Genomic DNA, 55,822 nt, shown 5'->3' on the forward strand with positions numbered 1-55,822 from the left:
CCCTCTCGCTGCGCTTTTCAGCGCTGCTCTTGAGGTGAAGCGCCCTCAAAAAATTGACTGCGGGTTTCCGCAATCCATTACTGCTTGGGCTTGCTATTTGGTTTTCAAAGACCGAGCCGCTTGTCTTGCTTCGCGACTTTTGCTACCGTCTACTTCGCTGCTGGTTTCGCTTCAACCAGCGGGGTTGCAGCTTCTATTTCAGTTCGCAGTCAGCGTCAACTTCGCTTTTTGCGTCCTGCGGGCTGCTTCGAAGTTCGTCGGCGCCGTCCAGTGACTTCCGCCGTTTCTTTTCGAAGGGGAGCGGCTTCTACTTCTTCGCCGTCTTCCCTGTCAACCGCTTGCTGTCAGCTTTCCTCACCGCTTTGCGTCCGTCGTGTTGCCTTCCGGACCGCTGCTTCTTCGGTGGGGCGCGGCTTCTATCTCTTCGCCGCGTTCGCTGTCAACTCGCTCGTTGACTGCCCTATTTCCTTGTCGGTGCTGCTCTCTCCTCGAAGTGCCTTCCGCGCCAGTGCGCGGGCTTCGAGGTGAGGGGCGCGGCTTGTACCACCACCGCATCCGCGATCAACCATTTTGGTGGTGACCGTTTGCTGCTGTCCGCTCTCTGCGTTCCGAGCTGCTGCCTTCGGTCCGGTTCGGGCGGGGCGCGGCTTCTACCTCTTTGCCGCGTTCGGGATCAACAACCTTCGTCGATCCTTTTCTTCCCCCGCGCTGACTTCCCGAGGCCCGAGGGCCAGCGGTTCGTTGCGCGGGGGTTCAGTCTCTAACGCTTCGGTTCGGCGACGTCAAACCCTGATTGATCCGGGCCTGATCATTCGTCCCAGCCGCCGGGGATATGAACACGCCGTTCCAGGGTGTGAACCCCCAGCTCCGGCTTTCTTCTTTCCCCGTCACTTCCCTCGGCGCGCCGCCTGCTCCTCATCCAGTGGGGCGCGCCATCGTGTCCCGAAGAGCCCGTCCGCCAGAGGGAAGGTGATGTTGAAGTTGTGGCGGCCCATCCGGCTGGGATCGTGGTGCACCTGGTGGTGGCGCCGGAGGAAGGAGATGCCGGGCAGCCTGGCGCTCCAGTGGTTGCTCGGCAGGTGCGTGGTGAAGTGCACCCACTCGTACGCCAGGTAGTAGCCGAGCGCCGTGGCGACGAAGATCCAGCCCGCGTTGGGGGAAATCAGCAGGAAGCAAAGCGCTCCGAGCGGGGCGGCGATGGCTCCCAGGAAGAAGAGGAGCAGCACCGGCGGGAAGAGCACCATCTTGAAGTCCCGGCTGGACTCGTACGCCATCGCCTCGTGGGTGAAGAAGCGGTGGTGCTGGACGGTGTGCCGCTCGAACATCAGGCCCAGGCCCCGGGTGCGGTGGTGCATGGGGCCCCGGTGCCCGAGGAACTCGACCACGTTCGCGAGCGCGATGACCGCAGGGACTCCGAGCAGCTCCCAGAGGCGGGGGGCCTCCAGCTGGCTCAGCACCAGGGCGATTCCCCCCAGGCAGACGAGGCTGGTGAAGGCGAAGTGGACCTGCCCCCGGTAGCCGGGCCCGATGGCCTGGGCCCGGTACTCCTCACGGTAGGCCAGGACCTTGCGGGGGACAGGGTGCGGTTCCATGCGTCAGGAGCGCTTCGTTCCCTTGCCGTCGGCGGGCTCTTCCTTCCGGCGCGCGAGCGACTTCTGCAGCTTCTTCATGCGGTCCAGGATGAGGGTGCGCTTCAGGCTGGAGAGGTGGTCCACGAAGACGTGGCCGTCCAGGTGGTCGATTTCGTGCTGGAGCACGTGCGCGAGCCGGCCGTCCGCCTCCAGTTCGTGCCACTGGGCCGTCTTGTCCTGGTAGCGGACCTTCACGCGCTCGACGCGGGAGCACTTCTCCCAGACGTCCGGCACGGAGAGGCAGCCCTCCTCCAGCTTCACGCTCCCCTCCTTCGAGAGTATCTGGGGGTTCACGATTTCGAACTGGGTGCCGTCCTCGCGGCCGACGATGGCCACTCGCAGGGGGACTCCCACCTGGTTGGCCGCGATGCCGATGCCCTTGGCTTCCGCCATGGCCTCCGCCATCTCCTGGAGGAGCGTTTCGAGCGCCGGGCCGAAGTCGGTGACGGGCTGGGTAGACGTGGTGAGAACCTTGTGGGGCCAGATGACGATGTCGCGAGCCATGCGGCGGACTCTGCCATGCGGCCCCTTCCATTGCTCGGCAGTTCCGCTAGACCGGCGGCATGCACCCGAACGCCCAGCTCATCACCGACTTCTATTCGGCCTTCCAGCGGCGCGACGCGGACGGCATGGCCGCCTGCTACCACCCGGACGTGGAGTTCAACGACGCCGTGTTCCAGGGCCTGCGCTACGCGGGGGCCACCTCCATGTGGCGCATGCTGCTGGAGCGCGGCAAGGACCTGGAGCTCGTTTTCAGTCAGGTCCAGGCCGATGACCGCACCGGCAGCGCCCACTGGGATGCGACCTACACCTTCAGCCAGACGGGCCGGAAGGTGCTCAACCGCATCGACGCGACCTTCGAGTTCGCTGACGGGAAGATCATCCGCCACACCGACCGGTTCCCCTTCTGGACCTGGTCGCGGCAGGCGCTGGGGCCGGTGGGATGGGCGCTCGGGTGGACGCCGCTCTTGCACAACAGGGTGCGCGCCCAGGGCGCCGCGGGCCTGCGCAAGTACATGAAGGAGCGCGGCATTCAGGGGCCCTGAGTTACTCCCTCACGTCGAGCGTCTTCAGCGTCACGGGCTCCTTGGGGACCCGGCGTGAGAGGGTCGCCTCGCAGCGCACCTGGCCCATCCAGTCCGTGTAGCGCAGCGACGCGTTGCCGTCCGCGTGCAGCCACAGCGACGCGTGACCGTGGTTGCCCCGGTCCTGGCGCACGCCCGTCCATTCCGGGAAGCGCGGCCGGGATTCGAAGAAGCGAACCGGTGCCACCGGGTACTCCGGGGCATCCCTGCGCTCGGAGGGAAAGCCTCCGTGGCCCAGGCTCGCGCCGACGAAGGGGAGGCCCGGGGCGCGGTCGTAGAGCGCTCCGGCCTGGGCGCCTCCCCAGCACCAGAGGTCCACCCACTCGCGCTCCACGACCAGGGTGCGCAGGTCCTCCGTCACCAGCGGGGCGAGCTGCTCCGCGCCCGGGCCGTAGGGCGCGGCGTGGGTCAGCAGGATGTTCATCGCTCCCCGCCGGCGTCCCTCCGACAGGCGTTGCTCCAACCATTGCAGCAGCGCGGGCTCGCGGTGACGGCCCGCTTCGAACCACGCGGTGTCCAGACCGATGAGCTGGAAACGCTCCGCGGCGAGGCTGAAGTAGCTGCCCTCCTGCGGGTGACGGGAGCTCGCGCCCCGCCGCTCGTCCAGGTAGCGGAAGTAGGCCCCCGATCCCGAGCGCATCTCCGGCGGCGCGTTCAACGTCAGCAGCGCCGTCGTCCCGAGCAGTGGCTCCAGCGGCTCCGCCAGGTGCGCGTCGAATTCGCCCTGGCGGCCCGAGTAGAAGACACCACCCAGGTGCACCGCGCAGTCCAGGCGCTCGCCGCGCATCACCAGCTGCCGGGCGATGTACCGGGAGGAGTATTCGCCCGTGCCGAAGTCTCCGAAGAGCGCCACCTCCACCGGGCGGCCGGGCTCCGGCTCTCGCAATGGGTAGACGAAGCGACTCTTCGCCCCGAAGTGCCAGCGGAATGGGGCCTGCCGCGCCGCCGCGCCCTGCTCCAGCCACACGGGGCCGCTGAACAACAGCCAGCCTCGCAGGTCCGCTTGCGGCTCGAAGCGCGTGCGCGTGGGGTCGATGGGGATCTCCTCCGTCCTCAGCGGGAAGGTGAAATCCGCGGGCAGACCTCCCGTCCCCTGACGGGCGTGGCGCTCCGTCGCGTCCAACTGCTCCTGGAGCTGGCCGGGGTCCGTGAAGAGCAGCTCAAGCTCTCGCAGCGCTTCCACGAACGCGCCCACCGTGACCCTCGCGCCCAGGCCACTCTCCGTCCAGCGCAGCACGTCCTCCGGCTCCCGCAGGAAGGCGGTCTTGAGCGCCTCCAGCTCCTCCGGGCCGAGGAGGGGCAGGTCCGTGTCCTCCGGCGGCGGTGCTCCCGCCGGCACGGCCCTTCCGCTCGCGGGCGGGCAATAGCCCAGCGATTCGTAGAGCGGATTCCACCTGCTTTCCATGCGTCGTCCCCCTGGTGATGGCGTCGGATGCCCAGGGACGTATTCTCCCAGGCATCCCCGACATTCCTGCTCATCCTGGGGTGACGCTCAGGGCGCGGCGGCGCCCGTGCCTTCCTTCCGGAAGGTGTAGAGCGTGTAGTACGAGCCCGTGGCGAAGCCGGGCAGCTTGAGCGGGTTGAACACGCTCAGGTTCGTCATCACGCCGCCCACGAAGCCCGGCGGGACTTCCACCAGCTTGAGCGCCCCCCCCGCGAGCACCACGCCCGCCTGGGGCTGGTCGTTGCTCACGAGCACGCACTCGCCCTGCGCGGTGAAGGCTCCCACCGGAAGGAGGAAGCGTGCGTAGAACGGGACCTGCGTGCCTGGCGTGAAGGCCCGGTCCGTCAGCCGGAAGCAGGCCGTGGCCGAGCCCACCCTTTCGTAGCCGCCGTCGCCCGCGGGCACATACAGGCCCGCGCCCAGCTTCACGGTGGGCGTGAAGGGCGCCGCCGCGCACACCGCGTCATCCGGTGGCGTCGCGGCGTCCTCCTGCGAGCGAAAGGCATACACCCACTCGTCGCCGGACTGCAGCCGCACCGGGGCCCCCGCCTGTCCTTGAGTCATGTTCAAACCCATCCTTCTTCGAGGACAGCGAGGACCGCTGGGTTCGTGCTCCGGTCACTGCCAGGACAGCGCGTACTCCGTGTCCACCGGACCCGTCTGCCGGCCCTTCACCTGGACGCCTCGGGCACCGAGCGCCTCGATGACGCCCTGGAGCACGCCTTCGTGGTACGCGGGCGGCATGAAGTCCCGCTTCATCATGAGCTTGCCCGCGCGGTCGCTGGACCACTCCACGCTGCGCTCGCCGTAGCTCACCGCCGCGCGGTAGCCCGTGGGCAGGTTCGTCACCAGCCGCCTGGGGCTGTCGCCCGCGAGCAGCAGCAGCGTCTTGCCCGCCGCCGACGACAGGAAGTCCGTGGTCGCCTGCGTGCCCATCTTGCGCAACATCGCGTCGAAGCCGCCCAGCTGCGGGCCCATCAACTGCGCTCCCGTGAAGGACAACTTCAGGAAGCCCGCCACCGGGTAGTTGAAGAAGTCGACGAACTTCTTCTCCTGCACCACCGCCAGGCACTTCTCCACCGCGGCATCGCCGCCCAGGATGCGCACCGCGTTCAACGCGCCGTTGAAGAACATTCCTCGGGCCGTGTCGTCGGGGGTCGCCAGGGCCAAACGCTTCTCGAGATCCTGGGCAATGGCTGGCTCCAGGACCGTGACTTCCTTGCGCTGCTCACTCATAGAGGGGGGAATCTCCGGGGGGGAGGAGATGAACACGCGTGCGCGCTACAGCCGCACGAGCTGGGCCCCATAATGGACGTTGGCTCCGACAGCCGCCACCACCACCAGGTCCCCACTGCCGAGTGCAACACGACCCTGCTCCAGGTCGTCCGCCAGAAGAATCAACATCCCGGCCGCGGACGTATTGCCAATGCGATCCACGTTGCAGGCCACCGACTCCTTGGGCAGACCCGCCCGGGTCACGAACGAGTCCATCACCCGCTTGTTGGGCTGGTGGAAGTAGTAGCGCTTCACCTGTTCACGCAGCGTGGGGGTGAGCACCGCGTCCAGGCACTTCTGCATGTACTCCGGGTAGCTGCGCGCGACCTTGAAGCCGTCCACCACGAAGGCCATGTCGGACGGGCGCGTGCGGCCCGGCTGGTAGGGCAGCTTCAGCATGCCGCCGCCACGGCGCGTCACCAGCTCCGCGTATGCGTTGCCGGAGAACGAGGAGAGGATGCCCGGACCGTCCTCGTCACCCTCCTGCTTGCGCAGCACCACCGCGCCCGCGCCGTCACCGAAGACATACATGGACAGGTAGGCGTTGAGCGCCTTGGGGCGGCCCGGCGTGGGCGGCAACTCGTCCGTGTAGACCTCCCGGTTGAGCAGCGGCGACGTGAACGCCGAGGCCACCACCGCCACCGTGCGGAAGCGGCCGCCGTCCATCATCTTGCGCACCAGGTCCAGCACGTAGGGCGTGCCGCCGCAGCCGTCATCCACCACCAGCGCGAAGGCGTCCTCGCGCAGGCCCAGCCGCTCGTGCAACGCCATGGCGTCGTGGTTGAAGTGCGGCGCGTCCGGGGTGCACGTCACCACGAAGAGCGCGTCCAGCTCCTTCGGATCCACGCCGCCGCGGGACAGGGCCTGGCGCAGCGACACCTCACACATGTCCGTGTTGGTCGCCGGATAGAAGCGCCCCAGCACGTCGTCCGGCGGGGGGATGGCGCGGCCCGTCTCGTCGTCGAAGTCCCAGAGGAAGCGGCGCTCCTTGATGCCAATCTTCTCTTCGATGCGGGCGGCCGACCAACCGGGGATGGCTTTCGCGATCCGCTCGTTGGAGATGGTCCGTGCTGGGACGAACGAACCCGCGCCCACCACACACACCCGTTCGGTCATTACCATGGCCTCGCGATTTCACAGCCTCGCCGGACGGGATGGATTCCCTGGCACGCGTGCATAGAGCACGTTCCAGGCCACTTCCTAAGCCCTTGGAAAGACGGAGTTCCTGTTTCTGGACGCGTCATTCGTGAAGTACAGGCCAGGACAGAACAGCCCAGGAGGCCTGTGAAATCCGCAGGATGCGGAATGTTTCAGAAGTGAAGCCATCGACGTGGAATGAATCACACGCGACGTGTCAATTCACTGTCAGTGGACGCCCGAGAGACTCACGGTGTCTGCCATTGGCTTGACACTGTCAATGGCCCTCCCGTCGGGAAGGGTCCGCCGCCCCCTGCCGGGCGGGCGGTGGACTGACGACAAGCCCGCCGCGCCTCCCCCCCCATTGCCAGCAGGTCGCACCGGGCCCGGCTGCACTACGCAGGGCACGAAAAGTCGGATCTCCCGCGAACCGCACCTTGTCCCTCTTCGAATATTGCGCGGGGCGGGTCCGATTGGATCGTCCCCCTTTAGAAGGGGATGTTGTCGTCGTCGCCGGGGGGCGGGATTTCGCCGTCGTCCGGCGGGTTGCCGTAGCCGTAGCCACCGCCCCGGCCTCCAGCGCCACCGCGCGCGGGAGGCTCGCCACCGCCGCCGCCCTCACCGCGCTGCCGGGCGATCTCCGTCTCGATGGAGGCCAGGAGCTGGCGCTCCTTGTCGTGCCAGCGCGACTTGCTGGGGTCCGACAGGGAGCGGCGCGCGCCGTTGGCGTAGAACTCCAGGTCCTGGAGGCTGGCGCCGTAGACGGGGGCGCCCTTGCTGCGGCCGTAGTTGGGCAGGAGCGTGCCGTCGCCACCACCACCGCCGCCACCGGACGGGGCGCCCGAGGCCGCGGGACGGCGATACGCCGGGGCCGACGCCGCGACGGGCGTGGCGCTCATGGACAGTTCGCCCAGTTGCAGCGTGAAGCCTTCACCGTTCTTGTACGCCGTGCCCACCCGGACCTGCTCCACCGAACCGTCGGGACGGCGGACCGCGACGGTGACTGGATATTGCTCGCTCATGGGGCCGGGATTCACACCGCCACGGCCCGCATGTCAATCGAAGGAAGCAACCCGTGTCGGTCCCGAGGCACGCACGGCGGGCCGCTCGGGGCGACCCGTCACGCGGGGAGGAGCACGGACGACGTCCTCCGTCAGGTCAGCGACACCATGCCGCCGCTGGAGCCCTTCTTGCGCAGCCACGCCTTGGGCTTGGGCGGCACCGCGGGCGCGGCCGGCTTCGCCGCTTCCTTCAGCGCCTGGCTGCCCGCGCGACCCCTCGGCAGCGTGAGGTCCGGGACCGACTGCGGCTTCGCGCCATCCACCCACGCGTCCGGGCGGCGGCCCGTGCGGATGAGCAGGCGCAGCTTCTGGTAGTGCGCCGAGCAGTAGCCCTTGGAGCGGCTCTGGCGCTTGCAACCGATGACGGCGCAGGCCTGGTTGTCTTCCGCGGCGACGACCTTCGGCGGACGGCCCGGGGACTTCGCGGCGGGCGCCTTCACGGGCGCGGCCTTCGCGGCGGGCGCCTTCACGGGCGCGGCCTTCGCGGCCGGCGTCTTCACGGGCGCGGCCTTCGCGGGCGCGGCCTTCGCGGCGGACTTCGGCGGACGGCCCGGACGGCGGCGGGCAACCGGCTCCGGCGCCAGCGAGGGCGTGCGCACGCCCGCCACGGCTCCCAGGCGGCTGGACAGCGGCGCCAGGCGGTCGGTCACCGCGCGCAGCGCATCCAACGCATCCAGCCCCTTGGCCATACGGGCCACGGCCTTCTGAACGGGAGCCAGTTGCAGTTGCAACTCGCGGCGGACCATGTCGCGAAGTTCGGTTTCAAGGGAAAGTGGGGCCATGTGGGGCAGGATATACACCCATCCGCCCGTCTAGGGATGGAAACATTCCCCAGGATGTTAAAGGAACCATCCATGACTCCGGTTCCCACTCCCGTTCGCTTCCGCGGCACCGACTCCTACCTCACGAGCGAGGGCCTGCAGGCGGCCGTCAACTGCGCCCTCACGCTCCAGCGCCCCCTGCTGGTCAAGGGTGAGCCCGGGACGGGCAAGACGTTGCTGGCGGAAGCGATTGCCCAGGGGCTGGGATTGAAGCTGCTCACCTGGCACGTGAAGAGCACCACGCGCGCGCAGGACGGTTTGTATGTCTACGACACCGTGCAGCGGCTGTATGACTCGCGCTTCGGGGACGGAGACGTGCGAGACATCCGGCGATACATCCGCATGGGGCCGCTGGGCGAGGCCTTCGCTTCTCCGGAGCGCGTGGTGCTGCTCATCGATGAAGTGGACAAGGCGGACCTGGAGTTCCCCAACGACCTGCTCCACGAGCTGGACCGGATGCGCTTCCGCATCTCCGAGACCAACGACGAGGTCGTGGCGAAGAACCGCCCCGTGGTGCTCATCACCAGCAACAACGAGAAGGAATTGCCTGACGCGTTCCTGCGCCGGTGCGTGTTCCACTTCATCGACTTCCCGGAGCGCGAGCTCATGCAACGCATCGTGGACGTGCACCACCCGGGGCTGGACTCCTCGCTGGCGGACCAGGCGATGAAGGTCTTCTACGAGCTGCGCGCGATGACGCGCCTGCGCAAGCGGCCGTCCACGAGCGAGCTCATCGACTGGATTTCCGTGCTCAAGGCCAACGGCGTCGTGGAGTTGAAGCTGGAGGAGCAGCTGCCGTTCCTGGGCGCGCTGCTCAAGAAGGAGCAGGACCTGGTGGCGGTGGCGGAAGCCTTTGGACGCGGCCGGCGGACGCGCGCTTAAGACAGCCCGGGAGCCACGCCATGTTCCTGCCGTTCTTCTACGAGCTGCGAAAGCGCGGGGTGAAGGTGGGCGCGCAGGAAGCGCTCGCCCTCGCCGGGGCGCTGAAGGCCGGGCTGCATGACAGCAGCCTGGATGGGTTCTATCACGTGGCTCGCGCGCTCCTGGTGCACTCGGAGACGCAGCTGGATGCCTTTGACCAGGCGTTCCTCTCCCACTTCCAGGGCGTCGCTTCCGACGCGCTGAAGCTCACCGAGGAGCTGTTGTCCTGGCTGGAGGAGGCCAAGGAGCGCACCGACCTGAGCCCGGAGGAGATCGCGCTCCTGGAGCAGTGGGACCCTGAGGAGCTGCGGCGGCAGCTGGAGCAGCGCCTGAAGGAGCAGACCGAGCGCCACGACGGCGGCAACCGCTGGGTGGGCACGGGCGGCGCGTCTGCCTTTGGCAACAACGGCGTCGCCCGGCAGGGCGTGCGCATTGGCGGCACGGGCGGGCGGCAGGGCCAGGCGCTGTGGCAGGCCGGGGCTCGGAAGTACGCGGGCTACCGCGACGACCTGGTGCTGGACACGCGGCAGCTGGCGGTGGCGCTGCGCAAGCTGCGGGCCTTCGCGCGTGAGGGTGTGGCTGAAGAGTTGGACGTGGACGAGAGCATCGCCGCCACCGCGAAGAACGCGGGCGAGCTGGAGGTGGTGACACGTCCGCCGCGCAGGCCCAACACGCGCGTGGTGTTGTGCATGGACGTGGGCGGGTCCATGGACCCATACGCGCACCTGGTGAGCCGGCTGTTCAGCGTCGCCAGCCAGGCCACGCACTTCAAGGAGCTGCGCACCTACTACTTCCACAACTGCGTCTACGGGAAGCTGTACGCCACGCCGCAGCTGACGGGCGGCATCACCGTGCCGGAGCTCACCGCGCAGGTGGGAAGGCATCACAAGCTGGTGATGGTGGGCGATGCGTCCATGGCCCCGTATGAGCTGGGCATCCGCACGGATGCCAATGGCCAGTACCGCCAGGAGGGCCTGGAAGGGCTCACGTGGCTGATGCAACTGGCGCAGCACTTCGAGCGCAACGTGTGGCTCAACCCGGAGCCTCGCGGGTCGTGGCGCTCGGGCAGCATCGCGGTCATCGCCAACGTGTTCCCCATGTTCTCCCTCACCGTGGAGGGACTGGGTGAGGCGGTGAACCACCTCACCCGGGGGAAGACGCCCCGGGGGGCGATGGCGCGGCGTTAATTCCCGGAAAGGTGCGAGCCCGCCCGCCCGTCGGTGTGCCTGCCGACGGACGGGCGTGTTTCGTGCGGCGCGGCGGCTCCAGTTACGGCATGGTGCGCCCGCGACGCAGTCCTGCGCGGGAGGCCGCATGACGACCGAGAAAATCGATACCCAGGCAATCAACACCATCCGCACGCTGTCCATGGACGCGGTGGAGAAGGCCCACTCTGGCCACCCGGGCGCGCCCATGGCGCTGGCTCCCGTGGCCTACCAGCTGTGGCAGCAGGAGCTGCGCTACGACCCGGCCCAGCCCAACTGGCCGGACCGCGACCGCTTCATCCTGTCCAATGGCCACGCGTCCATGCTGCTCTACAGCCTGCTGCACCTGGCTGGCGTGAAGCGCGTGAAGGACGCCAAGGTCACCGACGTGCCGGCCGTGTCCCTGGACGACATCCGCAACTTCCGCCAGCTGGACTCCGCCACCCCGGGCCACCCGGAGTACCACTGGACCACCGGCGTGGAGACCACCACCGGCCCCCTGGGCGCGGGCGTCTCCAACAGCGTGGGCATGGCCATCGCCAGCAAGTGGCTGGGCGCCCATTTCAACAAGCCCGGCTTCGACCTGTTCACCCATGACGTCTACGCCCTCTGCGGCGACGGCGACATGATGGAAGGCGTGGCGTCCGAGGCCGCTTCGCTCGCGGGCCACCTCCAGTTGCCCAACCTGTGCTGGATCTACGACAGCAACCACATCTCCATCGACGGCAGCACCGACCTGGCCTTCACGGAAGACGTGGGCCGCCGCTTCGAGGGCTACGGCTGGCGCGTGCTCAAGGTCACCGACGCCAATGACCTGGACGCGCTGTCCAAGGCCTACAAGTCCTTCAAGGACGAGCGCGGCAAGCCCACGCTCATCATCGTCAACTCGTTCATCGGCTTCGGCTCGCCCAAGAAGCAGGGCTCCGCCAGCGCCCACGGCGAGCCCCTGGGCGCCGACGAAATCAAGGCCACCAAGAAGGCCTACGGCTGGCCCGAGGACGCGCAGTTCCTGGTGCCCGACGGCGTGCGCGAGCGCTTCCAGGAGCGCATGGGCGCTCGTGGCAAGGCGCTGCACGACGCGTGGGAGAAGTCCGTCGCGGACTACCGCAAGCAGCACCCGGAGCTGGCTCGTGAGCTGGAGGCGCTGCTCAAGCGCGAGCTGCCCGAGGGCTGGGACAAGGAGCTGCCCGTGTTCCCCGCGGACGCGAAGGGCATGGCCACCCGTGAGTCCGGCGGCAAGGTGCTCAACGCGCTGGCGAAGAACTACCCGTGGCTCGTCGGCGGCTCCGCGGACCTGAACCCGTCCACGAAGACGTACATCTCCGCGTCCACGTCCATCAAGCCGGGCGAGTACTCGGGCCGCAACATCCACTTCGGTGTGCGCGAGCACGCGATGGGCTCCATCGTCAACGGTCTCAACCTGAGCCACGTGCGCGGCTACGGCGCCACGTTCCTCATCTTCAGTGACTACGAGCGCCCCTCCATGCGCCTGTCGTCCCTGATGGAGATTCCGTCCATCCACATCTTCACGCACGACTCCATCGGCCTGGGCGAGGACGGCCCCACGCACCAGCCGGTGGAGCAGCTGATGTCCCTGCGCGCGGTGCCGGGCAACGTGGTGCTGCGCCCCGGCGACGCCAACGAGGTGGCCGAGGCGTGGCGCTACATCGCGCAGCAGAAGCACCACCCGGTGGTGCTCGTGCTGTCGCGCCAGCCGGTGCCCACGCTGGACCGCACGAAGTTCGCTCCCGCTTCCGGCACGGCCAAGGGCGCGTACACGCTGCTGGAGGCGGAGGGCGGCTCGCCGGACGTCATCCTCATCGGTACGGGCACGGAGGTGGCGCTGGTGGTGGAGGCCGCGGAGAAGCTCAAGGCCGAGGGCGTGAAGGCCCGCGTGGTGAGCATGCCTTCGTGGGAGCTGTTCGAGCAGCAGCCCCAGGAGTACCAGGACAGCGTGCTGCCCCCGGGCGTGAAGGCTCGCGTCGCGGTGGAGAAGGGCGCGGCGTTCGGCTGGGAGCGCTGGACGGGACACACCGGCAGCATCATCGGCATGCGCAGCTTCGGCGCTTCCGCCCCCATCAAGGCGCTGCAGCAGAAGTTCGGATTCACCGTGGAGAACGTGGTGAAGGAAGCGCACGCCACCATCGCCAAGGCGAAGAAGCACTGACGCGCCTGTAGAAAAAAGAAGGGCCCCGGACCCTCCCCCGAAGGTCCGGGACCCCTCTGACTTCCAATCCCCCCTGCTTCGACTTCGCTCCCCCCGGCTTCACATCAGGCCGCGTAGAACACGGGGCGCGTGGGGCGCGGGTTGCTGACGAACTTCATCTCGTTGATCATCTTCTTGAAGTCCTTCTGGTCGATGCCCGTGGAGCCCTGGGCCTGCGAGCGGGTGGCGTACTTCTCGTAGGTGTCCACCACCTTCTTCGCCTCCGGCGTGAGGCGGTCGTAGTTCTGGCGCGCCCACTTCATCGTGTCGGTGAACTCGGTGCCGGCCGCGTTGCCGTCCAGGTCGCCCGCGCCCTTCTCGATGGCGGCGGTCAGGTCGTTGCCGGAGATCTTGCCCTTCTTGGCGTCCAGGCCCTCCAGCGCGTCGCGCATGGAGCTGTCGTGGAAGGTCTTGAAGCCATCCATCTTCTTGAACATGGCGTCCGCCTCCTTCTGCGTCATGCCCTCCGGGCCGGCCTTCTTCGCGGCCTGCTGGTAGGTCTTCAGGACCTCCTTGGCCTCGGGCGTGAGGCGGCTCTCGTTCTTGGCGGCCCACTTCTCGAACTCCTTCAGCTCGGAGGTGGAGGAGTGGCCGTCCGTGTCGGAGATGCCGTCCTTGATGGCCTTGGTGAGGTCCTCGCCGGAGATGGGGCCGCTCTGCTTGTCGAGCGCCTCCGTGGCCTTGCGGGCGCTCACGTCACCGGCGCCCACCTTGCTCAGCTCCTTGTTCATGGCGGCGGTCTCCTTGTCGGTGAGACCGGTGCGGCCCTGGGCCTGCGCCGCCTGGGTGTGCTTGCGGTAGACGTCCAGGACCTCCTTGGCCTCCGGGGACAGGCGGCTCTCGTTCTTGGAGGCCCACTTCTCGAACTCCTTCAGCTCCGCGCCGCCGGCCTGGCCGTCGTGGTCCGCGGTGCCCGTCTTGATGGCGCGGGCCATGTCCTGGCCGGACACCGTGCCGCCGTGGCTCTTGCTGTCCAGGTTGGCGAGCGCCTTCTTCGCGCTGGCGTCACCCACGTCGCGCATCTCCGCGAGCATCTTCTTGAAGTCGCCCTGGGGGATGCCGGACTCGCCGCGCGCCTGGGAGACCGCCGCGTACTTGCTGTAGATGTCCATCACCTGACGGGCTTCCGGGGTGAGGCGCTCGCGGTTGTTGGCGGCCCAGTCCGCGACGGCGCGGTACTCACCGGAGGCGGCCTGGCCGTCCAGGTCACCGACCGCGGCCTCGATGCTGTCCGCGAACTGCTCCGCGCCGATGGAGCCAGAGGTCTTGTTCAGCTTGTTCATCTCCACCATGGCGCCCAGGTCCTTGGGCTGCCAGTTGTCACGCGGGCCCACGCAGCCGTGGCCCTGCGCGGAGAAGCGGTCACCGAGGTGCGCGTGGCGGGACTGGAGGTCGTGGAGCTGCGACTTCAGGCCCGCCATCTGCGACTTCATGTTGTTGAGGGTGGCCTTCATCTCCGCCGCCTGCTTCGCCGGGGACGAGCTGCCACGCAGGACCGCGAGCTCCTTGTTGCCGAGGGCCGGCTTGCTGTTGAGGGCGGTGGCGACGGCGGTGGAAGCGGACTTGGCGATGGTCATTTTTGATCTCCGGTGGGAGCGGCTTCCGTTGCGGAAGCAGTCATGCCGGGACCTATTGCGCGCGTCGTGCCAGCTCCCCGGGCCAGCACACCCTGAAGGATTCCATGGGGTTACGCTGCGATGACGCGAGAGCCGGGGTGGTGACAACAGTCACCAGCGGTGATGACTGTCACCATCCCCCCCGCCCCGGGGTGGTGACGAAAGGCATCACTTCCGGCGCGAGGGCTTGAGCGCCTTGCGCACGCGCTGCTTGCCGGCGGGACGGTCCGCGACGTGGACGTAGCCCCGCTTGAGGAAGAACGAGAGCGTGCCCGTGTAGGCCATTCCGTTGCTGATACGCGCCGAGCCCTTGGGTGGTTTCACCGGATAGCCTTCGAGGGTGGCGGCGCCTTCGCGACGCACCGCGGCCTCCACGGCGGCGAGCAGCGCGGTGGCCACGCCCTGGTTGCGCCAGTTCCGGTGGATGAAGAAGCAGGGCACGGAGGCGACGGTGTCCGCGTCATCGCACGTGAAGCTGGGGGCTCGGTCCAGGCGCGAGAAAGAGCGGCGCGGGCCGAAGGTGGCCCAGCCCACCGGTGCACCGTCCGCATAGGCGAGGACGCCCTTCGCCTCTCCGCTCGCGACCAGGGCCTTGAAGCGGCGCTTTGCTTCAGGGCCTCGGACGTCGTCGTAGCGTTCGCCCTCCGGGATGCGCCAGTACATGCACCAGCAGCCGCCACAGGCGCCGTTGGGGCCGAAGAGCTTCTCGAGGTCGGGCCAGAGCTCCGGGGTGAGCTCCACGGTCTTCAGGTCGGGTGGCGCCATGGGGCGCCCGTTCTAGACGCCGCCGCGCAGCTCTGTCTCGGGCCAGAGGGCTCCGTCCCTCGGGGTGAGCAGGAAGGTCAACTTCCCCTGGTGGAAGCCGCGCACCGGGCCCGTGGGCTCCGGGTAGCCCGGTGGCAGGCGCCAGTCCGGGGGCTGGAGTGGTGTGGTGGCGATGGACTGGCCCTGGCGCAGGGTGCCCACATCCTGGTCGGTGAGCGCTCGCGAGGACGTCCAGGGGAGCAGGTCGCGGCCGTGCCGTTCGATGCGCGCGCCGGGGCCCGGGTCCTTCCAGGGGCCGATGGCCGTGCGCTTCAGCGCGGAGAGGTGCGCGCCGCAGCCGAGCGCGCGCCCCAGGTCTCGGGCCAGGGAGCGGACGTAGTAGCCGCCCCGGCAGGTGAGCTCCAGGATGCTGGCTTTGGGCAGGTCGTGCGAAAGCCAGCGCGCGGTGTGCAGGTACACGCGCGAGGGAGGCAGGTCCACGGCTTCGCCCCGGTGGGCCTTGCGGTAGGCGGGCTCACCGCCGAGCTTCTTCGCGCTGGTGGCGGGCGGGATTTGATCCGTCCAGCCGAGGAACGGGCGCAGCGCTGCTTCGAGTTGCTCGGGGGTGAGCGCGGTCGCGTCCCCCTGGTGCACGGGGCGGCCGTGCAGGTCTCCGGTGTCCATCTCCGTGCCCCACTCCACGCGGGCCTCGTAGACCTTGGGCGCCGCGTGCAGGTGTTCGAAGAGGTGCGTGGCCGGGCCCACCAGCATCAGCAACAGCCCTTCCGCGAACGGATCCAACGTGCCGCCGTGGCACAGCGCCGTGCGGCGGCCGGGCCTCGTCGCCTGCGCTTCCTCCTGGAAGGCTCGGACGGTGGCGAAGCTGGTGGCACCCACGGGCTTGTGCGTGAGGTAGAGGCCGGGGGTCATTCGTCGTTCCCGTTCCGCTTCACCGTCGTCGCGCCCTGCTGCTTCTCCAGGTGCACGGGCGAGGTGCCGGTCTTGTCCGCGATGACGGTCGCCAGGGCTTCCGCGTGCGTCGTCACCCAGACCTGGCTGTACTCGGAGGCCCGCACGATGAGCCGGCCCAGGGGCTCCAGCAGGTCCGGGTGCAGGCTGGTCTCCGGTTCGTTCAACGCGAGGAACGGCGGCGGCCTGGGACTGAGCAGCGCCGCCAGCAGGCACAGGTAGCGCAACGTCCCGTCCGACAGCTCCGGCGCGGACATGGGCCTCGACAGGCCGGGCATGTGCAGGAAGAGGCTGAAGCGTCCGTCCTCCGCTCGCACCTCCAGCCTGGAGCCGGGGAAGGCGTCGTCGATGCCCTGCTCCAGGGCGCGGTCATCGCCAATCTCCCAGATGGTCTGGAGCGCCGCCGCGAGGTCGCGCCCGTCCGACGCGAGCACCGGCGTGCGCACCCCCACCTGCGGGTGCCGGGGCAGCGCGTCCGGGTCCGTGCGGAAGTGGTGGTAGAAGCGCCACGCGCTCAGCGTGCGTTGGACTTCGCCCAGCCGTGGGAAACGGTGCGGTTCGGCGAGCTGATCCATCACCGACTCCGCGCCCCACAGCTCCGCGGGGAACGTGACGCGCTTCCCGTCCGTGTCGCGAATGAAGGCCGTGCGGTCCTTGCGCTCCATCAACACCAGACGCCGGCCTCCGGAGTGCGCCCAGAGGTGCTCCTCCTTCACCTCCGGATCCAGGGTGAACATCGTCGGTGGAGGAGGCCCGGGCACCAGGCCGCATTGCAGCTCGTAGGTGAGGTCGTCCAGGTCCACCGTCACGCGCAACCGCACCGGCTTCTTGATGTCTCGCGGGCCGGCCCACATCACGCTTGGGGTGCCGCCCTCGTCCGCCAGCGTGCGCGCGAGCCGGCCTTCCGCCGCCGCCGCTAGCAGATACAGCGCGCGGTACAGGTTCGTCTTGCCGCTGCCGTTGGGCCCCACCACCACGGTCACCGGCCCCAGCTCCAGGTGGAGCTGACGCACGGAGCGGTAGCCTGCGATGTCCAGACGCGTGAGGGCCATGACGTGCGCGTGAGCCTATCCGGCCCGGCGCGCAAGAGCCTTCTCTTCATGACGGAGATGCTTGCGGGATGGAGGGGATTTCCAGCACTCCGCGTGAGGGGAACGTTCCTGCGTCCGAACCGTTTTCAAAGGACGCTCCGCATGGCTCCGTTCTCCCGTTGGCTCCTGCTGCTCACCACACTGACCGCCTGCACCACGCCTTCAGCCCCGTTCAGCGGTGACGCGGAGGTGATTCCCGAACGGAACACCGCGCCCTGGGACGGCGGCGCGGAGGCGCTCCCCGAGCGCACCGACTCCGTGGACCTGGGGCCCTATTCGGACTGCGCCTTCAAACTCGCCGTGGGTGACGCGGTCGCTGCTTGCGACGACGTGTCCCTCTTCGACCAGTCCACGTGCACTCCAGGCGCGCTCGATGACCTGGACACCGTGGGCTTCTACTCCCTGAAGGCCCGTCCCTCCTCGAGCAACACCGCCTACTCCGGCTACAGCCTCCGGCTGCCGCTCGAGGGTGGCAAGGGCACCCTCTCCGGCCGGGCATTGACCCGGCAGGAGATTGGCGCGGGCTCGTTCTTCACCTCGGCCACCCTCCCCGCCACGCCTTTCTCGCCGGCCCGGGACCTGGTGTTCATGGGCTGCACCCGGCCCACTCCCGACCGCATCAACGGCTGCTACGTCCAGTGCGCACAGGGCAAGGTCGGCACCGTGGGCACCTTCACCGCGGCGCGCCCGGGCATCCGGACACGCGGTGAGTCCGAGTCCTCCGGCCTCAAACTCGTGTCCGAGGCCTCTGTCTCCCTGGGCATGCCCGTGGACGTCTACGTCACGAAGGGCCACGCGTATGTGGTCGCCGTGGGGACCGCCAGCAAGCCCGGAGGCCTGGCGGTGTTCAACGTGAGGGACCCCTCGCATCCGGTGCTCACGAAGACCGTGCAGTTGGCCGGGGACTCGTACTGGAACGGCGTGTGGGCCAAGGACAACGCGCTCTACATCGCGAGCGCCAGCTCGGGCGTCATCGTCTACGACATCTCCAACCCCGCGGATCCGCAGTACGTGCGCGCCGTGCCCAACGCGCCCCTCAACGTGCACACCGTGTTCGTGGATGACAAACGGCTCTACGCCATGGCCCCGACGCCCGGCGACGCGGTGCTCATCTTCGATGTGTCCTCACCGCTCGCGCCCGTGGAGCTCAACCGGGTGTCCCTGGGCGCCGGCGGCAGCGGACCCCATGACGCCTTCGTGTACGAAGAGCGCCTCTACGTGAGCCATACGGAAGCGGGCTACCACGCCTTCGACGTGGCGGACGCGGAGCACGTGTATCCGATGGGCGGATATTCCTTCGACGGTCAGTATGCCCACGCGAGCGCGGTGGGCACCTTCGCGGGCCGCACCGTCGCCTTCGAGGGCGGCGAGTACCCCGGTTCGCACCTGCGCGTGCTGGACGTCACCGACCCCGCGAACATGAAGCTCATTGGCGAGTACGGCCTGCGCCCGGAGACCTCCATCCACAACATCCTCCTCCGGGGCTCGAAGCTGTACGTCGCGTACTACCAGGAGGGCGTGCGGGTGCTGGACGTGTCGATTCCGCCGAAGCCGCGCGAGGTCGCGTACTTCAACACGTACCGGGAGACGGATCCGGACCGCACGGGCTCCTCGCTCGAGGGCGCCATCGGCATCCGCGTGCCGGGGGACGGCTTCATCTACGTCGTGGACACGTCCCGGGGGCTGCTCATCCTCTCCGAGCAGCGCTGAGCCGAAGCCTACGGAGGGGGCCGCACCTTCGTCCGGCCGCTGCCCACCTCCCGGCACAGCGCCCAGCCGTCGTTGAGGACCTTGTTGGACGGCAGGGGTTCCAGCCAGCGCCGCTCCTCCTCACCGGCCGTGGAGCTCTCCAGCCGCAGGCGGGCACGGACCTCTCCACCCACGGCCAGCGAGCCCTCCGAGCCGGACGGCACCAGCAGCTCCGCTTCCATGTCCCCGGTCACGACGTGATCCGCGCCCGCGGACAGCGCGCGCACCCGTTCGTTGCCAATGACCACCAGCCCCGAGTCCGCCGGGTCCCCATCCATCAGGGCGCCATGGATGATGAGGTCTCCCAGCACGACGACGGTCCCCGACAGGTGCACATGGCCGTGGAGCTCCAGGGGGCCCTGGTAGATGACCATTTCGTCGGAGGCCGTACCGAGCGTGATGAACGTGTCCCCATCGCGCTGCCGGGTCTCCGAGAAGTCTGGAAAGGAAGCCACCCGCCCGCCATGACGCGCCAGCGCGTGCGCGACGATGAACTCCCAGGCCGGGGGGCTCCTCGCTTCGAAGATGGTGAGGGGCTCGAAGGCCTGCCGCGTCAGCGCCGTCTCCAGCGCCTCCGCCATGCTGTCCAACCATTTGTCCCGCAGGCGCGTCTGCTCGAGCGTGGGCCAGTGAGGCTCGCCGCCCCAGTGGTCGACAATCTTCCCCCCGGGCAAGCGGTTGCGCAGGTCGGTGAGCGCGGCGTCGATGTCCGGGCGGCGTGGGTGCATGACGGGCTTCTAGCTCCTCAGGGAGGGCTCGCGCACCCGCTTCGGGCCGTGGGCTAGACTCTCCGCGACTTCGCGTCGGCCGTGGACCGCGAAGCCCCGCGCAGGAGCCTCCATCCCATGACGTCCTCCATTCGCCTCCTGGGCACGGGCCTCTTCGCCTGCGCCCTGTCCCTTTCCGGCTGTAGCGACTCCAACCCTCCCGGACCGGGACCGTCGGATCCGAAGCCGCTCGTCGAGCTCACCGACTACATCGACGTGGTCCCCAACGAGCCCTGCATGGACTCGAGCTACGCGTCCCCTCGCGCGAACTGCACCGACCCGGCCAGCTTTCCCCTCACGGGCTGTGACCTGGAAGCCGTGCGCGCCGTGGAACCCTCCGGCGTCTACCAGGCCGTCTTCCGCTACACCTCCGTGAGCGCGTTCGGCGTGGGCTTCCGCCTGGACAGCACCCCCAGCTTCCTGGGCAAGCCCCTGGTGCGAAACCAGGTGGGCCCCGAGGGGTTCTTCGTCACCGGGGAGTACATCACCTCCGCCAACAAGCAGCAGCGGTACGCGCTCGCGGGCTGCCGCGTTCCGGAGCCCGGCCGCATCACCGGCTGCTTCGTGCGCTGCACCGATGGCGTACCGGACTACTCCGGCACCTTCGACGCCCGGCGGATGAACCTGGCCCATGAAGCGGACACCGGCGCCCAGCCCATGCGCCTCGTCTCCGAGACCGCCGTCCCGGTGGGCGACCCCGTGGACGTCTACGTCACGAAGGGCCACGCCTACGTGGTGTCCCTGCCGCGCGGCAAGGAGGAGCCCGGCGGCCTGAGCGTCATCAACGTGAGCGACCCGGCCCACCCCGTCCTCGTCACCCGCGTGAGCCTGCCCAACGACAACTACTGGAACGGCGTCTGGGCCAAGGGAGACGCGCTCTACGTCGCCAGCGGGGACTCCGGCGTCATCATCTACGACATCACGAACCCCGCGGATCCGCGGTACGTGCGCGCGCTGCCCGGCGGCTCCATCAACGTGCACACCGTGTTCGTGGATGGCGACCGGCTGTACGCCATGTCCCCGTCCCCCAGCGGCACGACGTTCGTGTTCGACGTGTTCTCGCCGCTGGCGCCCTATCTGGTCAGCCGCATCACCGTGCCCCACGAGCTGGGCGCCTACCCGCACGACGCGTTCGCCTACAAGGGGCGGCTCTACATCAACCACTCGACCACCGGCTACGTCGTCGTGGATGTCACCCGCACGGACGTGACGCCCGTGCTGGGCAAGTACGCCTTCTCCGGCCAGTACAGCCACGCGAACGCGGTGGGCACCATCAACGGGCGCACCATCGCCTTCGAAGGCGGCGAGCGCCCTGGCGCGCACCTGCGCGTGCTGGACGTCACCGACCCGGCGAAAATCCGCCTCATCGCGGAGGTGCGCAAGCGCCCGCAGACGTCCATCCACAACATGGTGCTGGTGGGCACGCGGCTCTACGTGGCCTGGTACCACGAGGGCGTGCGCGTCTTCGACGTGGCCGACCCCGAGCACCCGACGGAGGTGGCCGCCTTCGACTCCTTCCAGGAAGCACACCCGCGCAGCACCGACAGCCTCTACCAGGGGGCCATTGGCATCCGCGTGCCGGGCGACGGGTACGTGTACGCCGTGGACCTGTCGCGCGGACTGCTGGTGCTGGCGGAGCCGTGACGCGCGGGCGTCACTCCGTTTCGATGCGGTCGCGGCCGTTCTCCTTCGCCCGGTAGAGCCGGGCGTCCGCGGCGCGCAGCAGCTCGTCCAGGGTGGTGCCGTCCTTCGGCGCCACCGCGGGACAGGCGCAGGAAGGTGCCGTCCATGGCGGCGATGCAGAGCATGTCCACGGAGACTTCGAAGAAGCGCTCCTGCTGCTCCAGCGCCGTGCGGGCCTCGCGCTCGTCCAGGGCGTTGAGCTCTCCTTCCGCCCAGGCGGCCATGTCCGCGAGCGCGGTGCGGTCCGCGTCCAAGAAGTCCCGGGGCTGCGAGTCGATGAGGCACAGCGTGCCCACGCGGCTGCCGTCCGTAGCGCGCAGGGGGTGGCCCGCGTAGAAGCGGACAAAGGGAGCGCCCAGCACGAACGGGTTGTCGTGGAAGCGCGGGTCCTTCAGCGCGTCCGGCACGATGAAGGTGGAGGGCGAGAGGATGGCGTGGGCGCAGAAGGACAGCTCGCGCGGCGTCTCCGTGCCGTCCAGGCCGATGCGGGCCTTGAACCACTGGCGGTTCTCGTCCACCAGCGAGACGAGCGAGATGGGCACGCGGAACAGGTGCGCCGCGGCACGCACGATGCGGTCGAAGCGCTCGTGAGCGGGCGTGTCCAACAGACACAGCGAGCGCAACGCCTGGAGTCGCCGCGGCTCATCCGCGGGCGTCGGGGGAGGAAGCATGGCGTAGCTCCCGTGCTACCCCACTTGTCTGCCATTGGGGAGAGGGCCCCACCCGAAGGCCCGGCCCCGGGTCAGGAGGACGAGCGGGCAGCCATCCTGTTGCAGCCCGAGAGGATTTGTCTGCTCTTGCCGCCTCGCTAACCCGCGCGGCGCTTGCGGGCGGCCCGCGGCTTCTTCCGGGGCGTGGGAGTGGGCGAAGACCCGGGCGCCGTCTTCGGGGGCATGACGGACACCACCGTGCGCACCACGCGGGCCACGGCCTTGAGCTGGCGGGGCTCCAGGTCGCGCAGCGTGCGCACCAGGCGGCGCAGCTCCAGCGAGTCCTCCTGACCTGGCGAGGCCCGGGGCGGCACCGGGGAGGTGCCGACCCCCACGCCCAGCAGCGCGTCCGCGGACACGGACAGCACGTCGCACAGCCTCCGCAGGGTCTGGGCGCGGGGCAGCATGCGGCCGCGCTCCATGCGGCTGTAGACCTCCATGGCGATGCCCACGCGCTCCGCCACGTCCGCCTGCGTGAGTCCCAAGCGCAGCCGCGCGTCTCGGGCGGCGGCTCCAAACACCGTGTTCAGCTTTTCATTCACCGGGGCAGGCACGCGCAAAACCTTGCATCTCTCCCCAGGGGCGCAAGTTTTCGGGGGCCTGTCGGTCAGCGTTCCCGCAGCGCGAGCGCGCCCTGGATGATGAGGCCCATGGCCTTCAACCCCTCTTCATCCAGGGGCCGCAAGGCGCGCACCAGCCGGCGCAGGGAGGGGGGATCCTCCTCGCGGTCCGCCAGGGCCAGCGTGAGCGCCTCGTCCGGGGGCGACGGCCCGTCCAACCCCAGCAGCGTGTCCGAGCGGATGCGCAACACCATGCACAACCGGCGCAAGGTGGTGGAGCTGGGCAGCACGCGCCCGCGCTCCATGCGGCTGTAGACCTCCATGGCGATGCCCACCTGGCTGGCGACGTCGCCCTGGGTCATGCCCTGCCGCTCGCGGGCCTGTCGCGCCGCGGTGCCCACCGTGATGGCCAGCTCCTCGTTCATTGCCGCTCACCACCCCTGGCCGGACCGTGTCTCCCATGAAGTCAGGTGTCCGGCATCCTACCTGACACGGCAGCAACACTACCCCAAGGGGCGTGCGCCATGCTATGGACCTTGGAGGTCACTTCCATCCTTGCGCGAATGCATCCTCTCAGCCACGTCCTCCCTCTGGGATTCAACCCCCCACGTCCCGAAGCATCCGGGCTTTCCTTCCACGTAGGAGGCGCCACCCCATGAGCCTGGAGGGAGGACATCCGCTGCTCCTTCAGCCCCAGGAGGTGGTGGGCAGCTTCCGGCTGTTGAAGCGCCTGGCCACGGGGGGCTTCGGCACCGTGTTCCTGGCGGAGACCGGGGGGTTCCAGGTGGCGCTGAAGTTCGCGCTCCAGGGGCCGCAGGACTCCGAGGAGGGCTCGCAGGTGGACGCGCGCACGCTCAAGGAGGTGAGCGTGCTGCACCGCATGACCCATCCCAACGTGGTGGCGTTGCGCGGCTACCACCGCTGGCCGCACCCGCGCACGGGCTACCTGTTCCTGGTCATGGACTACGTGGAGGGTCCCACGCTGTCCGACTGGGCGATGGAGGCGAGGCCCACGGCGCGGCAGGTGGCGCGGCTGTTCGCGGAGCTGGCGCTGACGCTGGACTTCATCCACCGCGCGGGCGTGCGCCACCGCGACATCAAGGGCAGCAACATCATCGTGCGCGCGTCGGACGAGCGGCCGGTGCTGGTGGACTTCGGCGCCAGCGACCATGTCTGCGCCCCGGCCATCACCGACGGGCGGCCGCCGCCGGGCACGCCCAGCTACCGCAGCCCGGAGCTTCTGCGCTACTGGCTGAGCAACCCCCTGGGCATGGCCCGCTACGACTACCGGCCCACGGACGACCTCTATTCGCTGGGACTCACGCTCTTCCAGGTGCTCACCGGGGACTTCCCCTATCCCCCGGACCTGCCGGCCGCGGCGCTGCTGGGCGGAATCCAGGCCATCAAGGGGCGATCCGCGCGTTCGATCAACGCGCGCGTGCCCCGCGCCCTCGATGACATCTGTGGGCGGCTGCTGCGCCAGGAGGCCAGCGAGCGCTACCAGATGGGCGCGGATCTCTACGCCGACCTGAGCGCGGCGCTGGAGCGCGCTCCGGACAGCTGGGACACGCCGCTGTTCAACACACCGCCGCCCCACGACGCCGTCACGGAGGAGTCCGACACGTACTTCGACGGCAACGAGGAGGCCCGCGAGCTGCGACGCTGGACCCGCTCGCAGGAGCGGCGCATCCCCGGCGCCGCGCCCCACTCCAGCGCGCCCACGCCGTCCGTGCCGCCTCCGCCCGGACCGACGCTGGGGCTGGCCGCGCCCCTGCCCCCGCCCATGCCCTGGTGGGTGGCCCGGCGGCTGGCGTGGCGGCGGCGGTGGGAGCGGTGGCTCCGGCGTCTGGGATTGCGCCGGGACAGGTGAACCCCAGGAGTCCCATGGCTCCCATCCAACCCTGGACGTTTGACGGCGACAGGGTTTGTGCTACCTGCGGGGTTGAGCGATTCACGCTCCACCTGGGAGGTTGGAAGGCAGGCCATGAAGACGCCCGATACGACGACGGAGGAGAACCCCGGCATGCCCCGCCGCCCGCGCGTGCTGTTCACCGTGGGAGGCACGGCCTTCGAGTTCGTGCGCAAGCTGGAGGTGCGCTCCACCGGAGAGCTGCTGATGCTGGCGCGGCGGCGCTACCGGGGCGGGATGGGTGGCCCGGTGGTGATCAAACGGCTGCGCAACCCGTCCGGCTTCGTGGAGCGGCGGCGGCTGGTGGAGGAGGTGGAGCTGACGTTCCGGCTCAACCACCCGGGCATCGCGAAGGTCTACCACCTGAAGGCGTACCGGGGCGTTCCGCACGTGGTGATGGAGTACGTGGAGGGCCGGTCGCTGGACACGGTGCTCAACCTGGTGGCCATGCGGCGCAAGCCCATGTCCCCGGCCTTCGGTGCGTGGGTGGTCTCCGAGGTGGCGGAGGCGCTGCACCACGCGCACACGCTGCGGGATGAGTGGAACCGGCCGTTGGGCATCGTGCACCGGGACGTGAGCCCCCGGAACCTGCGCCTGGGCGTGCATGGCGAGGTGAAGCTCACGAACTTCACCGCCGCGTTCTCCACGCTGCCGGGGCGGGAGATCACCAGCCGCCCGCTGGTGAAGGGAGACGTGGCGTATGCCTCACCGGAGGCGCTGCGGCGCGAGCCCCTGGACGCGCGCAGCGACCTGTTCTCGCTGGGGCTGGTGCTGCTGGAGGTGCTGACGGGGACGCACCCGCTGGCGCAGGGGGATACGGCGCCTCCGCCCCCGCCGGACCTGCCGCTGGTGCAGGCGCAGGGCCCCACGTGGATGCCTCTGACGGAGGTGGCGGCGCGGATGGCGCTGGTGGGGCCTGGGGAGGTGGAGCTCATGGCCCGCGACGTGCCGGAGGGGCTGCGCGCGGTGGTGGTGCGGGCGCTGCGCCAGGCCCCGGCGGACCGCTTCGGCACGGCGGCGGAGCTGGCTTCCGCGCTGCGGGAGTGGCTGCGGGAGCATGCGCCCGCGTACGGGCGGCAGTCCGCGGCGGAGGAGGTGGCGGAGGCGGCCCGGGAGGCCACCGGCCGGCGCAACCAGGCGGAGCTGCTGGAGGGCGGGCTGCACCCGGAGGAACTGACCGCGGAGGAGGCCGCGATGGCGTCCGAGGCCACCGTCTCGGAGGGGCCACCGCCGTTCCTTGGGGGTGACGACGTGACGCCGGACCTGAATGACGAGCCCCTGCCCCTCCAGGACCTGGACCTGGTCGAGGACCTGGACGAGCTGGCCGGGCCGGATGAAGAGGCGCAGGGAGACGACTTCGAGGACGACGACGACGGCCACCAGCCGGTGTGAGCCCTCGCAGGCCCCGCCCCCTGGGCCCCCCGCCACCCGAGTCCCCCGGGACCAACGGGGTGCCGCCAGCGGTCAATGGCTGTCACTCCTGGAGGCCGTGCGGGCCATGGAGCATTGGGGTGTTTCACAAAGCTTCCGTGACTTGCCTGTTTCCTTTCACTCGTCAGCACGGTGCGTCACCCCCGCGATCCACTTCCGCCGGGTCGAGCGCCGAGAGGGATGACAATTCCTGTCACCGCGCGGGTCGGCCGCGACTGACACGCATTCCACCCGCCAGTCAGCGGAAACCCAGACATTGACACGCTTTCGCGAAAGCCAATAAAAGGCGTGACAGTCTTTTCACCCGCTAGCACCGTGATTTGCGTTTCCAGCTGTAACCCAGACATACGCCGAGGGCCGGGAGGTCCCCCCGGGTCGGCGTAGGCCTGTCCATTCCCTCCATTTTCCATGACGTCCCCCGGCCGTGCTCGCTCCGAGCGCGGCACGGGAAACGTGTCTCCGGGCTCCGGCCCGGGCACGTGAGGCCGGCGTGTGCCCGCTGTGAGTCATTGCCTGTGTCCCTGTCTGTCTTCCCAAGGAGTGTCGAATGAGAACGTCCCCCCGTTGGTTCCGGTCGCGCGGAATGTTGGGCGCGCTGTTGCTGTCCCTGTCGTCTCCGTGGGTTGTCGCCTGTAGTTCGGGCACCGAGGCGCCGGGCCCCTCCGCGCCTTCCGAGCAGACGCAATCGCAGGTCACCGTCTCCATTGGCGCCCGGGACCTGTACTCCGAGGCGGTGAAGGGCCGTGTGTCCGCGCTGGCCTTCTCCTACTCCGACGTCAAGAAAATCCGCGTCGACGTCTCCGAGCAGGGCGAGGGCGGGCTCGTCATCTTCAAGAACTTCGACCTCGAACTCTCCGAGGGCGACTGGAAGGGCAAGCTGCCCTTTCTCCCCAAGGCGAAGGCGCTCACCTTCTTCGCCCGCGCACTCGATGCCTCCGGCAACCTCCTCTTCTCCGGCTCTCTCGACGCCACGCTGACCACCGACAACGCGACCGTCACCATTCCCCTCGCGCCGGCCAACAACAACGCCGTCATCTCCCTGCCGCGCATCCGCAAAATCAGCATCCCCAGCGCCTTCGGCTCCTCCCAGTCCGGCAGCATCACCTTCGCGGTGGAGGCCACCAACGGTGAGGCGCTTCGCTACGCCATCACCTCCGCCGTCGCGGGCAGCGGCACCTTCGCCCCGCTCAACGGTGCCATCACGCTGCAGAACACCGCGGGCGCCTTCGTCTCCCAGTACACGCCCCCCACGGTCTCCACCGAGACGGTCTTCACCCATACCGTCACCGTGACGAATCCGGCGGGGCACTCCATCAGCACCACCTTCACCACGAAGGTGAAGCCTCCGGAGACCTCCAGCGGCGTCATCGACACCTCCGTCCTCGTGCTCTTCAACCCCGTCATCAATGGCCTCAACGGCCGGCGGGTGCGCGACACACAGAACGTCATCTTCACCGCCGACGTGAGCGATGACGGCGCCCAGGAGGCGCTCAGCTACGACTGGAGCTTCACGCCCGCCACGGGCACAACCCCGGACCCCGTGCCCGCTTTCACCGGAGCGACGAACCCCTCCACGCTCCAGAACTACACCACCGCCGTGCAGGGCGACCTGAAGCTCTCCGTGACGGACGGCAACAACGGCACCACCACGCTCACCTACAAGCTCACCCCGGATCAGTTCCCGGACAACCCCGTCGTCGAAGGGCCGCTGGCCGGCATCAACAGCATTCGCACCGGCAACGACCACACGTGTGCCTTGCTGAATGACGGCTCCGTGCGGTGCTGGGGCAACGGCACCTTCGGTCAGCTGGGCTACGAGAGCGGTGCCAACGTGGGTGACGCTCCGTCGCGCCTGCCGTACATGGCAGGCGCGGTGCAGCTGATTGGCAAGGCCACGAAGCTCGCGGTGGGTGGCAACCACTCGTGCGCCCTGCTGGACACGGGTCTGGTGCGCTGCTGGGGACAGAACACCTATGGACAGCTGGGTTACAACACCACGGAGAACCTGGGCGATGGTGAGCCGGTGGCCAGCTTCGGCTACGTCAACCTGGGCGGTCCCGCCATCCGCATCGCGGTGGGCGCGGAGCACTCCTGCGCGGTGATGGCGACGGGCAAGGTGCGCTGCTGGGGCCGCAATCAGTACGGCCAGCTGGGCTACGGCCACACCAACCCCATCGGTGACGACGAGCAGGCCTCGGCGGGTAAAGACGTGAACCTGGGCGATGTCACCGCCACGGACGTCGTCGCGGGTGGCACGCACACCTGCGCCCTGCTCTCCAACGACAAGATGCTCTGCTGGGGCTACAACGGCTACGGCCAGCTGGGGTACTCCCACTACAACAACGTTGGCGACATCCAGCTGCCCAGCAGCCAGACCCCTTTCGAGCCGGCCGGGCCGGTCTCACAGATCTCCGCCGGTGCGAACCACACCTGCGCTCTTCTGAAGACGGGGACCGTGCGGTGCTGGGGCCTGAACAACTGGGGACAGCTGGGCACGAACCAGAACTACAGCAGCTACCTGTTCAGCAATTCGGGGAGCATCGACCTGGGCGCCAGCGCGCTGCAGATCTCCGCGGGTTCGAACCACACCTGCGCCCTGCTCTCCACCGGCAGCGTGCGGTGCTGGGGCTACAGCGGCTACGGGCAGCTGGGCTACCCCGGCACCCCGTACCGGCCCACGCCGGGCCCGGCCGTGGACCTGGATGGCGCCACCGCGTACCAGGTGTCGGCCTCCACCGGGAATCACACCTGCGCGCTGCTCTCCACGGGCAAGGCGCGCTGCTGGGGCCGGGGCGACTCCGGTCAGCTCGGCTACGGCAACCCCAACCACATCGGTGACTTCGAGCAGCCGTCCTCCGCGGGCGACATCCAGCTCCTGCCCCCGACCCCGTAGTCCCTGAACACTCGCGGGCGCCCGGCACACGTCGGGCGCCCGTGTCGCTTTCCTTCCGTGTGAGCCATGACGAAGCCCGCCACCCTCGCGCTCCTCCTGCTGTGCACCACCGCCGCGTGCACGTCGCCCACGACGGATGCCGTCGCGCCGGAGCCCACGGCCTCCGTCACGTTCACCGTCTCCACGGACAACACCGGTTCCCAATCCCAGACCCGGCGCGCGCTGGGCTTCTCCTTCGCGGACGTGGCGCGGATCCGCGTCGACGTGGAGGACGCGGCCAGCCACAGCGCGCTGTTCACGAACTTCGACCTCGTGCCCTCCCCCTCCGGATGGTCCGGCACGATGCCGTCCCTGCCGCGCCATCAATCCCTCACCTTCATCGCGCGGGCGTACGACGGCACCAGCGCACTGCTGTTCCAGGGCAGCACCACGCAGACGCTCGTCGCGGACCGCGAGTCCGTGGCCATCCTGCTGTCCCCCTCCGGCAGCGGCGCGCCCATCACCCTGCCGCGCATCCCGCGCATCCAGTTGCCCGGGGAGCTCATCTTCGGACAGCCCGCCACCGTCACCTTCTTCGTCGAGGCCAACGCCAACGAGGCCCTGTCCTTCGTCATCACCGCCGACCCCACCGGGGGCTCCTTCGTCCCCGCAAGCGGCACGTTCACGCTGACCGGCACCTCCGGCGCCTTCGTCTCCCGCTACCTGCCTCCCTTCGGCATCCCCAGCCCCACGGACTTCACCCACTCGCTCACCGTCACGAACCCGGCGGGGCACTCGGTCAGCACCACGTTCACCACCCGAGTGCTCCCCACGGACAGGTCCACGGACTCGCTGGGCACCACCGTGCGCATCCTCTTCGCTCCCGTCATCCAGGGCCTGGCCGCGTCCCGCCTCGCGGGCACCTCCGAGGTCGCGTGGTCCGCCTCCGTGTCGGATGATCAGCCCGCGCGCACGCTCGGCTATGCGTGGAGCTTCACGCCGGACGCGCCCGTGACGCCCGCCCCCGGCTTCACCACCCAGGCCAACCCCACCGTCCTCCAGCACTACACGCCGTCACTCCAGGGCCACCTGTCGCTCCAGGTCACCGACGCCGCCGGGGCCCGCACCACCGCCACCTACCGCCTGGGCGCGCAGCAGTTCCCCGATGCCCCCGTACAGACCGGCGGGCCCACTGACGTCGCGCAGCTGCGCACCGGCGACAGCCACACCTGCGCGCTCCTCAACGACGGCTCCGTGCGCTGCTTCGGTAGCGGCGCGCAGGGCCGGCTTGGCTACACCGGCACAGCCAACGTCGGCGATGACGAGACCCCGGCGTCGAAGGGCCCCGTGCCCCTCGCTCCCGGCGAGAAGGCCGTGCAGCTGGCCACCGGCCTTGGCCACACCTGCGCCCTGCTCGCCACGGGCCGCGTGCGGTGCTGGGGCGCCAATGCCTCCGGCCAGCTCGGCCTCGGCCATACGCGCACCATCGGCGACGACGAGCCCATCGCCAGCGTGGGCACCGTCGACCTGGGCGGCGCCCGCGCGCTGCGCATCACCGCGGGCTCCAACCACACCTGTGCGCTGCTCACCTCTGGCCACGCGCGCTGCTGGGGCGACAACACCCACGGGCAGCTGGGCCTGGGCCACACCGACACCCTGGGCGACAACGAGCCTCCGCCCACCACCGATGTCCCCGTCGGCGCTCCCGTGCAGGACCTGGTCGCGGGCGGCGACCACACCTGCGCCCTGCTCTTCTCCGGCCGCCCACGTTGCTGGGGCGCCAACGCCTACGGACAACTGGGTTACAACCGTGATGATGATGTCGGTGACACCGAGTTGCCGTCGTCAGCGGGCGACGTGGACGTGGGCGGCACCGCCGTGCAGCTGGCCCTGGGCACGAACCACACCTGCGCCCTGCTGGACACCGGCGCCCTGCGCTGCTGGGGCGCCAACGCCTACGGCCAGGTGGGCAACGGCAACCCCGACTACGCCACGCCCCTCACCACGGTGGCGATGGGCTCGGGCCTTCGCGCCGTCCAGGTCGCAGCCGGTGCGCAGCACACCTGCGCCCTGCTCGAGTCCGGCCAGCTCCAGTGCTGGGGCAACGGCGCCCGGGGACGGCTGGGATACGCCAACACTCGCTCCCTCTCCGCTCCCGGCACCGCGTTCATCGACGTGGGCGGCGCTCCCGCCACCTCCGTCACCGCGGGCGGCCAGCACACGTGCGCCGTGCTCTCCTCCGGCCGGGCGCTGTGCTGGGGCTTCAACACCTCCGGACAGCTTGGCCAAGGCCACGCGCGCACCCTCGGAGATGACGAGGCACCCGCGCTCGCCGGGGGCATCCTCCTCGTGTCGCCCTGACACCGCGCACAGGAGGGCCCTGACGCCTGGTTGTCTGCCCTCCAGGCCCGGACGTGCGCTTCCGGAGCGGGGGGCCGACACCAGGACGATGACGTGACGCCGGAGCTGAATGAGGAGCCCCTGCCCGTGGAATGGTCCCCCGCGCGCGTGGACCGTAAGCGGAGCGTCCAGGCCTGTGGTTCCTTCCGGTTTGGTAGGTTCGCGGGCGGAGGCCGTCCCGCTTGCCCTTCTCCTTCTCCGCGTTGAACCTGCCCCTGGTGCTCGGGGGACTGCTTCTCTTCACGGCGGCCCAGGCTCAGTCGGCATCCGCTGTCCGCGAGCGCAGGGACAGGCGGGTTGTGCTCCCCCGTCCTGGTGAGCCCGTCCTGGAGGTTCCAGTCGCGGCGGGCATCCTGACGACCCTTGTTCTCGACTCGGCGCTGGACCGGGCCTCCGTGGATCTGGAGGGCCGCACTCGCTTCAAGCTCGTGGACGTGGGCGAGCGCGCCATCAACCTGGAGCCCGTGATGGAGTTGGGCGCGGGTGAGCATCTGATGCTCCGCGTGCGCTTCGCGGATGGATCCTTTCCCGAGCATGCGGTCTTCGCTCTCGTGTCGCACCCGGCAGTGGTGGACACCCGCGTGGAAGTGTCCCGTCGTCCACTGGCTCCGGAAGCGCTTCAGGCGGAGCTGTCCGAGGTGCGCGCCCAGCTTGCAGCGAAGGAGGCCGAGCTTGCCGCACTCCGCGCACGCGGCGATGCGAGCAGTCCCGCGGCGCTCACTCTGGCGGGGCTTTTCGACGAGTACGGGGTATCGGCCAGGAAGGTTGATGGTCAGCCCAAGAAGGAGATGCAGTCCTCTCTGTACATCGTGGACGGCTTCAGCCTTCGCGCGTCTGCCTGGGGAGTGGTGTCCGTGGAGGTGAAGAACTACGGAAAGACACCTTGGACGCCCACGGAAGCGCGTCTCACCCGTTCAACGGGCGGTGTGACGGTACAGGTGCTCGGCGTTCACATGAAGCAGCCGCGGATTGGGCCCGGAGAGGTTGGCACCGTTGTGGTGGAGACGGAGGAGACTGCCTGGGAACGGGGTACGTTGCTCCGCTTGGAATTGGTGGACTCCACGGGCACGCGTCCTCTTCTCGTTCCGTCTGTCGCGCTGTAGAGGTCGGCCATGTTGACGGTCATTCACCACCCCGCGCAGCTCCCGCCCGGGTACATGATTCACGGCTGGCGCGTGGTGAAGCTGCTGGGCGCGGGCACCTATGGTGCTGTCTACCGCGTGGAGATGAACGGCCACCCCTTCGCGATGAAGATCGCGATGCACCGGCCGGGGAGCGGCGACGCGGAGCAGGCGGACGCACGGTTGAAGCGTGAGCTGGGCTGCCTCGTTCACCTGACGCACCCGAACATCGTCGAGGTGCACGGCCATGGCCGCTTCCCCGACTTCCGCACCGGGTGGCTTTACGTCGTCCTGGACTTCATAGAGGGCCACACCTTGGCCGAGTGGGTGGAGCGAATGCACCCCACGGCCCAGGAGGTGGTCCGCGTCTTCGAGAAGCTCGCGGGCGCCATGGACTACATGCACGGGCGCGGCGTCTTCCACCGTGACTTGAAGCTCGCCAACATCATGGTGCGCGCCAAGGACGGCGAGCCCGCCATCCTCGACTTCAGCGCAGGCGACTACACGCACGCCGAGGACTTGACGGATGCGCCCTTGCCGCCCGGCACCCGCCGCTATCGCTCGCCCGAGGCTGCGCGCTTCTTCAAGGAGCATGGAGACGAGAAGGGGGCGCGCTACGAGTTCAAGGTGACGGATGACGTCTACGCGCTGGGTGTCTGTCTCTATGACGTGCTGACAACGGCGGAGCCCGCGAGCGGTTCCCCCAAGGCGGCCGTGGAGGGACGTTGGGTGCCCAGGTCCGCCCGGGAGTTGAACGCGCGGGTGCCGGCGGGACTCAGTGACGTGGCGATGCGCTTCATCGCGCGAGAGCCCGAGCAGCGCCCCCCCACGGCGGAGGTGATGCGCCGCGAGCTGGCGGCACTGGTGGGGGAGGTGGGGCCGGAATGGACTGTGCCCGTCCATGTCCCTTCACTGCGGCCACCCGCTGCTCCCGCCTCCAACACGGATGAGGAAACGCCCCCCGCCCTTCGTGTACGGCGGGCCCGCGTCGTGGATGCCGGAGTGGCCCTCCTCGTCGTGGCGGCCGTGGCGGGGGCCTTCATGTGGCTGCGCCCCGCGTCGCATCCTGTCTCCAGTGAGGACGTTGAGCGTCCACCCGCGCCCACTTCGCCTGGGGATGCGGGAGTCGCCTCCCTCATTCCAGCGCCCATGTCCCTCCAGGATGCGGGCCCCTCACCTGACGCGGGCGACATGCTGGCCGCGTCGTCCCCTGGGGTAGCTTTGCCCCCTCTTGCTCCTGTCCGGAAGGAAAGCTCCGCCGTGAAGCGTGCTCCCATCGTCGCAAGCCCGTCCAAGAAGGACTCCACCTCCAGCTCCAGGGCGGAGTTCCTCGCGAAGTGTGCTGCGGCGAGCGCCGCCGTCGCGTTGCAACTTGGCTGCCCCAGCAGTTCCCAGGTGCGTCCTGAATCAGGGGCGTGCCCCGAGGAAGCGCGCAACGCCATGCATACGTGGGACAAGCCCGACGGGCTCCATTTGAACAAGGGCGATGCAGTGCTGGTCACCATCGACAAGAGCCAGCCGGGCGAGCCTGGTGATGAGGGGGTCTTCAGGGATGGCCCCGTGACAGGGGTTGTCTGGAAGGGCACGAAGTACCTCCCCACGGGAACAGTGTTCTCCGGCAGGTTATGGACGGGAGACGGGACGTTCGTGCTGGCCCGCTACACCGAAGCGCACCTCCCGGATGGACGCACGCTGCCGGTGTGCTTTGCCATTGGGGACGAGGGCCCCAAGGGCGCTTGGAAGGGCTCCAAGCCGGGGGCAGTTCTCTACAATCGTGTCGCGAATGCCTATGCCGTGGACCGCTGGCCCTGAGTCCGGAACGTAAAGACTCGTTGCGTTTCCGTCGCTGCGGGGCCCATTCCGGGGATAGCAGGAAAATTTGAAATAGAGGACCCCTGGCGTCGTTCACGCGTGGAGGCAGCCGGAGGTAGCTTTCCGTCTGCCTTTGCGCGGCTCCCTCGCGCGGGCATTCAGGAGCCCTCTTCATGTCCAGTGGTGCTGACTCCCGGCTCGCCGGGGGCACGGTCCTCTTTTCCCACGCGGGAACCGCCTACGAGTTCTTCCAGGAGCTGGGCATGGGCCGCAATGGCGAGCGCGTCCTGTTCGCCCGGCCCCGGACGCCCTCCGGATACAAGGGGAAGGTCCTCGTGAAGTGCGTGCCCCTGCCGGAAGGGGCAGTGCCAGAGAAGTTCCAGCGGGCGCGTGCGCGGCTGGAAGAGGAGGTGCGGCTGGCGCAATTCCTCCAGCACCCCAACATCGCCCGCATCCATGGCCTCTTCGAGATGAAGTTTGGAGAGGCGCGGGGCCTGGGCGCAGTCACGGAGTGCGTGGAAGGCTTCAGCCTGAACACCCTCCTCACCATCGCCCAGCTGCGTGGGCGCTACTTCTCCGAGGCCTTCGTCCTCTACCTGGGCGCGGAGGTGGCGGCGGCCCTCGCGCATGCGCACACCCGCACGGACGACGCGGGCAACTCGCTGGGCATCGTCAACCGTGACATCAATCCCGGCTGCATCCGCCTGCGGCCTGGCGGGGGCGTGGTGCTGACGGACTTCGGCGTCGCTTGCTCCAGGCTGCAAGGGCGCCTCGCCACGACGCTGCCTCGCCCTCCAGGAGAAGTCATCTACGCTTCACCCGAAGCGCTGGTGGGGGCGGTGACGGATGCGAGAAGCGACCTCTTCTCCCTGGGGCTGGTGCTGCTGGAGTTCGCCACGGGACGACACCTCTACTACCCGGGGAATCTCAAGGTGGAGGACGAGTCTTCTCGGCTCTCGCGGGAGCAGAGCCAACGCGTGCTCGCGGCTCTGGCCACGACGATGGACATGCACCTGCCGCCCTTCGTGGAGGACGCCGTCCACCGCGCCATGGTGTTCAGCGGGAAGGACGTGAAGGAGGCCGCGTTCGGGCTGTCCACCTCGCTGCGCTCCGTCTTCCTCCGGCTGCTGTGCCGGGAGCCCTCGTCTCGCTATCCGACAGCGGCGGCGCTGGAGCTGGAGTTGCGCGGGCAGCTCGCGCGGCTGGGGCCGTACAGCGCGGCGGATGCGGTGAAGGAAGTAGAGACCGCCCTCTTTGAAGGCGGCGAGGCCATGGAGGAGCTGAGTCTGCTGGAGGACGAGGGCGGCATCGTCCCGGCCTTTCCGTCGCGGAGTCAGGACGCCATCCGCACGGAGCCCTGGCCCCTGCGCAGCGAGGATGAGACGACGACAGAGCCGGGACCGGGCGCCTTGCGCCTGTCACGGCATTAACAGTCGCTGGCTCGACGCGGCCGACCCTCCTTTCCCCTCCCCCCTGGGTAGCAGCGCCGGGCCTGCGGGTGCCGGGCTGAATGTCAGACGTGTGTCCTTTGCTCTCCTCGGAGGTGTCACTCCCAGGGGGCGTGGATGCGAATGACGCGAAGTGGGGCTGTCTGGCTGTGGCTGCTGTTGCCAGTGGCCGCATGGGCCGAGGACGTCCTGGAGGTGCCGCCCGTGGAAGAGGAACGGCGCCCACGGGACGAGGCCTGGCGCAACCTGCTGCGCGTGGAGGCAACGACGCTGGCCTTCCGGCCGCGCGCGGGCGTCGGCGCGGACGAGGGCTTCCTCCAGGTGGAGCCCACCCTTGTCTTCGAGCGAGGTGAGGACTTCGGCCTCAACCTGGGCACTCCCGTGCGGCTGCGCCTTTGGGGAGGTGGCGGGGCCGCGGGCTTCGTGCGGAGGGAGGACTGGGACAGCGTCTCGGACTTCGGGCAGGTGGTGCGCGCCCTCAAGCTGGGCTCGGACAACGCGCCCGTGGGCGTCTGGTTCGGCGCGCTGGAGGGCTACAGCCTGCTGTCCGCGCACCTCGTGCGGCGCTACGGCGGGCGACTCAACCCCGACTACCACCCGGCGGGCGGCTTCCTCACCGGCACCCTGGGGCCCATCTACACGGAGGCCTTCGTCTCCGACGTGCTGGGCGCGCGCCTCATGGGGGCGGAGCTCTCCCTGGACGTGGAGCACCTCTTCTTCGGCCCGCCTCGCGAGAAGGCGCGTTACACGCTGGCACTGTCGGCGGTACACGACTGGGGCCGCGCCGGAGGCAGGACGCCCTCGGTGACGCTGGCGCACCTGGACGCCATGGCCGTGGTGGTGGTGCGGCCCTCTTACGAGGTGAACGTCCAAGCGGGCTGGGGCGGCCGGCCCGGTGAAAGCGGTGCCTGGGGTGCGGTGGTGGGCGCGGGCGTGGACGCGAGGGCGCCCACGCTGCGGATGATGCTGCGCATGGAGGTGCGTCGGCAGCACGGCGGTTTCCGGCAGGGCTATTTCGGCCCGGACTACGAGCTGGCGCGCTTCAAGGCGGCGGGGCCGGACGGCGTGGCGTTGGCTGATGCGTCTTTCCCGAACGGGTACTCGGCCTATGGCGAGGCGGAGGTCGGCTGGGACGCGGTCCGCTACTGGGGCGTCCACAAACACTTGAAGCTGTCGCTGGGGGTGGAGGCCTTCGACTGGGGGCGCTTCGACGTGGACGGGCGCGTGGCGGTGCAGCTCTTTGACCGCTCCATGGAAGTCGCCTTGAAGGGACTCGCGGTGGGAGCGGGACAGCCTGGAGCGCGCTACCTGGGCGGGGCGGAGCTGCGCTGGCGTTTGTTGGGCGGGAAGCTCTACGCCATGGGCACGGCGGGCACGCTGCTGTTCCCCGAGGACGTAGGCACGCTGCGGCCGGGTGCCTTCGCCTCGCTGGGCTTGGGGATGGACAATGCGCGCTGACGTCCTGCTGCTGGCCCTCGCCATGCTGGCGACGGGGTGCGTTTCGGTGTCGCCCACGCCTCGTCGAGGCCTGAGCCTGAGCTACACGCAGCCCTCAGCCCCCGCACCAGAGTGGTCACAGTCGCCGCGCGAGGAGGAGCCCCCCACTCGGACCTCTCCGCGAACCTCCCTTGCGACTTCCGGGGAGCGGATGGCGCGCCACCGGCAGCTCCGGGAGGACACATCGGGCGAGGACTCGCGAGCAATGGCTGGGGCCGTGGGCGGCAGCCTCTCTCACCCTGACGCGAGGGAAAACGCCTGGGAGAAGCTACTGACGGACGCGGGGCTGGATGCGCGGGACGAACGCCCCGTAGGAGGCGTGCTGACGCCCGCGCAAGCCGCGCGTCTGATGGATGTGTTGTTGGGCAAGCCCGTCACGTTGAGCACCTTCCCGCCTCGGATGGCCGCAGCCTTCATCCTGCGCGAGGTGATGGCGGGGGGCGAAGTCACGCGGCAGGAACTGCTGCGGCGGGTGGAGCGCTTCTCCCGGGAGCAGATCGCGGTGCTGCGCCCGGACGGCTATCTGGCATGGACCCTCACTGGGCGCACGCAACAGAAGGTGGCGTCAGTCGAGTGGAAGGACGGTGCCTTCCGTGCGCATGGCTTCGAGCTGGGCCGCTTCTACAGCGGCAAGGGCGGCGTCTTCCGCTCCGTGGACACGCGGCTCCAGGCCTCGGATTGGCGGCCCCTGGCCGAGGTGTACGACGACGCGGACGTCATCAGCCGCACCCTGGATGGAGCGGAAGATGCGTTCGTGGAGCTGTACCACGCGCTGGGCCAGTTGCTTACGCGCCCCGTGGACAGCATCGCGGGGCTAAGCAACCTGCCAGCAGGCGTGGCTGCGCTCATCGCGGCCTCACCCATGTACTGGGAGCGCTTCCAGTCCATGACCCGTGGCGAGCAGATCCGCGAGGTGTCGCGGCTGACGACGGGCTTGCTCATCACCGGAGGCGCGGCTTCGGCTACGACACGAACGCTGAAGGGGATTGCGCTGGGCGCGGAGGTCTCGGTGCCGGTGCTCTCGCTGTCGGCGGAGGGCGCGCTGGCGTTGGAGCACGTCGCGGTGCCAGCGGGTCGCGCGGCGGCTGCGCTGAGTGGTGGGCCCGGAGCTGCCATCATCCTCCAGCGCACGAATACGACTGGCAACAGCGCGGCTCCGTCCAAGGGCCCCGGACAGTGGGCGCCCGCCAACGAGTCGATGTCTCCTCGTGCCCGGGGCTACCAGGAGCAGATCACCGGGCACACTGCGGATGAGGCGTATTGGGTCGGTGGTACGAGCACGAAGGCTGGAGGCGTCAAGTTCGATGGATTCAGGAACGGCGTGTTACTGGACGCCAAGGGGCCCGGCTACGCTGCGTTCTTCGAGGACAATCTCGCTCCCAAGGAGTGGTTCAGGCTTTCGGGCAAGGCCCGGGAACTCGTGACTCAAGGCCAGCGACAGGTCGACATCGTCCGTGGAATGGGCATTCGTATTGAATGGCACGTAGCCGAGAAGCATGCGGCAGACTCCATTCGGAAGTTGCTAGAGCGCAACAGCGTCACGGAGATCGTCGTCATCCCCACCTCAGTGCGCCCGTTGAACCTTTGAGAAATGAACCTCATGACGATTCACGCTGAATCCGGCACCTATCCAGAGACCTACTACGTTGGTGCCTACTGGGGCCCGCGACGAGAGTCCCCCGAGGCGTGTGCCCAGCGTGCGTCGGCCTTCCTCAACATGCTGGCCGAGTGCGACCCCCTGCTGGAGAACTGGAACAAGATCCCCAAGCCGCGCGGCAAGGGACGCAAGACGCCCCTCATGCCTCCCGACCTGCCCACCCTGACGGAAGCTTTTCGGCATGGCGTCAACCGCGAGCCGGGTGGGCCTCCCTTCGAGCACCTGGGGCTGACGGTCAGCGCATACAACGATGGCACTCGTCAGGACTTCGTGGCCGTAGATATGACCTGTGGAGGATACGCACAGAGCAACTCCAACGTGTGTGTCCTGTCACTCCCGTCGAAAGGGGAGAACGCGGAGCGCCTGCTCACGGCCGCCATGCTGACGGCCGTGACGCGCAGCATGGCGCTGGCCTGGGAGCCCGACTGGGCCGTGGCCATGTCTGATGCGTATCGGGAGATGGACGGCAGGCAGGGCAAGGACGACCCGTGGCTCGGCTGGGTGACGTACCTCCCCAGTCACCGGGGCACGGTGCCGCCACTGCCCGCCCCCGTGCGCATCGAGCCCGTGGAGGACAGGGGTTCGTTGATCATCCTGACTCCAGAGCGATTCACCGTGACCAACCCCGAGCACATCGCTCTGGCGCGGCGGGTGCGCGCACTGCTGGCCCGGGCAGGGCTCATGCGGTCTGCGGCGTCCTGAGAGGAGTCTGGTGACGGGCCTCGAAAGTCTGGTTGAGCAGTTTGCCCAGAGCACCGCGGCGCAGACGGACTGCATCCTCCGGGGGGATGCAAGAGCGGGTAACAAGCACGCCAATTCTAGAGGAAGCAGCAAGAGGACAGGGTCTAGCGGCCCTGGGGGCTCAGCAAACCTTGCGGAATTGGAAGGATGTTTCGTGGGCGCTTGACCTTGTCTGAGCAGGTCGTGAAGGTGACGCTCATCTTCGCAATCCAGTAGCTCCTTCGTTTCCGGGGAGAGGTGGGCGTACCGCATCGTCAGTTCGATGGTGGCGTGGCCCATCAGCTCCTGGATGACCTTGAGCGGAACACCGCGCATGGCGAGGTGGCTGCCGTAGGTGTGGCGGAGGTCTTGCCAGCCGATGCGGCCCTGTTCGCGAGGGATGTTCGCCTGCGGCAGGCAGCGCTCCAGTCCCTTCCCCCTTGGACAGCGGTGCGTGGCCGCGTGCCGCCTTCGGCCCCCATGACACTGGGCGTGGGCCTCGTGATGAGCTCGGGTGGCGTCATGGTGGGCTCGCGGCTGGTGGTCTCCGCCGAGTGGGTGGAGATGATGCGAAGGCTCGTTCAGGCGGGCGTCATCTCCGTGCCTGCCGTCGGCGCGGCCGTCCTCATTCAGGGCGGACAGGTCACGATGGCCCAGGCGCACCAGGACCTGCCCAAGGGCGTGCGCGAAGCGCTGGGGGACAGCCCGGAGGTGCGCGGCATGCAGGTGACGGGCAGAGCGGGGGCGGGCATGTCGGACGCCCCCAAGCACCATGTACTTCCGCAGGAGCACCGCGAATGGTTCGAGAAGCGCGGCTTCAAGGGCGACATGGACATCGACCAGTTCTGCGTCCGGCTGGAGCAGGCCGATCATGAGGCGATTCACGGTGGGGGGAACTGGAAGCTGGGACGTACATGGCCCGGTGAGTGGAACAGGATGATTATGAAGGCCCTGGGCGATGCCGAGATTGCCACGGGTCGAACTCTGACGCGGAACGAGATCCTGACTCTCATCGCGAAGAGCATGCGGGACTATAGGATCCCGATGAGCTTCACTCGTGGGAGAGGACGATGAGCGACGGAGGTGCATGGCAGGGCAACATCAAGGCGCGCGTGTACGAACGGGTCCGAGAGCGAGGCTACGACTCACTGACCGCCTTTGCCGATGCGCGTCCTGCCGTTCCGCTGTACGTCCTGGCCGACGAGTTGGGCAACGACGTTGCTGCGGTGCAGGTGTTGAGCGGCTTGCTGTATGAGGCGGAACAGCACAAGCGGGTCACGCGCTTCGTTCGCGACGTGCTCGTGCGCGAAGCCGCCGAGGGACTTCCCAACGGTTGGCCGCCCATCTTGGACGACGCAAGCCGCTTCGAGGTTGCAATGACGCTTGGGCGCTGGTCTGCGTACACCCCAGAAACCCATGAAGAGCGCGTGCGGCAGGTGCGCGATGTGCTCCTCGCCAATCCGCCCCCTGCTGGATGGCGCCCGCTCGGCCCCGACGACGACCTTCTTCGGACGCTCCTCCCCGACGAGGAGGCCTGACAGGAAGCGGCGTCCCTTTCGAGCAGGACAAGGAGCCCGCGTGCTCTGGAGGGCCCTGACGCCTGGCTGCCTGCCCTCCAGGCCCGGGTGGGCGCTTCCGGAGCGGGTTGCCGGACACCGGGGGCGATGACGAACCTCCTCCGACGGAGGGAATCCTTCATGGCCAGCAACGACAAGCGTCCCGCACCCCCGCAGCCCGCCGAGGATTTCTACGGGCGGCCGACCACGCCGCGACAAGACGGAGAACCCCAGCGCCCCGACACCGAAGAGGAAGACGACGAGCGCAAGCCCCGCCGCGAGCTGTCCGAGGCCGACGAGAAGGGCATCCACCCGCGCACCGAGGACGACGCCGACGACCGCGACCTGCGCCTCCACGACGCCAGCGGCCTGCGTCCGTATGACCCTCGTGAGCGCGCCCCGGGGGCATCGCTCGACGACATGCCGGATGGCGACGGACCTCGCAGCGACGCGGGCACCAACCCGGTGTCCGACGTGTACCGCTACGGCCACCCGGACCGCATGCCGGACCGCGAGCGCTGAACCGCGGCGCCCGAAACACCGAGGGCCAGGAACCGGGCTTTTCCGCCCCGTCCTGGCCCTTTGTCACGTCCGGATGCCCGCGGCTTTCAGCCCACGCAGCGCGGGGCGTGATCCAACCGGTGCGCGTCCACCCACGCGTCGGCCTGCGCCATCGTGTCCACGAAGACCGTGTCGAAGCTGGCCGCATGGCCCGTGAGCAGCATGGCCACGGACATGGCCTTGCCCACCACGCGCTGTGACAGGTCGGACCCCACGTACACCACCGAGCGCATCCACTCCGCGCGCACGTTGTTGGCCAGGTACTTGCGCGACTCGGCGGGCAGCTCCGAGCCCGGAACCTCCGCCACCAGGTAGAACGGCCCCTGCGCCGCCATCTCCTCGTAGACGCGCAGCGCCCACTTCGCGTCCTGCAACCCCACGACGCCCGTGTACTTCGTGTGCAACACGTCTGGCGCCGTCATCCGAATCCGGTGCGCGCCACACGTCCACTCGCGAATCTGTTGCTCCATGCGGTCCTCCCCCCGGCTACTGGAAAGAACCCTACGCCGGACCCCTCCTGTCCAGGGAAGCGCCCCTGCCCTTCCGTACAAGGTCTGGCTGTCCATTGGATGTCAGACCCCCTCTGTACTGTGTACCCATTCCGACAGCATTCCTGAGGGGGAAACACCATGACGGAAACCCGTGAACTGCCGCGCGTCTCGGTGAACAAGTTGGGCGAGTACCTGGTCGCCACGCCCGCCCGCCGCAAGCGCATCATCCACGACCAGAAGCACCCGCCGGATGCCCAGTACCTGCGCTATCCGGAGGCGTCCCATGCCATCACGGACTTCCTCTGCCGTGGCCTGGACATGAACGTGCTGCGGGAGTCCCAGCGCCGGTTCGCCTGCGCGGTGCCGCAGACGGAGTTCGAGGCGCAGCGCATGCAGCTGTGTTCGGAAGCGCTGGAGCGCTTCGCGGACCTGGTGCCGTGGTTGGATTTGGACGACGCCATCATCAGCGCGGTGGGCGCGGAGCCGCCCGTGCTGGAGATGGCCGGCGTCACCATCAGCGTGCGCCCGGAGGTGGTGGTGCAGCGGTTGGACAAGCACGGCAACCCGCGCGTGGGGTTGATGAAGCTCTACTTCTCCAAGACGCAGCCGCTGGACGAGCGGAGCGGCCAGTACATCGGCACGATGCTGCAGCGCTTCGCTGAGCAGCACCTGTGCCGGCTGGGCCCCGCGGACCACCGGCTGATGACCGTGGTGGACGTGTTCGCGGGCTCGCTGTTCGTCGCGCCGCGCGCGCACATCCGCCGGCTGGGCGACGTGGTGCTCGCGTGCGAGGAGATCGCCGAGCGCTGGGCCGTCCACTGACGGGCCCCACACGCCGTCAGCGAGGCGCCGCTTCCTGACGGCGCCGGTGGGCTTCCAGAAACGCGCGGGCCTGGGCCTCCGAGTCCACGAACTCCGCCTCCAGCTTCGCGCCCCCGATGAAGTTGAGCGCCACCACGAGCGCGCGCAGCACCTCGCGGTGCGTGCGCTTGGCGCCGAAGAAGACGACCGCGCGGAACCACGAGGGGCGCACGTGTTCGGCCAGGTACTTGCGCGGCGCGACCGACAGCCCCTCGGAGCTGCTCAAGTCCACGACGAGGTACAGGGGCTTGTCCGGGCCCGCCCCCAGCTCGTGGAACACGTCCACCAGCTCCCGCACATCCGTCTCTGAAAACGATCCCCGGACCTTCGTCCAGAGGATGTCGGAGTCCTCCAGCGAGACACGCTGTGTCCCGAAGACCCACTCCCGCATCACCGCCATGCCCTCTCCCACGCAGAGGGCCTCAGGGTACCCAAAACCCGGGGCCCGTCACCAGTCCGTGACCCCTTCTTTCCGAGGGAATCCGCCCGTCCAACCCTCAGGGTCACGCGCACGCGCACGCCACGTGTCCTCCCGGGCCGGGTCAATCCCCGTACATCGTGTCAAGGCGTCCCGAGCGCGGCACCGCACTGGCTGTGTCACGAACGGGTCAGCGCGGTGAAGGGGCGCGACGGGGCGTGGGCGGAAAGCCGCTATGCTCGTGGAGCGGGCGGCCTGACGGACGGCCGCCCCTGGGCGCATCCCCGGCCGGTTGTCGGGACGCGCTTCCTTGCTCACCGTGAAGGGTCGCGCCGCTGGCGCGGAGGATGGGGGCGTGGTGCTGGAGTCCTTGTGGAGCAGACGCGCCGTGCTCGTGTCGGGCAAGGGCGGCGTGGGCAAGACGACGCTCTCCGCGACGCTGGCGGTGGCGGCGGCGCGCGCGGGCCGGCCGGTGCTGCTGGCGGAGCTGTCCCCGGACGAGGGCGGCCCGTCCACGCTCTCGGGGCTGGTGGGCGCGAAGGAGGCCGGGCCGCGCGTGGTGCCGGTGGGGCCGAACCTGTCCTTCGTGCGGCTGTCCGCGCAGGAGGGCCACCGGCTCTTCCTGGAGGAGACGCTGCCCGTGAAGTGGCTGGCGGAGGCCGCGCTGCGCTCGCGGGCGCTGCGGCGCTTCCTGGAGGCGGGCCCCGCGCTCAAGGAGATGGGGCTGATGTTCCAGCTGCTGGCGCTCCTGCGCCTCACGCACCCGGACGGCCGCAGGGTGCACCCGCTCACGGTGGTGGACCTGCCCGCCACGGGCCACGCGCTGGCGTTGGCCACGCTGCCCCGGAGCATCCTGTCGCTGATGCCGGGCGGTCCCGTGGGCCGCGCGGTGCGTGAAGGGCTGGACCTGCTCCAGGACCCCGCGCGCACGGGCGTGGTGCTCACCACGCTGCCGGAGCCCCTGCCGGTGAGCGAGACGCTGGCGCTGGTGGGCGAGCTCAAGGAAGTGGGCCTGCCCCTGTCCGCCGCGGTGCTCAACCGCATGCCGGAGGACCCCTTCACGCCGGAGTCTCGCGCGGCGCTGGAGCGGCTGCTGGAGACGCACGGGCCGCACCGGGGGCAGCGGGCGCTGGAGCGGCTGGAGCGCGCGCGGCTGGCCCGGCAGCGGCTGGCGGCGGGCGTGAGCGTGCCCTACTGGGGGCTGCCGGAGCTGGCGCTGACGGGCGTGGCGCTGGTGGAGCGGCTGGCGGAGCTCCTGGAGTCCACACTCGAAGGAGCCGCGTCCCACGGCGGCCGGGAGGCCACGCCATGAACCTGGACGGCATGCTGCGCGACAAGCGGATCCTCGTGCTGTGCGGCGCGGGTGGCGTGGGCAAGACGACGACGGCGGCGGCGCTGGGCGTGGCCGCGGCGCGCTCGGGGCGCAAGGTGCTGGTGCTCACCATCGACCCGGCGCGGCGGCTGGCGGAGGCCATGGGGCTGAAGGAGAACGGCGCGGAGCCCACCACCGTGCCTCCAGAGCGCCTGTACGCGGACGGCCCGCGCGGCGAGGGCCGGCTGGACGTGTGGATGCTGGAGCCGCGCATCGTCTTCGAGCGCATGGTGCGCCGGATGTCCGCCACGGAGAGCGCCGCGCGCACCATCCTGGAGCACCGCCTGTACCGCTTCCTGTCGGAGCTGGTCGCGGGCGTGCAGGAGTACGCCGCAGCGGAGGCGCTGGACGGCTTCATCGCGGAAGGCCACTACGACCTCATCGTCCTGGACACCCCGCCCAGCCGCCATGCGCTGGACTTCCTGGACGCCCCGGGCCGGCTGTCTCGCTTCCTGGACGAGCGGATCATCTCCCTCTTCGGTCCAGACTCGGGCCGCACGGGCAGGCTGTGGCAGGGCGCGCAGGCGCTGGTGGGCAAGGTGCTGGACGGCATCTTCGGCGGCGGCTTCGCGCAGGAGATGCGCACCTTCGTGGCCGCCTTCGGAGGCCTGTTCGCCGGCATCCGCCTGCACTCGGACCGGCTGAGGGAGCACCTGTCGTCGAAGGACGCGGCGTTCCTGCTCGTCACGTCGCCGGAGGCCGCCGCGCTGCGCGAGGCCACCTTCTTCCAGGAGGCGCTCCAGGCCAAGGGGCTGCCCTTCGCGGGCTACGTGCTCAACCGCAGCTGGGCGCGGGATGACGGACTGGCTCCGGCCGCCGCGCTGAAGCCGCACGCGAACAACGCCGCGGACACGGACGCCGTCAGCGCGCTGGAGCACCTGGCGGGCGAGGAGGACGCGCGCGCGACGGCGCACCGCTCGCTGCTGGCGAGGCTGGCCGAAGGGCTGCCCCGGGGCGCGCTGGCCATCGCAGCGCCGGACGCGGGCGCGGACCTGGAGGACTTCCGGGGGCTGGTGCACCTGGGAGACGCGCTCACCGTCGTCTGACGCCCCGCTCGGGTTGCATTTCGCGTCAGGGCGGACGGGCGAGCGGCGCCGCACCTGGCCGGCTGGAGCTTTGCGCGTCCGGGCACGCTTCCCATGTTCGCAAGTCGAGGAGGCTTGCGACGCACATGGGCACCAAGGACTACAGCAACGGAAACGGCAGGCATGACCTGGGGCGCGCGGACATCTCCACGCCTCCCACCGACGCCATGGCCACGCACCGCTCGCCGGACGTGGCGCCGCCGGGCTCGCGCGAGCGCGCGGAGTCCGACGTGAGCGGTTGGAGCCCCGCGCGCGACGAGCCGCCCGCCGACCGCCAGGGGCGCTTCCACCGCGCCGCCGCGTGGCGCCTGGGCCGCGTGCGCACGGACGTGGACGACACGGGCACCTGGCGCGCGGACCGCGAGGGCGAGCGCGACGGCGGCACCACCGGCCCCTACGGCCGCGACGACCGGGACGTGCGCTATGCCAACGGCGCGGGCCCCCGGCGCACCCAGGGCGACGACACCGTCCAGGAGATGCAGCCCCAGCGCGCCGACTACCGCGAGTGGGACCGCAGCGGCTACGGCGGCGAGGAGCCCCTGTTGCGCGACCGTCCGCGCCGTGAGGCATCGGCGTGGCGCGAGGATCCGGGCCTGCGCGAACGGCAGGCCCCCCGTCGGGAGGAGACCTTCCCCCTGGACCCGAGGCTCCGCGCATCCCGCGCCCCGTCCACCGCGTCCGGGGCTTCGCTCCGCCGCTGGAAGCGCGAGCCGCTCTCCGCGCGCGACATCATGACCCGCCAGGTGCGCACGGCCCGCCGCGACAGCTCACTGCGTGAGGTGGCGCAGTTGATGCGGGACGAGGACTGCGGCGTGGTGCCCATCGTGGACGAGGAGGGACGGCTGCTGGGACTGGTCACGGACCGCGACCTGGCGCTGCGCGCCTTCGCCGGTCAACGCGCAGTGGACGGCCTGCGCGCCGCGGACGTGATGACGGAGGACCTGGAGGCGGTGCTGCCGGAGGAGGACCTGCACGGCGTCATCGAGCTGATGGGCCGCCGCCAGGTGCGCCGCATCCCCGTGGTGGAGCCCGACGATCGGCTCGTGGGCATCATCGCGTTGGGGGACATCGCCAGCCGCGCGGATCAGGACGAGGAGCTGCAGGAGGCACTGGAGCGCATCTCGTCCCGGCGCTCGTTCTGGAGCCGGCTGCGCTGAGAGCAGACCCGAGGAGACGGGAGGCGCGGAGGGCCCTCCCGTCCTGGCACCCGTGAATCAGGCGATGGAGACGACCACGCCGGACGCGTCCGCAGTCGTGGTGAACGTCTTCAGGTTCACCGTCGCCGCGCCCCCGGGGTCAACCACGCCCGTCTTGCTGAACGTGGACGCGTGGCACGGGCAGAGCAGCTCGTCGAGGCCCGCATCGAAGCCCACTTCACAGCCCTGGTGCGTGCAGACGGAATCCACCGCGGAGTAGGAGCCGTCCGCCAGCTTGAAGACGAAGATGGTCTTGCCGTAGCCGGTGGGGTTGCCGCTCACCATGCCGCCCGTGTTCTGGAGGTCAGGGAACTCAGCGAAGGTGAGCGTCACCTTCCCGTCGACCACTGACGGGAAGTTGTCGCTGCCGGCCTTGAGGTTGATGCTCAGCACCTGCGTGCCCGCGTTGTACGTGGCCACGTACGTCTTGAGCGGCACCGTGGCGGGCTCCTGCGTCACCTTGCCATCCGTCACGTTGAACTTCGACAGGTGGCAGGGGCACACGGCCTCCGTCCCATCGAAACCCATGGGGCAGCCCACGTGGGTGCACGTGGCGGACAGCACCGCGTAGGTGTCCGCGGACGGGTGCACCACCAGCAGGTTCTCCTGCCCGGATTCCTTCGGGAAGCGCAGCGTCACCGAGCCGCCCGCGCGGGACAGGTCCGGATAGCGCTGCACCACCAGCGACACGATGCCGTCCTCGCCGGGCGTGGTCACGTCCAGCACCGGAGAGGGGTCGATGTTCGGCGCGCACGCGGGCGGCAGGCCCGCCACGACCACGCCCGTTCCCAGCAGCTTCTTGAAGAAGTCTCGACGCGACGAGCTCACGTGCCCTCCGTGAAGACGAGGTGCGGCTCCAGCACCAGCTCGTCTTCCACCTTCACCAGCAGCAGCGTGGGCCGTTCGATGTTGTAGCCCTCCAGGCTGATCTTGAAGGACCCGTCCGCCGTCACCTGCGTGGCGGAGTCGAACTTCACCGTCATGGGGATTTCGACGTCCTTCGTCACGCCGTGGAAGGTGAGCTTGCCCTTGAGCGTCACCGGCACGCTGCCCGGGAAGGTGGCGGGCGGCTTCACGCCGGTGCCCACGGCCTTCACCTCCACCAGCGGGTACTTGGCGGCCTCCGTCACCTCCAGCATGTGCGTGTCGCGGTTGGAGTTCTGCGAGTCGAAGTCCTTCACCTGCGCGCGCACGGCCACCTGGATGGTGCCGTCCGGCTTCAGCACGGCCTTGCCCTCGCTGGGGGCGGCCTTGCCGGACACGGTGTGCATCTTGTGGATGAGCTTGTAGGTGAGGGAGCTGGCGTCCTTCTTCACCGAGTACATCTTCGCGTTCTGCGCGGCGGCGGGGAGCGCGAGCAGCAGGGCAGCGGAAAGAACGAGTCGTCGAGCAATCACGGCGTCCTCCAGAGGGGGCTACGTCTTGTCTCCGCACAACGGCCGGCGCGAGGAGACATTCACGACAGGGGGGTTCGGGTCAGAAAGTGAGCGTGACGATGCCCGCGGCGACGCAGCCCAACGTGGCATAGCCCACCACCTGGTGCGCGGTGGCGTACTTCGGCTCCGTGATCTCGCCGTAGCTGTGGGTGGCCAGGATGCCCAGCACCGCCTGGGCAATCATCCCGGCGGTGGCCAGGCTCATGAAGATCTTGTGGAACGTCACCGTGTCCCACTGGAACGGACGCTCCACCGGATCCGGCGCCAGGATGCCCAGCGTGCCCACGGTGGCGAACAGCAGCGACGTGCCGATGACGACGCCCCGGTGCCAGGCGAGCAGCGAGCGATTATCCCCGCCGCCGTCGGTGAATGAACGGCTGAACTGGATCTGCCCCAGCACGGTGGCCGCGGTGAGGCCACCCGCCATGGCCAGACCCAGGCCCTGGTGCAGCTTGAGCATGGTGCGGCGCGTCTCCAGGTCCTTTTGCAGGTTCGGGTCCAGCAGGCCCGCGGACGCCTCCGCTTCCGGCGTGAGCAGGTCGAAGTCCAGGCTGGGCTCGGACGACGGCGTGGCGTCCTGCGGCGCGGCGGTGCCCCTCGAACCGGACTCCGGCGTGGCGGACACGGGCGGCGTGACGTCCGGCGTCACCGGCGCCGCGGGCGCGGCTTCCTGCGGGGGAGGCGGCACCGGCGTGGGCTGGCGCTTCGCGGGTTTGCGCTTCGCCGCGGCGACCATCACAGGGGCGTCCGGCGCGAGGGCCGCACCGGCGGGGGAGGCCGCCAGGAGCATGACGGCCAGGAGGGGGGAAATGACGCGGGTCATCATGGGGTTCCCGGGGGACGACGCGGCCCGTCGAGAAAAGGGGGGCCATGTCTTTCCAGGCTACCCCGGCTCGCGGTTCGGGTGCACTGAAGTGCACACAGGGTCCGGGTGAACCTTGCGATGCCGGCATGTCCCTGGATGGCCGAAGCCATAAGAAACCCCAGGGACCGCCGGAAGTTGCGTCTGTGTCAGGCCGGTGTCGTCGAGGGCACCTCCGAGCGGGGCGCAGTGCCGTGCGCGAGCTCCTGGCCCAGGGCGTGCGGGTCGAAGTAGGCGAAGAAGCGGCGGACCCGGTCGCCGTCCCACTCGAGGATGGAGACACCCTCGTAGGCGACGGCGGCCCCTTTGCGCGCGGTGCCCTGCGTCTCCCATTCGAGGGCCACGCGGTCGCCGGATTCGATCATGTTGCGGAAGGTGGACTTCACCTGACCGAGGGTGGCCTTGTACTCGGTCCAGAAGCGGCGGGCGCCGTCGATGCCGGAGAAGACGTGAGGTGAAGCGACGTTGCTCACCTGCGCATCGTCGGCGAAGAGGGCGACCATCGGCTCGATGTCGCCGTGCTCCTCCAGTTTCAACAGTGCGTCCACGAACCGCTGCGCTCGTTCCATCGGCATCGGGTGTCCTCGCTCGTCGCGAAAGAGAAATCAGGGGTGTGCCCGGGAAGGGTGCGCACGCGAGGGAGAGGTGACCTGCCGTCGGCGGCCGCTCCCTCGTCCTCCAGACGGAGGCCCCACCCCCTTGCTCCCGGGTGGCCCGGTGATGGAAGACGGACGCTGTCATGACCCAGGAAGCCCACCGCCCCAAGCCGTCGGCCGACGCTCCCAAGAAACAGTCCTGGCAGGAGGCCGAGGCGGCCCTGCTGGGCCTGGTTCCTCCCGTGACAGCGACGGCTGAGGGCGAGGCAGCGTCCGACGCCCCGGCTCCCGCGGCCGTGGAGCCTTCGCCGCCCAGCTGGCGCAGCGCCGTCTTCGTGGCGCTGTGCGCGCTGTACCAGCTGCGCCGGGCGATGCCGCTCGCGAACGTGACGCCGTGGGACTTCGGGGCGCTGTTCTCCAAGGGCTACGGCACCGTGGCCTTCCTGGTGTTGTTCCCCTCGCTGGTGTCGCTGTGGGGCCTCACGAGGGGCAACCTGAAGCGGCAGGCCGACGCGTCGGCGTGGTTCCTGCTCCAGGCGGTGGTCTGGGCGTTGCTGGCCGTGGTGGCCCTGTTCCAGGGGGAGTTCGTCACGGCGCTCCTGATGCCGTGGCACCTGGCGCTGGGGTGCGCCATCCTGATGGTCATGCTGGCGCCGCCGCCGCTGGAGGCTCCGGTGCCACCGCGCGGGAGCCCGCCCCCGCCCACCGTGCGGCCCGCCACACCCGAGGACCGGGACGCCATCGCGGACCTCCAGGATGCGGCGCTCGCGCGGCGTCCCACGACCTTCGAGGCGCCGTCCGAAGGCGAGGAGGACGGACGGCACCCGGTGCTGGTGGCGGAGGAGAACGGGCGCGTCGTCGGGTGTGCCGCCACGCGCGCCCACAGCTCGCGCGAGTGCTACGCGGACATCGCGGACTTCAGCCTCTTCGTGGCGAAGGACGTCCGGGGCATGGGCGTGGACGAGCTGCTGCTGAAGGCGCTGCTGAAGGCCGCGGAAGGAGCGGGCTTCCACAAGCTCACCACCTGCGTCCTCGCGAACCAGTCGCACACCCTGAAGCTGTTCGAACGCCTGAGGTTCACCACGGTGGGCACGCACGAGAAGCACGCGAGGGTGGACGGCGCGTGGCACGACGTGGTGGTGGTGGAGAAGTTCCTGCGCTGAAGGGGCCGGAGGCGGCTCCACGGACACTGTCTCCTCGTGGTACCCGAGGGTGGGGGGTGCCCCTCTTGCTCGCGGGCTTGCGCCGGAGGATGACTGTCCTCCAGGAGCACCCATGTCCCAGGAAGCCCTCCGTTCCGAGCCGTTGCCCTCCTCCGTCGATGAGGCGCCCGCCGACGTCCCCGAGTCCATCGCGGCGGAGTCGTTCCCGCCGCTGACGTTCCTGCTGGAGGAGGTGCACTCGCCGGGGATGGTGCGCGCGGACATCGACGCGCTCATCGTGGGCCTGGGCCGTCCGCCCGCGCCGGACGAACCCCTGCGGGAGCGGGCGGATCTGCTGCTGGGGCTGCTGGACCGGAGCAACCCGGTGGGGGACTACGCGGGTTCGGGTGGGATGAAGGTGCGGCACGCGGCGAAGGAGGCCCTGATCGCCATGGGCTATCCGTACGCGATGGAGCTGCCGCCCGAGATGGTGGAGGCGAAGAGCGCTGACGGCAGGGCAGCGGGGCTGACCGCGGGCAACGTCACCCTGGCGATGGTGAGCCTGCTGTACCAGTCGGGGGCGCTGGCTGCGGTGTGGCTCTTCCTCGCGTACTCCCGGATGGAGGCGGCGACCGAGGTCATGCTCGGCATCGGCGCAGTCCTCTGGCTCTTCACCGTGCTCTCGCTGGTGGGCCACCACTCACGGTCGAGGGACATGCAGTCCATCAGCTCGGTGGTGCTGTGGGCGGCGGCGGTGGTGTGGATCCTGGTCGCCCTCCCGTTGGCCCTGTTCACGAATGGCGTGGCCCTGCTCTTCGTCCCGTGGCACCTCGCGCTGTGGACCGCTATCTCCCTGCGCCCGGAAGCCGACGAGGAAGAGGCGCCGACGAAGCGCGCGCCTTCTCCGTGAGCGCACCGCGCGAGGGAGTCAGCGCCGCGAGTCCTGGGCCCACTCCTCGCGCGTCCAGCCCTGCCGTTCGTAGAGGGCCCGGCGCTCCGAGGGCAGGGCCTCCCAGGAGACGCCGGGGTCCAGGTCCTTGGGGCGACTGAAGAGGCCGGGGACATCATTGCGGACGGCCTGGGAGGCGCGCTCGGGGGTGAGGCCGCGCAGGCCGTAGCCCAGCTTGAGGCCAGCGCGGCTCTGGCCGGACTTGTCGGAGACTTCGAAGGAGACGCCGCCACCGAACTCCGCGGTGCGAGGGTTGAGAGCCGCGTAGGCGCGAGCATGAGGGCCCGCACCCAGGGACAGTTCCACCTTGCCCTCCGAGTCGCGGCTCACGCTGGCGATGCCCAGATCCATCTGGAGCTGGGCCTCCGTCTTGCCGTGAGCGTCCATCATCACCTCCAGACCCAGGGGACCGGCCTTCGAGGCGATGCCCGCCTGCGTCTGGACGTCAGTGGTGCCGCGCGCGGAGGCATGGGCTGTGCGTTTGAATTGGATCATCTCGTGGGACGCGCTCGCCTCGGCGGAGACGAAGGCACCGGCGGGACGTTCTCCGGAGAGGACCTGTGCTCGGGCGGTGACGGCTTCGTAGGCCTGGACGAGCGAGTGTTGGGGGCGTCCCAGGCCGGCCTTCCATTCGGACTCGTAGCGTTCGCGCTGGGGGTCGGACCAGGAGAGGCCGAGCGACGTCTCACGCAGGTCCAGCGACTGAGGAGGTCCGAGCACGCGAAGGGCCTGGAGGCTGCCGGCCTGGGCCACGGCGTCGCCGTAGCGTTGCAGGTAGGCGTCGTAGGCGACGACAGCGGCGCGGCCGGTGTCGGTGGCGTGAGCGTTCACGGCGTCGCGAAGGGCAGCAGGGAGCTTCGGATCATTGACGAAGGTCTCCGGTCGTCCAGGCATGCCGAGCGGTCCCTCCACCCCGCCCGGGCGCCGCGAGAGGACGCCGTTGGACGCGGCCTGTTCGAGGAAGGACCGGCGCGACGGAGCATCCATCCGGGACACGTAGGTGGAGAGCAGCCCGTCACGGTCCATGCGGTCCAACGTGGCGCGGTACGCATCGCGAGGCACGGAGCCGAGCGCATCATGCGTGGCCTTCACATCGCTGTCGGTGAGGAAGGGGTTCGACAGGCTGCGCGTCAGGTGCGAGCGGACCGAGGAATAGACGTCCTCGGGGACGGGAACGGAGGGGGAACGCAGCCGGCCGCCCATCGCCGCGAGCTCGCGCGCGGATACGGCGGGGCCGTCCGCATGCGTGGAAGGACGAGGTGAGGAAGGAGCAACGGAGGGGCCGTCATAGGGCCGCAGCTCGTTGCGACCCGGCGCGGAGGCACTGCTCTCACTGACGGAGGTCCTGCGGGACGCGGTCGTGCCCACGCGGAGTTCCGGCGCGGGTGCATCAGGTTCAGGAAGCGTGGGTTCGGGGGACAGGGGACTGCTACCGGGCGCATCGATTCGGGACATCAGGCTCGCTCCGAGGAAGGAGGAGCCCGAGCCTTGTGCAACCAGTGCGCCACGGTCAGGTGCCCGGAATCACAGGCACCCTTTCGCATCCGAGCGCCCGGGCGTGAGACCCGGGTCCCACTCCCAAGACGGGCTCAGCCCAGCACGTCCTGCGCGCGGCGGTAGTACATCTCGCGGCTCGCGAGGCCGTTGTAGCCGCCGTTGATGCGGCGGGTGACCTCGCGGAAGTTGCCCGCGTCCGCGTAGCTGTTCAGGTTGCGCGACTGCCAGTACCAACCCGCGATGCGGAACGCGACGTCCGGATCCTTCGCGCGCTCCGGGTGCCCTTCCAGGTCGATGCCCAACGCCTTGCCCGCCGCACGGTAGTTCGCGCGGCCCGTCAGCTGGATGGGGCCCCGGCCCTTGTAGCGCTTGCCATCCCCAGGCTGCGTGTTGCCCAGGTCCTTGCGGCCCTCGTACGCGGCGCCGGAGGCGATCTCCTCCATGTAGCGCAGCTCGCCGCTCTCATGCGCCAGCTGCGCCAGGAACATCTCCTTGCGCCGAGGCGTGTTGATGTTCGCCTCCGCCATCGCCTTGTTCAGGTGCGGCAGGTACTGCTCCGCCTTCGCCTGCGACAGGTTCGGCATGATCCGCCGCAGCTGCGCCACCGTCACCCCGCCCTTCCCACTCGACGTGCCCGGCGTCCCACCCACGCCCCCCGTCGACGGAGGCGGCTTCGACGTCCCGCCCGTGCCTCCCGTGCGGCCCGGAATCGTCAGCTTCTGGCCCACTTGGATCTTGTTCGGATCCGCGATGTGGTTCGCCTGCTGCAACGCCCCCACCGTCGTGCCGTAGCGCCCCGCGATGCCGCTCAGCGTGTCCCCGCTGCGCACCGTGTACGAAGCGCCCCCGGACGACGGCGGCTTCGACGTCACCGGCGCCGCGCCCCCACCCGCACCCGGAATCGTCAGCCGCTGACCCACGTAGATCTTGTTCGGGTTCGCGATGTGGTTCGCCTTCGCCAGCGCCCCCACCGTCGTGCCGTGCCGCCCCGCGATGCCGCTCAGCGTGTCTCCGCTGCGCACCGTGTAGCTGCCCGCCTTCGACGGCGCCGCCTGGAACCCGTCCGGGACCGTCAGCCTCTGGCCCACGCGGATGAGGTTCGCGTTCGCGATGTGGTTCGTCTTCTGGAGCGAAGACACCGACGTGCTGAAGCGCTGCGCGAGCCCGCTCAACGTGTCGCCGCTGCGAACGGAATAGGTCGTCACGAATGGAACTCCGGGAAAAGAGGGAATCAGTGCCCGGATTTTCGCGACGCCTGGGAATTAGTTTCCCAGGAAGGCCTACTTTTCAGGTTGCTGCATCTATCCGTTATTCCTGTGCCTTCGAGTCACGCAACCGTTGCTGAAGGTCGCGGGCGGCGCCGGTGTCGTGCATCACGATGAGGCTCTGCACGTAGTACGCGAGCGCCCAGAGGTTCTCCTCCGGGATGGCGCCCTTCCACGACGGCATCGCCGCACCGCCGACGCCCGCGGCCATCACGCGATAGAGGTCCTCGCGCTGGGCCTGCGCGGTGTACGGCTGGCCCTCCACGCGGGTGTCCTGCGGCCACACGGTGCGCAGGCGATGGAAGAGGAAGTCCGGCGGCAGCACCTTGGCGAACTGCGTGGCCTCGCCCTTCGCGTCCACGGTGAGCGAGTAGTCCGAATCCCGCTGCAGCGCCGTGTACGGATCCGCGTTCGCCAGGTTCACCTTGCGGCCGGTGACGCTCTCCGTGAGCGCGGCGAGCTCCGCTCGGGGCAGGTACGCGACGTGGCAGCTGGCGCAGCCCGCGTTGCCCTTGCCGGCCACGTGGTAGACGGTGCGGCCGCGCTCCACGGCCTCGGCTGCGCGGCCCTTCCACGGGTCGTCGGACAGGGCGAGGGCCGCGCCCGGGGACTCCTGCTTCCAGCGCGGACTGAAGGTCTTGAGGTACTGCACCACGGCGTCCACGTCCGCCGGGGGCACGTCCCACGCGAACATCGGCGTGCCGTGCAGGCCCCGCCGCAGCGTGCGCTTCAGCGCGTCGTCGGTGGGCAGCTCGCCCGCCGCCACGCCTCCGAACTTGTACAGGCCCTGGTGGAAGTTGCGCGGCGGAGGCCGCATCCCGGAGCCCGCGGGGCCCTGACCGTCGCCCTTCTCGCCGTGACAGGACGCGCAGTAGTGCGTGTAGACGTCATATCCGCGAGCCAGCGTCGCGGCGGGGATGACGGTGCCGTCCGCGAGCTTCAGGGGCTCGAAGGTGGGCATCTCCTTGCGGCACGCGGGAGCGAGCGCCCCCA

Annotated in this window: 50 protein-coding genes and 2 pseudogenes (1 of these 52 cut by a window edge); 26 read left to right on the top strand and 26 right to left on the bottom strand. The window is 69.4% G+C overall.

Translation table 11 applies throughout. The annotated features are described in order from the left end of the window. A partial coding sequence (locus GTZ93_RS42505) for a hypothetical protein (RefSeq protein WP_222595357.1) occupies nt 1-274 on the top strand: 274 nt, incomplete at its 5' end. Nucleotides 275-887: 613 nt separating this feature from the next. On the opposite strand, the gene GTZ93_RS34390 is transcribed toward GTZ93_RS42505, so the two are convergent. Then, entirely contained in the window at nt 888-1,592 is a 705-nt protein-coding gene (locus GTZ93_RS34390) for a sterol desaturase family protein (RefSeq protein WP_139918918.1), read from the bottom strand. Nucleotides 1,593-1,595: 3 nt separating this feature from the next. Then, a complete protein-coding gene (gene def, locus GTZ93_RS34395; RefSeq protein ID WP_121752769.1) occupies nt 1,596-2,135 on the bottom strand; it encodes a peptide deformylase in 540 nt (179 codons plus the stop codon). Between the two features lie 59 nt (nt 2,136-2,194). On the opposite strand from def, the gene GTZ93_RS34400 reads away from it, so the two are divergent. Next, nucleotides 2,195-2,677: a nuclear transport factor 2 family protein gene (locus tag GTZ93_RS34400; protein WP_139918916.1), complete on the top strand. Its 483-nt coding sequence runs from the start codon at nt 2,195-2,197 to the stop codon at nt 2,675-2,677. Between the two features lies 1 nt (nt 2,678). Here the strand turns inward: GTZ93_RS34400 and GTZ93_RS34405 are convergent, their stop codons facing one another. From GTZ93_RS34405 to GTZ93_RS34430, 6 genes are all read right to left on the bottom strand, one after another. Further along, a complete protein-coding gene (locus GTZ93_RS34405; protein ID WP_139918915.1) occupies nt 2,679-4,121 on the bottom strand; it encodes a hypothetical protein in 1,443 nt (480 codons plus the stop codon). An 87-nt stretch (nt 4,122-4,208) separates the two neighbouring features. Then, complete coding sequence (locus tag GTZ93_RS34410) at nt 4,209-4,724, bottom strand: hypothetical protein (RefSeq protein ID WP_139918913.1); 516 nt, start codon at nt 4,722-4,724, stop codon at nt 4,209-4,211. Nucleotides 4,725-4,778: 54 nt separating this feature from the next. Further along, nucleotides 4,779-5,396, bottom strand: coding sequence for a DUF2378 family protein (locus tag GTZ93_RS34415; protein ID WP_121752771.1), 618 nt, complete (start codon nt 5,394-5,396; stop codon nt 4,779-4,781). 45 nt (nt 5,397-5,441) lie between these two features. Next, on the bottom strand, nt 5,442-6,551 hold the full coding sequence (locus GTZ93_RS34420) for a 3-oxoacyl-ACP synthase III family protein (RefSeq protein WP_120575466.1): 1,110 nt from the start codon (nt 6,549-6,551) through the stop codon (nt 5,442-5,444). A 509-nt stretch (nt 6,552-7,060) separates the two neighbouring features. Then, entirely contained in the window at nt 7,061-7,594 is a 534-nt protein-coding gene (locus GTZ93_RS34425; protein ID WP_139918911.1) for a hypothetical protein, read from the bottom strand. A gap of 131 nt (nt 7,595-7,725) precedes the next feature. Further along, the gene (locus GTZ93_RS34430; protein ID WP_167548575.1) at nt 7,726-8,415 is read right to left on the bottom strand and encodes a vegetative protein; all 690 of its coding nucleotides are present in this window, start codon (nt 8,413-8,415) and stop codon (nt 7,726-7,728) included. A gap of 72 nt (nt 8,416-8,487) precedes the next feature. Here GTZ93_RS34430 and GTZ93_RS34435 point away from each other — a divergent pair, with 72 nt between their 5' ends. From GTZ93_RS34435 to tkt, 3 genes are all read left to right on the top strand, one after another. Continuing rightward, a complete protein-coding gene (locus GTZ93_RS34435; protein WP_139918908.1) occupies nt 8,488-9,336 on the top strand; it encodes an AAA family ATPase in 849 nt (282 codons plus the stop codon). 20 nt (nt 9,337-9,356) lie between these two features. After that, complete coding sequence (locus GTZ93_RS34440) at nt 9,357-10,562, top strand: vWA domain-containing protein (RefSeq protein WP_139918907.1); 1,206 nt, start codon at nt 9,357-9,359, stop codon at nt 10,560-10,562. A 127-nt stretch (nt 10,563-10,689) separates the two neighbouring features. Further along, entirely contained in the window at nt 10,690-12,747 is a 2,058-nt protein-coding gene (gene tkt, locus GTZ93_RS34445) for a transketolase (protein WP_120575473.1), read from the top strand. Nucleotides 12,748-12,851: 104 nt separating this feature from the next. Here tkt and GTZ93_RS34450 read toward each other — a convergent pair whose 3' ends face one another. From GTZ93_RS34450 to GTZ93_RS34465, 4 genes are all read right to left on the bottom strand, one after another. Further along, entirely contained in the window at nt 12,852-14,363 is a 1,512-nt protein-coding gene (locus GTZ93_RS34450; protein WP_222595358.1) for a hypothetical protein, read from the bottom strand. 207 nt (nt 14,364-14,570) lie between these two features. Beyond that, nucleotides 14,571-15,167: a GNAT family N-acetyltransferase gene (locus tag GTZ93_RS34455; protein WP_139918906.1), complete on the bottom strand. Its 597-nt coding sequence runs from the start codon at nt 15,165-15,167 to the stop codon at nt 14,571-14,573. A 12-nt stretch (nt 15,168-15,179) separates the two neighbouring features. Further along, nucleotides 15,180-16,076 carry a tRNA pseudouridine(55) synthase TruB gene (gene truB / locus GTZ93_RS34460; RefSeq protein WP_139918904.1) on the bottom strand — a complete coding sequence of 299 codons (897 nt, stop codon included), beginning with the start codon at nt 16,074-16,076 and terminating at the stop codon, nt 15,180-15,182. Next, a complete protein-coding gene (locus tag GTZ93_RS34465; protein ID WP_139918902.1) occupies nt 16,073-17,167 on the bottom strand; it encodes an AAA family ATPase in 1,095 nt (364 codons plus the stop codon). The genes truB and GTZ93_RS34465 overlap by 4 nt, the downstream gene beginning before the upstream one ends. 141 nt (nt 17,168-17,308) lie before the next feature. On the opposite strand from GTZ93_RS34465, the gene GTZ93_RS34470 reads away from it, so the two are divergent. Next, nucleotides 17,309-18,916: an LVIVD repeat-containing protein gene (locus GTZ93_RS34470; RefSeq protein ID WP_139918900.1), complete on the top strand. Its 1,608-nt coding sequence runs from the start codon at nt 17,309-17,311 to the stop codon at nt 18,914-18,916. 8 nt (nt 18,917-18,924) lie between these two features. Here GTZ93_RS34470 and GTZ93_RS34475 read toward each other — a convergent pair whose 3' ends face one another. Beyond that, nucleotides 18,925-19,683: a hypothetical protein gene (locus tag GTZ93_RS34475; RefSeq protein WP_139918898.1), complete on the bottom strand. Its 759-nt coding sequence runs from the start codon at nt 19,681-19,683 to the stop codon at nt 18,925-18,927. Between the two features lie 117 nt (nt 19,684-19,800). Between GTZ93_RS34475 and GTZ93_RS34480 the strand changes: the two genes are divergently transcribed. Continuing rightward, nucleotides 19,801-21,366 (top strand): LVIVD repeat-containing protein, encoded by a 1,566-nt coding sequence (locus GTZ93_RS34480; protein WP_139918896.1) that lies wholly within the window; start codon nt 19,801-19,803, stop codon nt 21,364-21,366. Here the strand turns inward: GTZ93_RS34480 and GTZ93_RS34485 are convergent. The 3 genes from GTZ93_RS34485 to GTZ93_RS34495 form a co-directional block, all read right to left on the bottom strand. After that, nucleotides 21,273-22,076: a GAF domain-containing protein gene (locus GTZ93_RS34485; RefSeq protein ID WP_257979202.1), complete on the bottom strand. Its 804-nt coding sequence runs from the start codon at nt 22,074-22,076 to the stop codon at nt 21,273-21,275. The two genes, GTZ93_RS34480 and GTZ93_RS34485, sit on opposite strands and share 94 nt — an antisense overlap. A 137-nt stretch (nt 22,077-22,213) precedes the next feature. Further along, complete coding sequence (locus tag GTZ93_RS34490) at nt 22,214-22,669, bottom strand: helix-turn-helix domain-containing protein (protein ID WP_257979201.1); 456 nt, start codon at nt 22,667-22,669, stop codon at nt 22,214-22,216. A gap of 53 nt (nt 22,670-22,722) precedes the next feature. Continuing rightward, nucleotides 22,723-23,100, bottom strand: a complete 378-nt coding sequence (locus GTZ93_RS34495; RefSeq protein WP_120575488.1) for a helix-turn-helix domain-containing protein — start codon at nt 23,098-23,100, stop codon at nt 22,723-22,725. Between the two features lie 230 nt (nt 23,101-23,330). Here GTZ93_RS34495 and GTZ93_RS34500 point away from each other — a divergent pair, with 230 nt between their 5' ends. The 10 genes from GTZ93_RS34500 (at nt 23,331) to GTZ93_RS43060 (ending at nt 39,524) form a co-directional block, all read left to right on the top strand. Then, nucleotides 23,331-24,545: a serine/threonine-protein kinase gene (locus GTZ93_RS34500; RefSeq protein WP_139918892.1), complete on the top strand. Its 1,215-nt coding sequence runs from the start codon at nt 23,331-23,333 to the stop codon at nt 24,543-24,545. A 114-nt stretch (nt 24,546-24,659) separates the two neighbouring features. Next, a complete protein-coding gene (locus GTZ93_RS34505) occupies nt 24,660-25,976 on the top strand; it encodes a serine/threonine-protein kinase (RefSeq protein ID WP_139918890.1) in 1,317 nt (438 codons plus the stop codon). 586 nt (nt 25,977-26,562) lie between these two features. Next, a complete protein-coding gene (locus GTZ93_RS34510) occupies nt 26,563-28,908 on the top strand; it encodes an RCC1 domain-containing protein (protein WP_257979161.1) in 2,346 nt (781 codons plus the stop codon). 66 nt (nt 28,909-28,974) lie between these two features. Next, nucleotides 28,975-31,248: an RCC1 domain-containing protein gene (locus GTZ93_RS34515; RefSeq protein ID WP_139918312.1), complete on the top strand. Its 2,274-nt coding sequence runs from the start codon at nt 28,975-28,977 to the stop codon at nt 31,246-31,248. A 221-nt stretch (nt 31,249-31,469) separates the two neighbouring features. Further along, nucleotides 31,470-32,390 (top strand): DUF2381 family protein, encoded by a 921-nt coding sequence (locus GTZ93_RS34520; protein ID WP_139918311.1) that lies wholly within the window; start codon nt 31,470-31,472, stop codon nt 32,388-32,390. A 9-nt stretch (nt 32,391-32,399) separates the two neighbouring features. Further along, entirely contained in the window at nt 32,400-34,220 is a 1,821-nt protein-coding gene (locus tag GTZ93_RS34525; protein ID WP_167548576.1) for a serine/threonine protein kinase, read from the top strand. Nucleotides 34,221-34,393: 173 nt separating this feature from the next. Further along, nucleotides 34,394-35,650 (top strand): serine/threonine protein kinase, encoded by a 1,257-nt coding sequence (locus GTZ93_RS34530; RefSeq protein ID WP_139918310.1) that lies wholly within the window; start codon nt 34,394-34,396, stop codon nt 35,648-35,650. Nucleotides 35,651-35,785: 135 nt separating this feature from the next. Beyond that, nucleotides 35,786-37,126 (top strand): hypothetical protein, encoded by a 1,341-nt coding sequence (locus tag GTZ93_RS34535; protein WP_139918308.1) that lies wholly within the window; start codon nt 35,786-35,788, stop codon nt 37,124-37,126. A gap of 244 nt (nt 37,127-37,370) precedes the next feature. Continuing rightward, on the top strand, nt 37,371-38,753 hold the full coding sequence (locus GTZ93_RS34540; protein ID WP_257979160.1) for a restriction endonuclease fold toxin 5 domain-containing protein: 1,383 nt from the start codon (nt 37,371-37,373) through the stop codon (nt 38,751-38,753). 12 nt (nt 38,754-38,765) lie between these two features. Then, nucleotides 38,766-39,524, top strand: a complete 759-nt coding sequence (locus GTZ93_RS43060) for an immunity 52 family protein (protein ID WP_257979159.1) — start codon at nt 38,766-38,768, stop codon at nt 39,522-39,524. 258 nt (nt 39,525-39,782) lie between these two features. Here the strand turns inward: GTZ93_RS43060 and GTZ93_RS34550 are convergent. Continuing rightward, nucleotides 39,783-39,959, bottom strand: a pseudogene (locus GTZ93_RS34550) (tyrosine-type recombinase/integrase); the annotation flags it as partial. A gap of 42 nt (nt 39,960-40,001) precedes the next feature. On the opposite strand from GTZ93_RS34550, the pseudogene GTZ93_RS34555 reads away from it, so the two are divergent. The 3 genes and pseudogenes from GTZ93_RS34555 to GTZ93_RS34565 form a co-directional block, all read left to right on the top strand. Next, nucleotides 40,002-40,616 (top strand): annotated as a pseudogene (locus tag GTZ93_RS34555) (DUF2380 domain-containing protein); the annotation flags it as partial. Beyond that, nucleotides 40,613-41,080 (top strand): NUDIX hydrolase, encoded by a 468-nt coding sequence (locus GTZ93_RS34560; protein WP_139918304.1) that lies wholly within the window; start codon nt 40,613-40,615, stop codon nt 41,078-41,080. The pseudogene GTZ93_RS34555 and the gene GTZ93_RS34560, both read left to right, overlap by 4 nt. A gap of 159 nt (nt 41,081-41,239) precedes the next feature. Then, a complete protein-coding gene (locus GTZ93_RS34565; RefSeq protein WP_257979158.1) occupies nt 41,240-41,620 on the top strand; it encodes a hypothetical protein in 381 nt (126 codons plus the stop codon). Between the two features lie 86 nt (nt 41,621-41,706). Here the strand turns inward: GTZ93_RS34565 and GTZ93_RS34570 are convergent, their stop codons facing one another. After that, complete coding sequence (locus tag GTZ93_RS34570; protein WP_139918300.1) at nt 41,707-42,129, bottom strand: STAS/SEC14 domain-containing protein; 423 nt, start codon at nt 42,127-42,129, stop codon at nt 41,707-41,709. A gap of 159 nt (nt 42,130-42,288) precedes the next feature. Here GTZ93_RS34570 and GTZ93_RS34575 point away from each other — a divergent pair, with 159 nt between their 5' ends. Further along, a complete protein-coding gene (locus GTZ93_RS34575) occupies nt 42,289-42,972 on the top strand; it encodes a hypothetical protein (RefSeq protein ID WP_139918298.1) in 684 nt (227 codons plus the stop codon). A 16-nt stretch (nt 42,973-42,988) separates the two neighbouring features. Here the strand turns inward: GTZ93_RS34575 and GTZ93_RS34580 are convergent, their stop codons facing one another. Beyond that, complete coding sequence (locus GTZ93_RS34580; protein WP_120596854.1) at nt 42,989-43,411, bottom strand: STAS/SEC14 domain-containing protein; 423 nt, start codon at nt 43,409-43,411, stop codon at nt 42,989-42,991. Between the two features lie 376 nt (nt 43,412-43,787). Here GTZ93_RS34580 and GTZ93_RS34585 point away from each other — a divergent pair, with 376 nt between their 5' ends. The 3 genes from GTZ93_RS34585 (at nt 43,788) to GTZ93_RS34595 (ending at nt 47,043) form a co-directional block, all read left to right on the top strand. Continuing rightward, nucleotides 43,788-44,741, top strand: a complete 954-nt coding sequence (locus GTZ93_RS34585) for an ArsA family ATPase (RefSeq protein WP_306464189.1) — start codon at nt 43,788-43,790, stop codon at nt 44,739-44,741. After that, nucleotides 44,738-45,847 (top strand): ArsA family ATPase, encoded by a 1,110-nt coding sequence (locus tag GTZ93_RS34590; protein WP_139918297.1) that lies wholly within the window; start codon nt 44,738-44,740, stop codon nt 45,845-45,847. Before GTZ93_RS34585 ends, GTZ93_RS34590 begins: the two co-directional genes overlap by 4 nt. A 125-nt stretch (nt 45,848-45,972) precedes the next feature. After that, nucleotides 45,973-47,043, top strand: a complete 1,071-nt coding sequence (locus GTZ93_RS34595; RefSeq protein ID WP_180946059.1) for a CBS domain-containing protein — start codon at nt 45,973-45,975, stop codon at nt 47,041-47,043. Nucleotides 47,044-47,100: 57 nt separating this feature from the next. On the opposite strand, the gene GTZ93_RS34600 is transcribed toward GTZ93_RS34595, so the two are convergent. From GTZ93_RS34600 to GTZ93_RS34615, 4 genes are all read right to left on the bottom strand, one after another. Then, a complete protein-coding gene (locus tag GTZ93_RS34600) occupies nt 47,101-47,910 on the bottom strand; it encodes a Rieske (2Fe-2S) protein (protein ID WP_139918295.1) in 810 nt (269 codons plus the stop codon). Further along, nucleotides 47,907-48,479 carry a YceI family protein gene (locus tag GTZ93_RS34605; protein ID WP_120577712.1) on the bottom strand — a complete coding sequence of 191 codons (573 nt, stop codon included), beginning with the start codon at nt 48,477-48,479 and terminating at the stop codon, nt 47,907-47,909. Before GTZ93_RS34605 ends, GTZ93_RS34600 begins: the two co-directional genes overlap by 4 nt. Before the next feature lie 79 nt (nt 48,480-48,558). Next, on the bottom strand, nt 48,559-49,344 hold the full coding sequence (locus GTZ93_RS34610) for a hypothetical protein (RefSeq protein WP_139918293.1): 786 nt from the start codon (nt 49,342-49,344) through the stop codon (nt 48,559-48,561). 185 nt (nt 49,345-49,529) lie between these two features. Further along, on the bottom strand, nt 49,530-49,955 hold the full coding sequence (locus tag GTZ93_RS34615; protein WP_120577714.1) for a nuclear transport factor 2 family protein: 426 nt from the start codon (nt 49,953-49,955) through the stop codon (nt 49,530-49,532). 164 nt (nt 49,956-50,119) lie between these two features. On the opposite strand from GTZ93_RS34615, the gene GTZ93_RS34620 reads away from it, so the two are divergent. Together GTZ93_RS34620 and GTZ93_RS34625 are read left to right on the top strand one after the other, a co-directional pair. After that, nucleotides 50,120-51,139 carry a GNAT family N-acetyltransferase gene (locus GTZ93_RS34620; protein ID WP_139918291.1) on the top strand — a complete coding sequence of 340 codons (1,020 nt, stop codon included), beginning with the start codon at nt 50,120-50,122 and terminating at the stop codon, nt 51,137-51,139. A gap of 112 nt (nt 51,140-51,251) precedes the next feature. Next, nucleotides 51,252-52,028, top strand: coding sequence for a hypothetical protein (locus tag GTZ93_RS34625; protein ID WP_139918289.1), 777 nt, complete (start codon nt 51,252-51,254; stop codon nt 52,026-52,028). An 18-nt stretch (nt 52,029-52,046) separates the two neighbouring features. Here the strand turns inward: GTZ93_RS34625 and GTZ93_RS34630 are convergent, their stop codons facing one another. The 3 genes from GTZ93_RS34630 to GTZ93_RS34640 form a co-directional block, all read right to left on the bottom strand. Then, complete coding sequence (locus GTZ93_RS34630; protein WP_139918287.1) at nt 52,047-53,522, bottom strand: hypothetical protein; 1,476 nt, start codon at nt 53,520-53,522, stop codon at nt 52,047-52,049. Nucleotides 53,523-53,656: 134 nt separating this feature from the next. Continuing rightward, a complete protein-coding gene (locus GTZ93_RS34635) occupies nt 53,657-54,769 on the bottom strand; it encodes a LysM peptidoglycan-binding domain-containing protein (protein WP_161663234.1) in 1,113 nt (370 codons plus the stop codon). A 103-nt stretch (nt 54,770-54,872) separates the two neighbouring features. Beyond that, on the bottom strand, nt 54,873-55,822 hold the 3' portion of the coding sequence (locus GTZ93_RS34640; RefSeq protein WP_139923138.1) for a c-type cytochrome. It continues 58 nt past the right edge of the window; the window shows 950 of its 1,008 coding nt (coding positions 59-1,008); its start codon lies beyond the right edge, outside the window; it ends in the stop codon at nt 54,873-54,875.

Origin of the sequence: Corallococcus exiguus (assembly GCF_009909105.1) — a bacterium.
GTDB lineage: Bacteria > Myxococcota > Myxococcia > Myxococcales > Myxococcaceae > Corallococcus > Corallococcus exiguus.

What these genes read in the sequence shown, in the direction of transcription:
- GTZ93_RS34390 (WP_139918918.1), bottom strand. Translation starts at nt 1,592, where the DNA reads ATGGAACCGCACCCTGTCCCCCGCAAGGTCCTGGCCTACCGTGAGGAG.
- def (WP_121752769.1), bottom strand. Translation starts at nt 2,135, where the DNA reads ATGGCTCGCGACATCGTCATCTGGCCCCACAAGGTTCTCACCACGTCT.
- GTZ93_RS34400 (WP_139918916.1), top strand. Translation starts at nt 2,195, where the DNA reads ATGCACCCGAACGCCCAGCTCATCACCGACTTCTATTCGGCCTTCCAG.
- GTZ93_RS34405 (WP_139918915.1), bottom strand. Translation starts at nt 4,121, where the DNA reads ATGGAAAGCAGGTGGAATCCGCTCTACGAATCGCTGGGCTATTGCCCG.
- GTZ93_RS34410 (WP_139918913.1), bottom strand. Translation starts at nt 4,724, where the DNA reads ATGACTCAAGGACAGGCGGGGGCCCCGGTGCGGCTGCAGTCCGGCGAC.
- GTZ93_RS34415 (WP_121752771.1), bottom strand. Translation starts at nt 5,396, where the DNA reads ATGAGTGAGCAGCGCAAGGAAGTCACGGTCCTGGAGCCAGCCATTGCC.
- GTZ93_RS34420 (WP_120575466.1), bottom strand. Translation starts at nt 6,551, where the DNA reads ATGACCGAACGGGTGTGTGTGGTGGGCGCGGGTTCGTTCGTCCCAGCA.
- GTZ93_RS34425 (WP_139918911.1), bottom strand. Translation starts at nt 7,594, where the DNA reads ATGAGCGAGCAATATCCAGTCACCGTCGCGGTCCGCCGTCCCGACGGT.
- GTZ93_RS34430 (WP_167548575.1), bottom strand. Translation starts at nt 8,415, where the DNA reads ATGGCCCCACTTTCCCTTGAAACCGAACTTCGCGACATGGTCCGCCGC.
- GTZ93_RS34435 (WP_139918908.1), top strand. Translation starts at nt 8,488, where the DNA reads ATGACTCCGGTTCCCACTCCCGTTCGCTTCCGCGGCACCGACTCCTAC.
- GTZ93_RS34440 (WP_139918907.1), top strand. Translation starts at nt 9,357, where the DNA reads ATGTTCCTGCCGTTCTTCTACGAGCTGCGAAAGCGCGGGGTGAAGGTG.
- tkt (WP_120575473.1), top strand. Translation starts at nt 10,690, where the DNA reads ATGACGACCGAGAAAATCGATACCCAGGCAATCAACACCATCCGCACG.
- GTZ93_RS34450 (WP_222595358.1), bottom strand. Translation starts at nt 14,363, where the DNA reads ATGACCATCGCCAAGTCCGCTTCCACCGCCGTCGCCACCGCCCTCAAC.
- GTZ93_RS34455 (WP_139918906.1), bottom strand. Translation starts at nt 15,167, where the DNA reads ATGGCGCCACCCGACCTGAAGACCGTGGAGCTCACCCCGGAGCTCTGG.
- truB (WP_139918904.1), bottom strand. Translation starts at nt 16,076, where the DNA reads ATGACCCCCGGCCTCTACCTCACGCACAAGCCCGTGGGTGCCACCAGC.
- GTZ93_RS34465 (WP_139918902.1), bottom strand. Translation starts at nt 17,167, where the DNA reads ATGGCCCTCACGCGTCTGGACATCGCAGGCTACCGCTCCGTGCGTCAG.
- GTZ93_RS34470 (WP_139918900.1), top strand. Translation starts at nt 17,309, where the DNA reads ATGGCTCCGTTCTCCCGTTGGCTCCTGCTGCTCACCACACTGACCGCC.
- GTZ93_RS34475 (WP_139918898.1), bottom strand. Translation starts at nt 19,683, where the DNA reads ATGCACCCACGCCGCCCGGACATCGACGCCGCGCTCACCGACCTGCGC.
- GTZ93_RS34480 (WP_139918896.1), top strand. Translation starts at nt 19,801, where the DNA reads ATGACGTCCTCCATTCGCCTCCTGGGCACGGGCCTCTTCGCCTGCGCC.
- GTZ93_RS34485 (WP_257979202.1), bottom strand. Translation starts at nt 22,076, where the DNA reads ATGCTTCCTCCCCCGACGCCCGCGGATGAGCCGCGGCGACTCCAGGCG.
- GTZ93_RS34495 (WP_120575488.1), bottom strand. Translation starts at nt 23,100, where the DNA reads ATGAACGAGGAGCTGGCCATCACGGTGGGCACCGCGGCGCGACAGGCC.
- GTZ93_RS34500 (WP_139918892.1), top strand. Translation starts at nt 23,331, where the DNA reads ATGAGCCTGGAGGGAGGACATCCGCTGCTCCTTCAGCCCCAGGAGGTG.
- GTZ93_RS34505 (WP_139918890.1), top strand. Translation starts at nt 24,660, where the DNA reads ATGAAGACGCCCGATACGACGACGGAGGAGAACCCCGGCATGCCCCGC.
- GTZ93_RS34510 (WP_257979161.1), top strand. Translation starts at nt 26,563, where the DNA reads ATGAGAACGTCCCCCCGTTGGTTCCGGTCGCGCGGAATGTTGGGCGCG.
- GTZ93_RS34515 (WP_139918312.1), top strand. Translation starts at nt 28,975, where the DNA reads ATGACGAAGCCCGCCACCCTCGCGCTCCTCCTGCTGTGCACCACCGCC.
- GTZ93_RS34525 (WP_167548576.1), top strand. Translation starts at nt 32,400, where the DNA reads ATGTTGACGGTCATTCACCACCCCGCGCAGCTCCCGCCCGGGTACATG.
- GTZ93_RS34530 (WP_139918310.1), top strand. Translation starts at nt 34,394, where the DNA reads ATGTCCAGTGGTGCTGACTCCCGGCTCGCCGGGGGCACGGTCCTCTTT.
- GTZ93_RS34535 (WP_139918308.1), top strand. Translation starts at nt 35,786, where the DNA reads ATGCGAATGACGCGAAGTGGGGCTGTCTGGCTGTGGCTGCTGTTGCCA.
- GTZ93_RS34540 (WP_257979160.1), top strand. Translation starts at nt 37,371, where the DNA reads ATGGCTGGGGCCGTGGGCGGCAGCCTCTCTCACCCTGACGCGAGGGAA.
- GTZ93_RS43060 (WP_257979159.1), top strand. Translation starts at nt 38,766, where the DNA reads ATGACGATTCACGCTGAATCCGGCACCTATCCAGAGACCTACTACGTT.
- GTZ93_RS34560 (WP_139918304.1), top strand. Translation starts at nt 40,613, where the DNA reads ATGAGCGACGGAGGTGCATGGCAGGGCAACATCAAGGCGCGCGTGTAC.
- GTZ93_RS34565 (WP_257979158.1), top strand. Translation starts at nt 41,240, where the DNA reads ATGGCCAGCAACGACAAGCGTCCCGCACCCCCGCAGCCCGCCGAGGAT.
- GTZ93_RS34570 (WP_139918300.1), bottom strand. Translation starts at nt 42,129, where the DNA reads ATGGAGCAACAGATTCGCGAGTGGACGTGTGGCGCGCACCGGATTCGG.
- GTZ93_RS34575 (WP_139918298.1), top strand. Translation starts at nt 42,289, where the DNA reads ATGACGGAAACCCGTGAACTGCCGCGCGTCTCGGTGAACAAGTTGGGC.
- GTZ93_RS34580 (WP_120596854.1), bottom strand. Translation starts at nt 43,411, where the DNA reads ATGGCGGTGATGCGGGAGTGGGTCTTCGGGACACAGCGTGTCTCGCTG.
- GTZ93_RS34590 (WP_139918297.1), top strand. Translation starts at nt 44,738, where the DNA reads ATGAACCTGGACGGCATGCTGCGCGACAAGCGGATCCTCGTGCTGTGC.
- GTZ93_RS34595 (WP_180946059.1), top strand. Translation starts at nt 45,973, where the DNA reads ATGGGCACCAAGGACTACAGCAACGGAAACGGCAGGCATGACCTGGGG.
- GTZ93_RS34610 (WP_139918293.1), bottom strand. Translation starts at nt 49,344, where the DNA reads ATGATGACCCGCGTCATTTCCCCCCTCCTGGCCGTCATGCTCCTGGCG.
- GTZ93_RS34615 (WP_120577714.1), bottom strand. Translation starts at nt 49,955, where the DNA reads ATGCCGATGGAACGAGCGCAGCGGTTCGTGGACGCACTGTTGAAACTG.
- GTZ93_RS34620 (WP_139918291.1), top strand. Translation starts at nt 50,120, where the DNA reads ATGACCCAGGAAGCCCACCGCCCCAAGCCGTCGGCCGACGCTCCCAAG.
- GTZ93_RS34625 (WP_139918289.1), top strand. Translation starts at nt 51,252, where the DNA reads ATGTCCCAGGAAGCCCTCCGTTCCGAGCCGTTGCCCTCCTCCGTCGAT.
- GTZ93_RS34630 (WP_139918287.1), bottom strand. Translation starts at nt 53,522, where the DNA reads ATGTCCCGAATCGATGCGCCCGGTAGCAGTCCCCTGTCCCCCGAACCC.